The sequence below is a fragment of the Streptomyces sp. NPDC017095 genome, from assembly GCF_044332325.1.
Taxonomy (GTDB): Bacteria; Actinomycetota; Actinomycetes; order Streptomycetales; family Streptomycetaceae; genus Streptomyces.
The window spans coordinates 1-41234 of record NZ_JBIROU010000029.1 but is presented as its reverse complement, the minus strand read 5'-3'; the positions used below and the strand labels follow the sequence as shown (position 1 = coordinate 41234).

29 protein-coding genes and 5 pseudogenes are annotated in these 41234 nt (G+C 71.5%); 17 read left to right on the top strand and 17 right to left on the bottom strand.

The window, feature by feature from the left end:
* The first annotated feature begins 557 nt into the window (after positions 1-557).
* Together ACH4OA_RS33845 and ACH4OA_RS33840 are read left to right on the top strand one after the other, a co-directional pair.
* The gene (locus ACH4OA_RS33845; RefSeq protein ID WP_397973255.1) at positions 558-1181 is read left to right on the top strand and encodes a hypothetical protein; all 624 of its coding nucleotides are present in this window, start codon (positions 558-560) and stop codon (positions 1179-1181) included.
* Complete coding sequence (locus ACH4OA_RS33840; protein ID WP_397944154.1) at positions 1181-1339, top strand: hypothetical protein; 159 nt, start codon at positions 1181-1183, stop codon at positions 1337-1339. Before ACH4OA_RS33845 ends, ACH4OA_RS33840 begins: the two co-directional genes overlap by 1 nt.
* Before the next feature lie 858 nt (positions 1340-2197).
* Here the strand turns inward: ACH4OA_RS33840 and ACH4OA_RS33835 are convergent.
* The 4 genes from ACH4OA_RS33835 to ACH4OA_RS33820 form a co-directional block, all read right to left on the bottom strand.
* On the bottom strand, positions 2198-2476 hold the full coding sequence (locus ACH4OA_RS33835) for a hypothetical protein (RefSeq protein ID WP_397973252.1): 279 nt from the start codon (positions 2474-2476) through the stop codon (positions 2198-2200).
* 523 nt (positions 2477-2999) lie between these two features.
* Positions 3000-3467: a WD40 repeat domain-containing protein gene (locus tag ACH4OA_RS33830; protein ID WP_397973263.1), complete on the bottom strand. Its 468-nt coding sequence runs from the start codon at positions 3465-3467 to the stop codon at positions 3000-3002.
* A 34-nt stretch (positions 3468-3501) separates the two neighbouring features.
* A complete protein-coding gene (locus ACH4OA_RS33825; protein ID WP_397944161.1) occupies positions 3502-3729 on the bottom strand; it encodes a ferredoxin in 228 nt (75 codons plus the stop codon).
* Entirely contained in the window at positions 3726-4916 is a 1191-nt protein-coding gene (locus ACH4OA_RS33820; RefSeq protein ID WP_397973249.1) for a cytochrome P450, read from the bottom strand. Before ACH4OA_RS33820 ends, ACH4OA_RS33825 begins: the two co-directional genes overlap by 4 nt.
* A gap of 345 nt (positions 4917-5261) precedes the next feature.
* Here ACH4OA_RS33820 and ACH4OA_RS33815 point away from each other — a divergent pair, with 345 nt between their 5' ends.
* The 4 genes and pseudogenes from ACH4OA_RS33815 to ACH4OA_RS33800 form a co-directional block, all read left to right on the top strand.
* Complete coding sequence (locus ACH4OA_RS33815; RefSeq protein WP_397973247.1) at positions 5262-6281, top strand: sensor histidine kinase; 1020 nt, start codon at positions 5262-5264, stop codon at positions 6279-6281.
* Between the two features lie 4 nt (positions 6282-6285).
* Positions 6286-6456 carry a hypothetical protein gene (locus ACH4OA_RS33810; protein WP_397973245.1) on the top strand — a complete coding sequence of 57 codons (171 nt, stop codon included), beginning with the start codon at positions 6286-6288 and terminating at the stop codon, positions 6454-6456.
* Positions 6449-7110, top strand: a pseudogene (locus ACH4OA_RS33805) (response regulator). The gene ACH4OA_RS33810 and the pseudogene ACH4OA_RS33805 overlap by 8 nt, the downstream one beginning before the upstream one ends.
* Before the next feature lie 164 nt (positions 7111-7274).
* Positions 7275-8186 (top strand): annotated as a pseudogene (locus ACH4OA_RS33800) (serine hydrolase domain-containing protein); the annotation flags it as partial.
* Between the two features lie 225 nt (positions 8187-8411).
* Here the strand turns inward: ACH4OA_RS33800 and ACH4OA_RS33795 are convergent.
* Entirely contained in the window at positions 8412-9239 is an 828-nt protein-coding gene (locus ACH4OA_RS33795; protein ID WP_397973243.1) for a helix-turn-helix domain-containing protein, read from the bottom strand.
* A gap of 112 nt (positions 9240-9351) precedes the next feature.
* Here ACH4OA_RS33795 and ACH4OA_RS33790 point away from each other — a divergent pair, with 112 nt between their 5' ends.
* The 5 genes from ACH4OA_RS33790 (at position 9352) to ACH4OA_RS33770 (ending at position 19751) form a co-directional block, all read left to right on the top strand.
* Positions 9352-10128, top strand: coding sequence for an alpha/beta fold hydrolase (locus ACH4OA_RS33790; protein WP_397973241.1), 777 nt, complete (start codon positions 9352-9354; stop codon positions 10126-10128).
* 1335 nt (positions 10129-11463) lie between these two features.
* Complete coding sequence (locus ACH4OA_RS33785) at positions 11464-17676, top strand: DNRLRE domain-containing protein (protein WP_397973260.1); 6213 nt, start codon at positions 11464-11466, stop codon at positions 17674-17676.
* On the top strand, positions 17673-18011 hold the full coding sequence (locus tag ACH4OA_RS33780) for a hypothetical protein (RefSeq protein ID WP_365876417.1): 339 nt from the start codon (positions 17673-17675) through the stop codon (positions 18009-18011). The genes ACH4OA_RS33785 and ACH4OA_RS33780 overlap by 4 nt, the downstream gene beginning before the upstream one ends.
* A 199-nt stretch (positions 18012-18210) precedes the next feature.
* Positions 18211-19428 (top strand): AMP-binding protein, encoded by a 1218-nt coding sequence (locus ACH4OA_RS33775; protein ID WP_397973238.1) that lies wholly within the window; start codon positions 18211-18213, stop codon positions 19426-19428.
* Positions 19425-19751 carry a hypothetical protein gene (locus ACH4OA_RS33770; protein ID WP_397973236.1) on the top strand — a complete coding sequence of 109 codons (327 nt, stop codon included), beginning with the start codon at positions 19425-19427 and terminating at the stop codon, positions 19749-19751. Before ACH4OA_RS33775 ends, ACH4OA_RS33770 begins: the two co-directional genes overlap by 4 nt.
* Positions 19752-20294: 543 nt before the next feature.
* On the opposite strand, the gene ACH4OA_RS33765 is transcribed toward ACH4OA_RS33770, so the two are convergent.
* Positions 20295-20591, bottom strand: coding sequence for an iron-containing alcohol dehydrogenase (locus ACH4OA_RS33765; protein ID WP_397973234.1), 297 nt, complete (start codon positions 20589-20591; stop codon positions 20295-20297).
* Positions 20592-20626: 35 nt separating this feature from the next.
* On the opposite strand from ACH4OA_RS33765, the gene ACH4OA_RS33760 reads away from it, so the two are divergent.
* A complete protein-coding gene (locus tag ACH4OA_RS33760) occupies positions 20627-21037 on the top strand; it encodes a hypothetical protein (protein ID WP_397973231.1) in 411 nt (136 codons plus the stop codon).
* Positions 21038-21352: 315 nt separating this feature from the next.
* Here ACH4OA_RS33760 and ACH4OA_RS33755 read toward each other — a convergent pair whose 3' ends face one another.
* Positions 21353-22363: an aldo/keto reductase gene (locus tag ACH4OA_RS33755; protein ID WP_397973228.1), complete on the bottom strand. Its 1011-nt coding sequence runs from the start codon at positions 22361-22363 to the stop codon at positions 21353-21355.
* A 675-nt stretch (positions 22364-23038) separates the two neighbouring features.
* Between ACH4OA_RS33755 and ACH4OA_RS33750 the strand changes: the two genes are divergently transcribed.
* Positions 23039-24556, top strand: coding sequence for a WD40 repeat domain-containing protein (locus tag ACH4OA_RS33750; protein WP_397973225.1), 1518 nt, complete (start codon positions 23039-23041; stop codon positions 24554-24556).
* A 267-nt stretch (positions 24557-24823) separates the two neighbouring features.
* Here ACH4OA_RS33750 and ACH4OA_RS33745 read toward each other — a convergent pair whose 3' ends face one another.
* The 6 genes and pseudogenes from ACH4OA_RS33745 to ACH4OA_RS33720 form a co-directional block, all read right to left on the bottom strand.
* Positions 24824-25021 carry a hypothetical protein gene (locus tag ACH4OA_RS33745; protein ID WP_397973222.1) on the bottom strand — a complete coding sequence of 66 codons (198 nt, stop codon included), beginning with the start codon at positions 25019-25021 and terminating at the stop codon, positions 24824-24826.
* A gap of 438 nt (positions 25022-25459) precedes the next feature.
* Positions 25460-28345: pseudogene (locus ACH4OA_RS33740) on the bottom strand (Helicase associated domain protein).
* On the bottom strand, positions 28342-28818 hold the full coding sequence (locus tag ACH4OA_RS33735) for a hypothetical protein (protein WP_397973219.1): 477 nt from the start codon (positions 28816-28818) through the stop codon (positions 28342-28344). Before ACH4OA_RS33735 ends, ACH4OA_RS33740 begins: the two are co-directional and overlap by 4 nt.
* Positions 28808-29143 (bottom strand): annotated as a pseudogene (locus ACH4OA_RS33730) (hypothetical protein); the annotation flags it as partial. The pseudogene ACH4OA_RS33730 and the gene ACH4OA_RS33735, both read right to left, overlap by 11 nt.
* A 613-nt stretch (positions 29144-29756) precedes the next feature.
* Positions 29757-30104, bottom strand: coding sequence for a hypothetical protein (locus tag ACH4OA_RS33725; RefSeq protein ID WP_397973217.1), 348 nt, complete (start codon positions 30102-30104; stop codon positions 29757-29759).
* Between the two features lie 584 nt (positions 30105-30688).
* Positions 30689-30847 (bottom strand): hypothetical protein, encoded by a 159-nt coding sequence (locus tag ACH4OA_RS33720; protein ID WP_397973214.1) that lies wholly within the window; start codon positions 30845-30847, stop codon positions 30689-30691.
* An 843-nt stretch (positions 30848-31690) separates the two neighbouring features.
* Here ACH4OA_RS33720 and ACH4OA_RS33715 point away from each other — a divergent pair.
* Positions 31691-31897, top strand: a complete 207-nt coding sequence (locus ACH4OA_RS33715; RefSeq protein ID WP_397973211.1) for a hypothetical protein — start codon at positions 31691-31693, stop codon at positions 31895-31897.
* 49 nt (positions 31898-31946) lie between these two features.
* Positions 31947-32888, top strand: coding sequence for a hypothetical protein (locus ACH4OA_RS33710; protein ID WP_397973208.1), 942 nt, complete (start codon positions 31947-31949; stop codon positions 32886-32888).
* Between the two features lie 359 nt (positions 32889-33247).
* On the opposite strand, the gene ACH4OA_RS33705 is transcribed toward ACH4OA_RS33710, so the two are convergent.
* Positions 33248-33646 carry a hypothetical protein gene (locus ACH4OA_RS33705; protein WP_397973206.1) on the bottom strand — a complete coding sequence of 133 codons (399 nt, stop codon included), beginning with the start codon at positions 33644-33646 and terminating at the stop codon, positions 33248-33250.
* Positions 33647-35553: 1907 nt separating this feature from the next.
* Here ACH4OA_RS33705 and ACH4OA_RS33700 point away from each other — a divergent pair.
* Positions 35554-35673: pseudogene (locus tag ACH4OA_RS33700) on the top strand (XRE family transcriptional regulator); the annotation flags it as partial.
* Positions 35674-35779: 106 nt separating this feature from the next.
* Here ACH4OA_RS33700 and ACH4OA_RS33695 read toward each other — a convergent pair.
* On the bottom strand, positions 35780-36304 hold the full coding sequence (locus ACH4OA_RS33695; RefSeq protein WP_397973203.1) for an AAA family ATPase: 525 nt from the start codon (positions 36302-36304) through the stop codon (positions 35780-35782).
* 444 nt (positions 36305-36748) lie between these two features.
* Here ACH4OA_RS33695 and ACH4OA_RS33690 point away from each other — a divergent pair, with 444 nt between their 5' ends.
* The gene (locus ACH4OA_RS33690) at positions 36749-37564 is read left to right on the top strand and encodes a class I SAM-dependent methyltransferase (RefSeq protein ID WP_397973257.1); all 816 of its coding nucleotides are present in this window, start codon (positions 36749-36751) and stop codon (positions 37562-37564) included.
* A gap of 161 nt (positions 37565-37725) precedes the next feature.
* Here ACH4OA_RS33690 and ACH4OA_RS33685 read toward each other — a convergent pair whose 3' ends face one another.
* Together ACH4OA_RS33685 and ACH4OA_RS33680 are read right to left on the bottom strand one after the other, a co-directional pair.
* Positions 37726-40248 carry a Helicase associated domain protein gene (locus tag ACH4OA_RS33685; RefSeq protein ID WP_397973200.1) on the bottom strand — a complete coding sequence of 841 codons (2523 nt, stop codon included), beginning with the start codon at positions 40246-40248 and terminating at the stop codon, positions 37726-37728.
* A gap of 79 nt (positions 40249-40327) precedes the next feature.
* Entirely contained in the window at positions 40328-40621 is a 294-nt protein-coding gene (locus ACH4OA_RS33680) for a hypothetical protein (protein ID WP_397944554.1), read from the bottom strand.
* Positions 40622-41234: the final 613 nt, after the last annotated feature.

The window sequence follows — 41234 nt, the reverse complement described above, 5'->3', positions numbered from 1 at the left end:
CGGCACCCTGCCCGGGCCGCAGCGACCACAACGACCACGCACTCACCCTCACCACGCGGGCCCGGCGCGCCCAGCCCTGCTCCCCATCCCCTCGCCAGACCACTGCCAAGGCTTCGGGCACCGGGACCTGTCACCGCGGCGGTAAACCATCACACCCCTACCTCCTGACAACCCGTCACCACACCCACGAGAACGGACCGGAACCGGAACTCGTGAACATGCGGCGTGGGAGGTGCCTCCCGGATTGCTGTCGAAACGCTGCTCTCCGACGTGAACAGAGCCAGTCCAGCGCTGCCTTGGGTATCCGCACCTCCGCTGGCTCCCGCTCGATCCCCGCCACCAGGTCCCCTTCACGTCGTGCGGCGGGCCCTCGCCCGCCGTCGCGGATCAGCGTGACGTACCCGCGCACGGTGCCACGCTGTGAGGCTGGCAGGCGCACAGGCCGTTTCCCCAGGTAGACGCGGTGAACTGTGAGGCTGTGAACCTGTGCGACGGGGATTACGCTGGCGCTCCCGCACGCCCTGGTGGATCCCACCGGCGCGGAGGACGATGGAGTCGTGGGCGAGCAGCACGAGGACCAGGAGCACGGCGCCGAACCGGCGCGGCCGCCGCTCACCGCGGCCCGCGCCCGGGAGGTGACGGCCGGGCTCCGCGAGGCGATGGACGACGTCCGGCGCTCCGTGGCCGTGCTCGCCGCCCGGGTCCGCGACGCGCACGCCGTCCGCGTCTGGCTCCCCCTCGGGCACAACAACTGGGAGTCGTACTGCGACGCAGAGTTCGGCATCAGCCGCGCCCAGGCATACCGGCTCCTGGACGTCGCCCGCTCCCTCACCGTGATCCACGGCGCCATCGCGGCCGGCACCGAGACGTCTCGCACGCGAGACAGCACCCCGGCCGCCGAGACCGCGCTCGACTACGGCCTGTCCCAGCGCGCCCTGATCGCGATCTCCCGCCGTGCGGACGTCGTCGCGGAGCTGACCGCCGCCTCGCCACGCTCGCCCACGGCGGCCTCCACGCCCTCGACACCGCCACGGTGCGCATGGTGGCCCGCCAGGCCGTCCGCGACGTCCGCACAGCCCCGCCTCCGCCGCCCGCCGATCCGCCGGCGGACCCGGCCGTCGCCGCGCTGCGCCGCGTCGTCGACGACTTCGCCGCCAGCACCCACGCGATCGGTGAGCTGATGCTCGAAGTCGCGCCGGCCTACCTCTCTGACACCGAGGCCGCCGACGTCCTGGCGCTACGGTGCGACCAGATCGGCCAACCCCTCGAACACGGCCTCGCCGCCCGCCGCTACGCCATGTCCGGCGACCGCCGCGCCCTGCACGGCACCGTCCTGTAGAGCGCCGTTCCGGGCCGATCCTGTGTGGCACACAGCCCGCTTCCCCAGGTGAGCGGGGTGCGTGTGAGGGTGTGAGCTGTGAGGCGAGGGCCTGCGCCGACGGGGGGTGCCGCTGCTCCTGGTCGTACTGCTCGCCGTGGTGTGCAGCAGGTCGCTACCCGGTGGGCAGCAGCGCTGGTCGCCGGGGTGCTGCTCATGGTCCTGGTGGTGGTAGTCGGGTCGCAGCAGGGCGGTGTCGCGGGTGCAGCGCAGCATTTGCAGGGGCCAGGCGGCACACGGATGCTGCACGGGCACCAGGCCGACTCCGGTCGATGTTCGGGCCCCGCTGCTACCCGGCCAACGTTTGCTGCTCCAGGGACAGGCAGCAGGACCATGGGCCCGTCCCGGCGGCCCGCAGACGGCCGCCGGGGGCTGGGCAGATCGTGTCCTGAGGAATCGGAGGGCCTCGCGGTTCGTCGCGAGCATGTCCTCCAGCTGGGCAAGGGTCAGCTGGCCGCGGGGAGTCGCGGCGATCCAGGCGGCCACGACGGAGACCAGCGTCAGCGCTGCGCAGGTGATGTCCACCTGGAGGAACCGGGAGAGGGAGCCCCAGGTCAGCACGGTCCATAACAGGCCCGTCAGGACCGCACCGCCGGCCACATTCAGGGCCACGCCCACCGTGCGGATCCTCTTCCTTCGCCGTACCAGGTCCCGCTCCGTCTGCCTCACGTCGTGCCTCGGCCTGCGCAGCGAGTCGTGTTCGTCGGCTTCGGCCTGCCGTTGTCCGGCACTCAGTTGGTCATCGGCGTCGCTGATGCGGCGGGGCGCATCGTCGTCCAGGCTGCGGGCCACGGCTTCGGTCCTCTCGTCTGCGCAGGCTCAGCGGACGCACGTTTCGTTCAGGCTGATGCGGTAGCCGTCCTCTTCCGTCAGCACGACGGTGACACCGAACGGGTCGGGGTGGTCCAGCTCGATGGGGGTGAAGGAGAAATTCACCGCGGCCTGGATCGGCGGCACCAATGCGCCGCCGGGTTGCGGCGCGGGGGCCGGCCTCCAGTCGGGGGCGACCGACGCCCAGCCCTCGGGGCTCCGGGACAGAAGCTGCTCGGTGTAGGGGAACTGGTGCAGGACGTGCCCGTCCCGGGTGGCGAACGCCATGTTGAGGCACGGTGCCGGGCCGACGATCGGCAACTCGCAGGCGGTGGCGACATCGTGGGTCTCCCACGCGGTCGGGGCCCGACCGCCGGGCGACGGATCCAAAACCGGACGGCTGTCGGAGGGCGGTCCGGCGCGGGATCCAGACGGCGGACCAGCGAGCAGCGCGGCCGAGCACGGCAGGCGGCCGGGACCACGACGGCAGATAGCAGCGTGGCGGGCGGCGCGGCGCCGCTCGGCCACGGCCCTGCGCCCGGCATCGAACCGGAGGGCGGCGCCCGGGAGCCGGGCGATGGACCGGCGGCGAACCGGAGGTGACGATCCATTGGTATGCAGGAGTTCTCCCGGGTCTGGGTGCAGCTGCTGCACAACGCCGAAGTGACCAAGTGGCGTGCCCCGGGCAGGACCTGAGCTGGCGCGGCGGGACACCGCGCCGTTCGCTGCGCGCGAAGGGCGGGCGCACCACGAATCTGGTTAGGGGCACCCCGTAGTCCGCTCGCCTGCGTGCGGGCAGACCGGCGGCGGGTCACGAGGCGCAACCGTGGCGGGCAGGCCGGCCCGGGAGGTACTGGGCCCGTTCGTGCGCGGTCACTTCGCGGTGCAGGGCGTGGCAGATCCTGGTGACGGCCGCGTCCGGATCGTCGGGGGCGACAGGCCACAGCCGTATGATCCCGTCGTCGTCACTGTCGGTGGCCAGAGTGCGCCCGTCGGGGCTGAAGAAGACCTGTGGCGAGGCGCGGGGCGTGGCCAGTGTCCGCTGCGCCTGGCCGGTGGCCAGATCCCACAGCCGCACGGTGCCGTCCGCGCCCCCGGCGGCCAACAGGCGCCCGTCCGGGTCGAAGGAGACGGACACGACGCTGCTCGTGTGCGTCACCGTGCTGCGCTGCCGTCCGGTGGCGGTGTCCCACAGGCGCACGGTGCTCTCGGATGTGGCGGCCAGCGTGCGGCTGTCGCCGAGATCGTCGCCCGACCGCGAAGCCGCGCGACGAGGCATCGCGGTCACGGCGGGGGAGCTCCGGACGCACCGCTCACGGGCGTGGCCCGATCAGCCGTTGCCCGGCACGTACTGAGATCGCCGACGCCGGGCAGGAGTCCGCGGCGTCCAGCGCACGTTCGTCCTCGGGGATGTCCGCGGCGAGCGGCTCCGCCCGGCCCTCGTCGTCCAGCCGGTACAGCTCGGGTGCGATACCGGCGCACATGCCCGATCCCATGCACAAGGCGCGGTCCACCCCGGTCGTCCAGGACACCGCCCTCACCATCCCACCGGCATCTCGCGCGGACCACGGACCAGCATCTGGTCCTTCCACCGCACGTCGCCCGCGAGACGCAGACCGGGGAAGCGTTCGAGCAGGGCCCCCAGAGCCTCCTGAAGCTCCAGCCTGGCGAGCGGTGCGCCGAGACAGTGGTGCACCCCGTGCCCGAACCCGAGATGCTGGACGCCGGTCCGGGTGATGTCGAGGCGGCCGGGGTCCGCGAACCTCAGCGCGTCGCGGTTGGCGGCGCCGACCGCGACCAGGACGGGTTCACCGGCACGGACGAGGGTACCGCCGACCTCCACGTCCTCGGTGGCGTACCGGGGGAAGCTCGCGCCGCTGCCCAGGGGCACGAAGCGCATGAGTTCCTCGACCGCGCCGTGCAGCAGCTCGGGGCTCTTGCGGAGTATCTCCATCTGCTCGAGGTGGTCGAGCAGCGTGTGCACGAAGTTGGGGATCTGTGTGGCCGTCGTCTCGTGACCGGCGATGAGGATGCCGTCGCACAGGTCGACCAGTTCCAGTTCGCTCAGCCGGTCACCGGTGTCTCGTGCCTCGATCAGGCCTGTCATCAGGTCGGGCCGCGGGTTGCGCCGGTGGTCCGCCACCAGTCCGGTCATGTAGGCCCGCAGTTCCTGCCTGTTGCGTTCCGACTCCTCAGCCGTCAGGGAGCTGGTGGAGAGCGCCGCGTCGCTCCAGGCCCGAAACCTGGGGCGGTCCTCCTCCGGCACTCCCAGCATGCGGCAGATGACGGCGACCGGGATCGGCAGCGCGTAGTGTTCCACGAGGTCGGCGGGCTGCCCCATGGCCTCCATCTCGTCGAGCAGCCGGTGCGCCAGATCCCGGACCGCCGGACGCAGATTCTCCACTTGGTGCACGGTGAACGCCTTCGCCACCAGCGTGCGCAGCCGCGTGTGCCCGGGCGGGTCCATGCTGAGGATGCCGCTGTCCTGGCTGCCCTCCGAATGACGTGGTGCGTCGTGCCGTAGCGCCTCCGCCCTGCTGAAGCGGCGGTCACCCAGAACCAGGCGCGCGTCGGCATATCGGGTGGCCAGCCAGGCGGGCTCCCCGTACGCCAGACGCACGCGTATCAGGCCCGGTTCCTCCAGCGCCGCCTGGTACGCGTCCGCCAGGCTCAGCCCGTCGGGCTCGTTGAACGGATAGGGGACGGGCTGTTCGGCCGTGACCGTCATGGCGTGACCTCCCGGTCGCTTGGTGGATGCCACTCGATGGTCACGACCGCTCACCGGCGTCGGCAACAGCGCCTTGTCAGCCACCGGACGGCCCCCCGTGGCAGCTGCGCGCCGCAGTTCCCGCCGCCGACCACCATGACACCCTGCTCACGTACGAATACCGCAGCCTAGGAATACGTGTCGGGTGCCAGCTCTACGGCTGGACGTCGCGGTCGTCCCGCCCTTCGGCGCGGGCGCCGAGCCCGCCAGCGGCTGACCGTCCTCCCGCCGCTCCGCACGGGAGGTGACGCGAAGTGGCTCTTTGGAGTGACGAAGACCTGTGTGCGAGGTCGTAGTGTCGGACGGATGAGAGTGAGGGACGGCAGGTGGCCCGGGCGGGGTGCCGATGCCGGGCTGGTCGTACTGACGTTTGTGCCGGCGCTGCTGTCGCAGCCGTACGTGGATACCTCCGGGCCGGCCTGGGTATCGCTCATGGCGTACGAGGCGGTGGGCGTGGTGGTTGTGCTGCTGCGGCGGCTGCTGCCGGCCACCGCCTTCGTCGTGGGTTTCGCGGCTCCTCTGGCGGCGCTTGTGGGGAGTGCGGGTGAGGGGGCCAAGCTGTCACCGCTGGTCTTCCTGCCGCCGACGGTGCTGCTCTACAGCCTGGAACACCACGGCGTGAGCTGGCGGCGGACCGTGTCGGCGGTCCTCGGCGTCGCCGTGCTGGGCGTGGCCGGGCTGTGGCTGAACCGGATGACGACCGACTCCGGCGATTTCCAGGGAGGCCTGGACGTCCTCGCCGCGCTGGCCCCGATGCCGCTGGCCTGGGTGATGGGGTTCGCCGCGCGCACCCGGCAGGAACTGCTGGCAGCGGCCGAGCGGCGGGCGGCCGACGCGCGCCGGGCCCAGGCCCTGGAGGCGGCACAGGCCACGCAACGCGAGCGGACAAGGATCGCGGGTGAGATGCACGACGTGGTCGCGCACTCGCTGACGCTGCTCGTCGTGCATGCGGAAACGCGGCGGGCCCGAGGCGGCGAGCTGCCCGACTGGGCCCGTGCCCAGGTGGACGGACTGGCGGCGGCGGGCCGGCAGAGCAGCGGCGAGCTGCGTGACCTGCTGCGGATGCTGCGCGACCCCGCGGACGCCGTCCCGCTCCAGCCCGTGCCGGACCTCGGTGAGCTGGACGCGTTGCTGGACAGCCACCGTGCCGCGGGCGGAACGGTCGAGCTGACGACGGACGTCGCGCCGCAGTCCGTGCCGGGGCCGGTCCAGCCGGCGGTCTACCGCGTCGTGCAGGAGGCACTGGTCAACGCCCGCCCGGCACGCGCCCGGAGCGCCCGTCCAGGTCACCGTCCGCGGCAAAGATGGCGGAGAGCTGCGGTGTGAGATCGTGAACGGCCGCGGCGTGCGGCAGGCCGCGGCCGGCGCGGGCATCGGGCTCGGCCTGGTCAGCATGGAGGAGCGGGTGGGCGCGCTGGACGGCGAACTCACCGCGGGCCCCACCGGCGACGGCGGCTTCCGTGTTACGGCGACGATGCCTTGGGAGCGTACGGATGCCTGAGCAGATCAGCGTGCTCGTCGTGGACGACGAGCCGGTCATCCGCACCGGGCTGAGCGTGATCCTGGACAGTCAGGCGGACATCACCGTGGCGGGCACCGCGAACGACGGTGAGGAAGCCGTCGAGGTGTGCGCACGGCTGCGGCCGGATGTGCTGGTGATGGATATCCGGATGCCGCGCCGCGACGGCCTGTGGGCACTGGGCGAGCTGGGCCGCCGGGGCCTGCTCGGGCCGGGGCGCAGCCGGGCGCTCATGCTGACCACGTTCGACCTGGACGCCTACGTCGACGATGCGCTGACGGCCGGGGCCTCCGGCTTCCTGCTGAAGAACAGTTCGTACGAAGAGCTGGCTGCGGCCGTGCGTGCCGCGGCGGCCGGGCACAACGCGCTGAGCCCCGCGGTGACCCAGCGGATCATCGAAGGCCATCTCAGCAGCCGGCGCCGGCCCAGCGACCATGACCGGGCCCGGCTGAGGGACCTCACCCAGCGGGAGGTCGACGTGCTGCGTCTGCTCCGGGACGGGCTGAGCAACGCCGAGATCGCCGGCCGGCTCGTGGTGAGCCTGCACACGGTCAAGACGCACGTCAGCCGCTCACGAAAACCGGCTGCCAGAGCCGGGCACAGGCGGCGGTGCTGGCCAGGAACACCCTGTCCTGACCCGCCCTCGGTCGGAGCGTGGGCCGGCGGGACGCCGTACCCCGCGGGGTCACTCCTTGGAGTGACCCCGCGCCGGTGGGAAGCCCGCCATCGAGCGATGTACCAGCGGCGCGCCACTGACTGAATGGATGGTGTGCGCGGGACCCGCCGAACGGCCGCTTATCTCCGGCGACGGGAAGCCCGTCGAGATCGCCAAGCAAGCCGCCTGGACCAAGGACGAGCACCGCCTCGCCGCCGGCGACCAGTTCCGAGTCGGGTCCAACACCAAGACGCTCACCGTGACCCTCGTCCTGCAGCAGGTCGCCCAGCAGAAGATCAGCCTCGACGACACGGTGGAGAAGTGGCTGCCCGGCCTGGTCAAGGGCGGTGAGCACATCACCGTACGGATGCAGCTGCTCAACCACACCAGTGGGCTGGGAGACTTCCTGCTGACGCCCCAGTTCCTGCCCTCGCTCACCGGTCAGGAGCAGCGCACCTGGAAGCCGGAGGAACTTCTCGCCACCACTCCCGAGCAGGACCCGCCGACCGAGCCGGGCGAGAAATGCTCTTACAGCAACGCCAACTAGGAGGCTCTCGGGCTGATCCTGGAGAAGGCCACCGGAAGCAGCCTGGCAGAGCAGATCGAGCAGAAGATCACCAAGCCGCTGGGCATGAAGGACTCGTTCCTGGCCACGGACGCGGCCTGGCCCGCCGGGAAACGCCACGCGACCGGCTACGAGCCGGACGCCAAGCGCCTGAAGGCCCTCCTGCCCGGGACCGTGGACCTGCCCGAGGGCGTCGGATTCGCCGGGCCCGAACACCCCGGGGACAACATCGACACCGCCGCCATCGACCCGAGCTGGTCGTGGGCGGCAGGCGGTATGGTCTCCACCGCTCAGGACTGGCAGCGCTTCCTCACCGGCTACTCCAGTGAGATCTACACCGACGCCACCGGCACCCGTAGCGTCGCGGTCTTCACCATCACGAACTTCGGCATCAAGGAGAAGAAGGCCGCCACCACGAACAAGGCCCTCGTCGACGCCGCGACCTGCCACATGCGCGGCAAGCCCCAGCCCTCGGACAGCCCGACCGGTTGACGGCCGTGGACGGTGGCCGCCTTCGCCTGCGCCGACCGCCTCGTTGCTGACCTGTACATGACAGCTGCCTTCACGCGCGTTCTGCACGAGAGGCCGGACGACCCGCATGCCGCGCCGCCTCCTGAGGCATCGGCACCAAAGACCGGCACTGGCGGAACAGCGCGTTCGTTCACATCGAGCGAATCCTGGTCCAAGAAGCCGCCGAGGACTTCTAGCCGGACGCCCTCACTCGGCGGCTACCGTCGCCTGCCACGCGCCCGGGCGCATGCCTGTCGCCTTGCGGAAGAACACCGAGAAGTTGGATGCGTCGGGGAAACCGAGTACGTCGGCGCAGCGGGCGGCGGTGAGGCGGTCGTGTGCGAGGAGCCGTTTGGCCTCCAGGACGATCCGTTCGACGATGTATGCCTTCGCGGTGCGGCCCGTGGCCTGCTGCACCGCTCGTGAGAGGGTGCGGGGCGCGTATCCCAGCGCACGGGCGTAGTAGCCGGCGTCGTGGTGCTGCCGGAAGTGCGCTTCGACGCTGGAGCGGAACAACCGGAACACCTGAGGGGTGAGCCGTGCTTCGGCGTGCGGCGGGTGCAGCCGGGTGATGAGCGCGGAGAGCAGGATCTCGGGCAGCTCTGTCCGGGAGTCACCGGGTGGGGCGGATGCCTCGAGGAGGAGATGGCTGCGCGCCGTGTCGACGAAGGCCCAGTCGGCGTCGGGGATGTTCCAGTGCGCGGCCGGGTCAGGGGAGGCGGCCAGTTCTCGGGTGGCGTGGGTGACCGGCGCGGTCGGCACGAAGAGCACGAGGTGTCCTGCCACGTCGGCGATGTCGTCCCACCGGTGCACCGCGCCGGGTGGAATCCACACCGCGGACCGGTCTTGGAGCGGGTGGCGGTGGAAATCGACGGCGACTGAGCCGGGTCCGGCGTCGATGACGGCAAGGACGTGGAAGTCGGCGCGCTGCGTGCCGCCGTCGTTCAGCTCGCGGAGGCGGCCGAACGTCATCGTCTCGACCGGGGCGGCGGGGCGTCCTGCGGGCTGGTAGGTCATCTGCCGGATCACGCTCATCAGTCCAGTTTCCGCCATCGGGTGACCAGTCACGCCAATGCCCCGCCCGGGTGCGCAAGTTTCAATGAGTGCACGGGGCGAACGACCCAGAGCATCGACCGGAAGAGCCATCATGGACACAACGCAGCAGACGCTAATGCCCGCTTACGACCATCGGACGGGGACCGGACCGACTCTGGTGTTCCTGCACTACTGGGGTGGTTCCGCCCGCACCTGGGACCTCGTCGTCGACCGCCTGGCGGGCCGTGACGTGCTCACGGTCGACTTCCGCGGGTGGAGCCGGTCGAGCGCTCTGCCCGGTCCCTACACGCTCGGTCAGCTCGCCGACGACACGCTCGCCGTGCTCGCGGACGCGGGGGTCACCGACTACATCCTGGTGGGGCATTCGATGGGCGGCAAGGTCGCACAGCTGGTCGCGGCCACCCGGCCCGCCGGCCTGCGCGGCATGGTTCTCGTCGGTTCCGGCCCGGCGAAGCCTGCCGCACAGGTCACTCCCGAGTACCAGGAAGCCCTGTCGCACGCCTACGACTCCGCCGAGTCCGTGGCCGGGGCACGGGATCACGTCCTCACCGCGACCGAGCTGCCCGAGCCGGTCAAGGCGCAGATCGTGACCGACTCGCGGACCGCCGCCGACGCCGCCCGCACCGAGTGGCCGCTGCGCGGCATCGCGCAGGACATCACCGCACACACGCGCATGGTCAGCGTGCCCGTTCTCGTCGTCGCCGGAGAACACGACCAGGTGGAACCCGTCGGCGTGCTCCGCGACAACCTGGTGCCCTACCTCTCCCGCCCCGACTTCGTGGTGGTCCCCCACACCGGTCACCTGATCCCGCTGGAAGCCCCGGCCGATCTCGTCGACGCCCTCACCGCATTCGCGCCGGCGGCCTGACCGTTCCCACGGTCGCCGGGCAGGCCGCGACGGGAAGCCTGCTGTAACAGCGGAGCTCGCGCTGGGCAACTACCGGTGCCGGGCGATCCCCGGAGGCGGCTGCCCGTGCAGGCCGCCTCCGGCACGCAGTGGATCGACACCGCCCCACCTACGCCACCGGCCTGGCGCAGCCCCTCATCGCCCTGGTCCTGACCGCCCGCCCCGCCGATACCTCTCCTACGGTGCGGCTCACAGGCCGGTGGCAGTCAGTCATCGGTCCGCGACGTGGCTCAGGCCTGGTACGCGTCCCTGAAAGGGCACCGGCGTCGAGGGCATCGTGGCCAAGCCAGGCGGGACGCCCTGCCGGGCGGGCCGCTCGTCGGGCTGGCAGGAGATCCGGCACGCGGAGACGGTGGACGCGGAGGTCGTCGGCCACACGGGTGCGCCACTGCGGCCGAGGGCACTGGCGGTACGGCTGCCGGACGGGCGTACAGCGCTGTCGCAACGGATCGGTGCCCGGCTTGGTACTCAGCGCGCCCCGCTCCTAACGGCGGCCGCGGTAGCGGGCCGGGCGCATACGTCGGCTGGCGACGCCTACACTGCGGCGTTGGTGGACGCCAGGGTAGAGGTGCCGGCCGGGACCACGCGGCACGCGGTGGTGACGGTGACACGTCTGCGGTGAGCGGCACCGTATGCGGATCAGCAGGCGAGCGAAGCGTCTTCCTGCGCCGGCTGCCCGGCTTCCACGTCCACGACGGGCTGCGCCTCGGGCAGACGACGTGGTGGAGGGGCGGGGCATTGGCCGGCGGACTATGTGGTCTTCGACCTGGTCCACGCGGACGGGACCGGCCCAGCCGGATGGCCGTACGAGCGGCGGCGCGCGGCGCTGGAAGCCCTGTTCGCCGACCGGCAGGTGGGCGGCGCCGCTGACGTGTGTGCCCGTCGACGACCGGTCCGGGCGTAGCGCCTCATTCAGCAAGACGTCCGTCACCAGCGGGGTCACCCCTGTGACGAAACGCCTTGGCCGACCGCACCAGCAGGTCCTTTGACGGTCTTTGTGTTCTTCACAAGGCATACGTCAGCACGGCACGTCGGCCGGAAGTTCCCATCACGCGGCAAAGACTTAACCAACGCACAGCAAGGAGTAAACATGGCATAAGGGTCCAATCAGATGATCATCAACCCTTTCCGATCCCCCTCCTTGTCAAGTGCAAACCTTATGCTCGCCCCTCGGCCCATCACAGGGCCTTCACATGGAGGTTGCGCGTGCATCAGCACACACCCCCTTCGCCCAGATGGCGACGGGGGCTTTTCAGGAGAGTGGCTGCGCCACTGGCCGGTTCGCTGGCTCTGGCCATGTCCATCTCGCTGCTGGACGGCAGTGAAGCGGCGTTCGCCGCACCTCAGGCCCCGGCCAAGTCCGTGCAGGCGGGCAAGCGGTGGGCGTCGCAGGCCGCCGACCTGCCCTCGGCCCGTGTCGCGGCGCGGTTGTCGGGCAAGCGGGTCGAGGCACTGTCGGAACGCACGGAGACGTCCACGACGTGGGTGAACCCGAACGGGTCGCTGACCACGGAACTCGCGGCCGGACCGGTGCGGTTCAAGCGTGACGGCCGGTGGACCGACGTAAACCTGGATCTGGCGGCCCGCGCCGACGGCACGGTCGCTCCCGCCGCTCACCCCGAGGGCCTGGTCCTGAGCGGCAAGGGCGGCAGCAAGCCCGCCTCGCTGAAGGCGGCGGGCAAGGCCGCGGCACGCACCCTGGTCACCCTCGGCCAGGGCCAGGAGCAGGTGGAACTGCGGTGGAAGGGCGGCCTGCCCACCCCGGCCCTGGACGGCCCGAAGGCCACCTACCGTGACGCCGTGCCCGGTGCGGACGTGGTCGTGGAGGCCACCCGGACCGGTTTCGAGCAGTACGTCACCATCAAGCAGCGCCCCGCTTCCGGCGGCTACGCCTACACCATGCCGCTCAAGGCGAAGGGCCTCAAAGCGGCTCAGCAGGCCGACGGCAGCGTCGTGTTCAGCGACGCGAAGACGGGCAAGAAGCGTGCGGTGATGCCCGCTCCGGTGATGTGGGACGCCACCGTGGACCCGGTCTCCGGCGAACACACCCACCGGGCGAAGGTCGGCCTGAAGGTCGTCCAGCACGGCTCCGGCATCGATCTGGTCTTCACCCCCGACGCCGCCTTCCTCGCCGGCAAGGCGACGAAGTTCCCGGTCACGGTGGACCCCTCCACCACGGCGTTGAGCAACGTCTTCGACACCTACGTCCAGCAAGGCGAGACGGTCGACTGGTCCGCGGACACCGAGCTCGATCTCGGCAACCCCGGCACGAAGAACGCCGACGGCACCGCGCGGACCGCGCGGTCCTTCATCACGTGGAACACGGCGCCGTTCGCCGACGCTCTGGTCTCCTCCGCGAAGCTGTCGCTGTGGAACTTCCACTCGGGCAACACCGACTGCAAGGCGTACCCGTGGGAGGTGTGGGACACCGCCAAGCCCTCGACCGCCTCGCGCTGGGCCGGGTCCGCGCAGCCCGCGTGGAACCAGAAGTTCGCCACGTCGACCGCGACCACCGGCAACCCGGGCTGCTCGACGCAGCCGGACGGCTGGATCAGCGCGGACGTGACCAACCTGGCGCAGACATGGGCGTCGGCGAAGAACACGACGTCGAACATGGGTCTGCGGACCACCGACGAGGCGTCGAGCATGCCGTGGAAGCGGGTGAACTCCGCGAACGCCGCGTCCAACCCGCCCAAGCTGACCGTCACCTACAACTACCGGCCCCGCACCGGCACGGACCAGCAGGCCGGCCCGCCGTTCTTCAAGGACTCCAAGGGCGCCTGGTACGTCAACACCCTCACCCCGACCCTGCGGGACACCTTCGCCGACCCGAACAACGACAAGGTCCAGGGCTTCTTCCAGATAGCCGACAACGCCACCGGTACTCAGGTCGGCTCCAACCTGACCTCGGCGTACGTGCCGGCCGGGCAGCCGGCCTCGGTGAAGGTGCCGGCGGGGCTGCTGGCCAACGGCAAGACGTACAAGTTCCGTACCACCCCGTTCGACGGCACCAGCTACAACCTGGAGTGGTCGCCGTACGCGGTCTTCACCGTCGACACCTCCGCGCCCTCCGCGCCGGCGTCGGTGACCTCCGCCGACTACCCCGCCGACCAGTGGGTCAAGGGCGCCGGGCAGGCGGGCAAGTTCACCGTCACCCCGCCCTCCGGTGACCAGAACGGCATCGAGTGGTCGCTGGACGGCACCACCTGGACCAAGGTCGCCACCTCCGGCACCACTCCGGTGACCTTCAACGTCACCCCCGCGAAGGCCGGCACCAACACGTTGCAGGTGCGGGTCACCGACAAGGCGGACAACAAGTCCGAGGCCGTGTCGTACACCTTCCACGTCGGCCCGGGCGGCGTCACCGCACCCGACGACGGCACCCGCACCCCCGCCCGCGTACCGCTCGCCGCGGAAGCCGACGGCTCCAAGTACGACAAGGCCACCTTCTCCTGGCGACGCGGCGACGCCGACACCTGGGCGCCCATCCCGGCCGGTGACGTCACCAACGCCGGGCAGCCGCTGACCGCGTGGCCCATCGCGCTGAGCGCGGGCAAGAGCCCGAACCTGGCCTGGAACGCAGCCTCGACCGTCACACCGGACGGAGCCGTTCAGCTCCGCGCGGACTTCACCGGCTCCAACAGCGCTGCCACGTCGTCCGATCCGATCACCGTCGTCGTGGACCGCACCGCGGACGCGGCGGCGAGCGAGAAGATCGGCCCGGGAGCGGTGAACCTGCTCACCGGCGATTTCACTCTCTCCGCCACCGATGCCGAGTTCTTCGGCATGTCGGTGACCCGCGCGGCCTCCTCCCGCACCCCGCAGGCCGGGGCCGCGCAGGAGGGTCAGGCGCCGATCTTCGGCAAGGAGTGGCTGTCCGGCACCGTCGCCGAGGCGGTCGACTCCGACTACGCGCAGATCGTGAAGACGTCGGCGACCTCGCTGAGCCTGGCCTCCGTCGACGGCAGCACGGTCAAGTTCACCGCGAACGCGGCCAAGTCCGGCTGGGTACCGGAGCCCGGCTTCGAGAGCCTGACGCTCAAGGGGTCCTTCACCTCCGGCGACTTCACCCTGTCCGACACGGGCGGCACGGTGACCACCTTCTCCAAGGTCGCCCCTGCCGCAACGGCCTGGACGGTCACCAGCTCGCTGGCCGACGGTCTGGCCAACTCCACCACCAAGGTCGTCTCCGAGGCCGTGACGGTCGGGGACAAGACCCTCGCCCGCCCCAAGCGGATCATCGCGTCCACGACCGCCACCACCCTTGCCGCATGCCAGAGTGACCCCACGGTCAAGGGCTGCCGGGTACTGGAGTTCGTCTACCCGACGACCACCACGGCCACCGCGACCTCGTACGGTGACGTGGCCGGACAGGTGAGCCAGATCAAGCTGTGGTCCACCGCGCCGGACGCCACCGCGTCCACCGCGGTCGCCGTCGCGCAGTACGCGTACGACGACGCCGGCAGGCTTCGGGAATCCTGGGACCCGCGTGTCTCTCCCGCGGTGAAGGCCCAGTACGCCTACGACAACGCCGGCCGGGTCACCACGCTCACCCCCTCCGGTCAGCTGCCGTGGACCTTCGCCTACGGCAAGGCCGGCTCCACACCGGCGGCGGGGGACGGCATGCTGCTGTCGGTCTCGCGCCCCACCCTCACCCCGGGCAGTGCGACCGCGGCCGACGGCACCGCCACCACCACCGTGGTGTACGCGGTGCCCGTCTCCGGTGCCGGGGCCCCGGAGAACATGAGCGCGGGCTCGGTAGCGGCCTGGGGGCAGAGCGACACGCCCACGGACGCGACCGCTGTCTTCCCGCCCGACCAGGTGCCCGCCTCCACCGACGGCACGTCCCTGACCGCAGGCGACTACACCCGCGCGGACATCCACTACCTCGACGCCTCCGGTCGAGAGGTGGACGGCGCCACTCCCGGCCATCACCTCTCCGTCACGGAGTACGACCGGCTCGGCAACGTCATTCGCACGCTCAGCGCGGGCAACCGTGAGCTGGCGCTGGGCAGCACCCAGGCGCACAAGGACGAACTCACCACGCTGGGCATCAACGCCCTCGCCTCCGCCGAGCGCGCGCAGCTACTGTCCACGACCAGCGTCTACAACGACGACGGCACCCAGGAACTGGAGACCTTCGGGCCGCTGCACCAGGTCACGCTCGCAGGCGACCTGATGTCCGGAGCGACCAAGCTGGCCACCGCCGGCGCCCAGACCGCGGCTCGTCGGCATACGCTCGAGGAGTACGACGCCGGCCGCCCGACCGACGGCACGGCCACGGTCAAGAACGAGATCACCAAGGAGACGGTCGGCGCCCAGGTTCGCGCCTGGCCGGACGTGCTCGCCGACCCGCGCGTGGTGAGCACGGGATACGACTGGGCCAAGGGCCTGGAAACCAGCACGGTCAAGGACCCCGGCGGCCTCGCCGTCACCACCGCGACCGGGTATGACGAGCAGGGCCGGATCACCTCCACCCGCCAGCCCACCTCGAACGGCTCCGACGCCGGCACGACCGTCACGACCTACTACACGAGCGACGGCACCGGCGTCTGCGGCGGCCGCCCCGAGTGGGCCGACGCTGTCTGCCAGAGCGGCCCGGCCTCGGCCATCACCGGCGGAGGAGCCAACCCCACCAGCCTGCCCACCAAGACCTTCCAGTACGACCGGTGGGGCAACCCCACCACCGTCACGGAGACGTCGGGCAGCGTCACTCGCACCACCAGCACCTCCTACGACGGTGCCGGACGGCCGGCCACCATGTCGGTCACCGGCGGCATCGGCCCGGTGATCCCCACCGTGACCACCGGATACGACAGCGCCACCGGCCTGCCGGTCTCCCAGACGTCGACGGCGGGAGGCACCATCACCAAGGCGTACGACAAGCTCGGCCGCCTGATCTCCTACACCGACGCCGACGGCGGCACCACCACCACGCAGTACGACGCGCTCGACCGGCCGACCAAGGTCACCGACAGCGTTCCGTCGACCACCACCTACACCTACGACACCGCCATCGACCCGCGGGGCATGGCCACCTCCATGACCGACTCGGTCGCCGGCACCTTCACCGCCCGCTACGACGCCGACGGCGAACTGACCACCGAAGGCCTGGCCGGCGGGTACACCATGACCCAGCAGCGGGACTCCGTCGGCACGGCGACGGCCCGCACCTACGACCGTGACAGCGACGGCACCGTCCTTGTCGCCGACAGCGTCACCGCCACCATCCACGACCAGTGGGCCACCCACACCGGCACACCCGGCGTCACCGCTTCCCAGACCTACACCTACGACAGGATCGGACGCCTCACCCAGGCACAGGACACCACCCCGGACGCCGTCTGCACGACCCGCGCCTACACGTTCGACAAGAACAGCAACCGCAAGTCGCTGGCCACCGCCGCCGCCGCACCCAACGCGGACTGCACCACCACCGGCGCCACCACCACGTCGTACACCTACGACAGCGCCGACCGGCTGGTGAACAGCGGCTACACCTATGACGCCCTGGGCCGCACCACCGCACTGCCCGGCGCCGCCGTCACCTACTTCAACAACGACCTCGTCCAGCAGGAAACCGCCGGCAACCAGCGTCAGACCTGGACCCTGGACTCCGGGCTGCGGCTGCGCGCCTCGAAGACGGAATCCAACGCGTCCGGTGCCTGGACCCAGACCGGCGCCAGGACCAACCACTACGACGGCGACACCGACGACCCGCGCTGGACGGTCGAAGACACCGCCACCGGCGCACTGACCCGTAACGTCGACGGGCTGGACGGCAGCCTCACCGCCATCACGGACAAGACCGGCGGCAGCGTCCTGCAGCTCGCCAACCTGCACGGTGACATCACCTTGCAGCTGCCCGCTGACACCCAGGCCGCCCCCGCCGTTCTCGACTACGACGAGTTCGGCCACCCCCGCACCGACCAGCCGGCGGCCCGCTACGCGTGGCTCGGCGGTGCGCAGCGCGCGGACGACACCCCATCGGGCCTCCTCCTCATGGGCGTACGTCTCTACAACCCGGACACGGGCCGCTTCCTGTCCCCGGACCCGGTTCCCGGCGGCAGCGCCAACGCCTACGACTACTGCTACGGCGACCCGGTCAACTGCTACGACCTCGACGGCCGCTTCGCGGCGGTCGCGGCGCTCGGCTTCTTCGCGGTCGCCGACTGGTGGAACCCGCTGGGCTGGATCGTGGCGGGCCTCATGGCCCTCGGCATCACCGTCTACGCGGTCTACAAGGGATCGCAGTGGATCGTCCATCGCCACGGGCACACCGAGAAGGCGACCCCGGCCAACTCCGGCTACTGGAAGAAGCTGAGGCCGTACAAGGGCAAGACGAAGACCAACGGCAAAACCGGGAAGTCGCGCCGGTACTACGAGTGGGACTACACCCACGGTGACATCGAGGTCTACGATTCCAAGGGCAACCACCTCGGCAGCGCCGACCCCGAAGGCGGACACATCTACAAGCCGAAGGTGAAGGGGCGGAAGATCAAGGTATGACATTCATCGACGACGTCCTTCAGGGACGTGCCACCATCGACGACTTCGAGTCCTACAACGACACGTGGCAGGACTCGGAGGAGGATCTCGGTGAGTTCCACGACTTCGTGGGACTGCTCTGGCCCGAGTACGCGCTGTGGGCGACGGACCACGAGCGGATCGACGGCGATGATGTACTCACCTACGTGATCGCAGCTCGCCGCCGCGACGTCGGCCTGCTCGACCACCTGCGGTCCGTGAAGGCACAGGACGCCACTGCTGCCGAGGTGTACCGCCTCGCCGGCTGGTGGGCCAAGGACTGGGAAGCCGTTTCCCAGCACTACACGGAGGACTGACCCTCATGAGCGGGGCCGGGACAGGCGACACAGCCCGCCCCGGCCCCGCTCCCGGTTTGACACACCAAACTCGGCATCGACCTCCTGGCGCGCGTCCCCGGGGCCGGCTCGGCCCACACTCCGGCCTTCCAGCATTCCGTGAACCGCTGGTGGGCCTTGGCTCCCGACGGCCCGAACGAGGCGTGCCTGATCCACCTACTTGTCCGGCAGCGCCCGCTACTGGTCCGATGCCCCGGCGCTCGTCTGCGGGGACCGTTCCTGGACCTTCACCGAACTCGACCGCGCGACCGACCGCCTGGTCTCCGCCCTGGCCGCCCGTGGCCTTCGCCCCGGTGACGCCGTGGCCTCGCTCGCGTGGAACCGCGGCGAACTGGTGGAGGTCGAATCCGCGCTGTACAAGGCGGGATTGACGCGGGCGCCGGTCAACGCCCGCCTCGGACGCGGCGAGATCGAGCACATTCTGCGCTATGCCCCCGTCCGCGCCCTGGTCTTCGACGCGTCCCACCGCGAGGACGCCCTCGCCGCGATCACCTCGGCCGGCACCGGCTGCCTCCCTGTCCCACTGGGCCCGGGAGCGGAGGACGGTGTCCCGTACGACGCCCTGCTCGCCGAGGGCACGCGGATACCGTTCCGTGTCGAGGTGGACGAGTCGCAGCCCTGCTTCCTGAACTTCACCTCCGGTTCCACCGGAGCGTTGAAGGCCGCGGTGCAGAGGGCCGGCAACCGCCTGGCCAACATGCGCAAGCTGCTGATGGCCGACGAGTCCCGTCCCCGTCCCGGCACCCGTTACCCGGCCTGCGGCCCCATCACCCACGCCACCGGGATGGGCCTGCTGGCGGGAGTGTTCGGCGGCTTCGCGACGTATGTCCTGCCCGCCTGGAGCCCCGAGGACCTCCTGGAGACGGTGGAGAAGGAGCGCATCACCGCCACCTTCCTGGTGCCCGCCATGGTGAACATGCTCCTCGCCCACCCCGGCGCCGACCGCTACGACCTGTCCTCACTGACGAGCGTGCGCGTCGGCGGCGCACCCATCTCACCCCAGCGGCTATGCGACGCGGTGGAGTTCTTCGGCCCGGTCGTCGCCCAGGGCTACGGCCTCGGCGAGACTACCAACGTCGTCGCGGCTCCGAGCAGCGAGGAAATCGCCCGCGCGGTGACGGAGACCCGGAGCTGCTCCAGTCCTGCGGGCGTGCCGCCTACGACACCGAGATACGCGTCGCGGACGAGGCGGGCCGGGAGCTGGGACCCCGTGAAGTCGGGGAGGTCATCGTGCGCGTGCCCGACTGTGTGCGCGAGTACTGGAAGGAACCCGTCCTGTCCGCAGCGACCTTCCGTGACGGCTGGGTGCACACGGGGGAACCTCGCGTGGATGAGGGAAGACGGCTGTCTGTTCCTCGTCGACCGCAGAAGGACATGATCATTATCATTTCGGGCGGCTTCAACGTCTACTGCACCGAGGTGGAGACCGTCCTCCACGAACACCCCGCCGTCCGGGAGGTGTGTGTCGTCGGTGTGCCCGACGAGCGGTGGGGCGAGGCCGTGAAGGCGGTCGTCGTACGCCGCCCGGACACGACCGTCACCGCCGAGGACCTGATCGCCTTCTGCTCCGACCGCCTCGACCGCCTCAAGGTCGCCGGGTCCTCGGTGTCTTGCTGGCCATTCCGGTCACCGGCGTGCTCCAGGTCGTCCTCGGGGACCTGTGGGACCGTCGCGGGGGTCGGCTGCGCCGGTCGCCGATGAGCGCAGACAACAACCCAGAGAATGCCGACGGACCCGGCGACCCTGAATGACCGCCCTGTCACAGTCAGCCGCCGGGAGCGACACCCCCGTCCATAGCGCGAGCGCTCGGGATGAACAGTTCCTGTCTGGCCGATTCTGCCGTGCTTTCAGGGGGTGTTGAGGCCGCGTCGAAGACGGCCGGGCCGACCGCGGGGGCCGGGTCGGCTTCGGGCGTACCCAGCTCACGTAGCGAAGCCGGGCCTCGCAGCGCGGCGATCAAGTCGTACAGGCCGCTCGGGGCGTCGGGCACGTCCAGGGCGTGGGTGATGCGGCGCATCGCGTCGGGGGCCGCGGCGCGTTGTAGGCCATGGCGTGCGGCAGGCCGAAGGTGCCGCCCAGGGTGTGGCACAGCTCGTGGTGCAGGCCCATGCCCACCGTGGCCAGGCAGGTGCCGGCGAGCCGGGGCAGTGCCCGCGATGCGGGAGATCGTGTCGAGGGCCCGGCGGTCGGTGTCCGGCTCGGGGCCGGGGGAGTAGAGCGCCTCCACGGCGTGCGCCATCGCGTTCACGCCACTCGTGTCCGCAAGGCGCAGGGGCAGGGGCAGGGAGAGGCTAAGTCGATGTTGTAGACGACGGTCTCGGGCAGGACGGCGGCCGAGGACTGCGGGACCTTGCGCTCCTCGCGCGTCTCCCCGAGAACCGGTGTCACCCCGGAGCCGCCGTACGTGGTCGGTACGGCCACCTGCGGGAGGCTGGTGCGCAGGGCCAGGGCCTTCGACAGGCCCGTCGTCGAACCGCCGCCGACGGACACGAGGCAGTCAGTGCCGGTCTCCCGGAGCAGGGAGAGGGCCCGTGTGGTCAAGCAGCAGCACCCGTGAGCCGTCCAGCCGTTCCCCCTTGGCACGACCTGTTCGGCACCCCGGCCTGCGCGGCCCTGTTCCTGGAGACCGCGGTCAGCCGATCCGTCATGTCGCCGACAACGGCCACGGCCCGATCGCCTGGGTCGCCGCCTACGAAGCGGCGTACGGGCCGCTGCCGGAGATCTGGTTCACCGACGCCGACGGCACCGTCGGCCAGGACGTCGTCGCCCGCTACCGGGAGACCGGCACCGTGGTCGCCGAGTGGGACTGCGGGCCCGCCGGCGGCGACGGCGGCGACGTCGCGCCCGACCAGCCGGAGACCGCCCGCCGGTGGCCACCGGCCGCACCAGCGCAGCGCTCCGGCCCACCGCCGGGGCGCTGCGCCTCGTTGAGGCCAGCACCATCCGGCCGACCTCCGTGGACATCAGCGGCTACGCGCGGCAGGTGACCGCCCACTGTCCCTGCCTCGCCTTTCCCTCCAGCAGGGTCTGACGACCTGGACCGTCTACCGCGCCGACGGTGATGCCGATGCTGTGGAGGCGGAGTGCTTCCACGCGGGCGCCCAGGCCGCTGAGTGGCTGAGACCCAAGGCCTTCAGGTCACGGGGCCGGGCGCCGGGTACGTCGCCCAACAGGACGATGTTCTCGCACCGCAGGAGGCCGTGCGGCCGGTTCGGGCGCGAGCGCCCTCGAGTGCCGCCGGGCCTACACAGGGCTGTGTAGGCCGAGGCAAGGACTCGTAGAAGGCCCGGCGGTAGCCCGGACTACCGGGAGCCCGCCACGGGCTGCCGCTTGTAGAAGGACTCCTCCAGGTAGGCGGCCTCGTGCGGCTGGTAGGGCTCCTCCAGGTAGGCGGCCTCGTCTTCGTCGAGCTCGATGTCCACCGCGGCGACCGCGTCGGCCAGCTGGGCCGGCTTGGTGACCCCCACGATGGGCGAGGTCACCACCGGGTTGCGCATGACCCAGGCCAGGGCGACCTGGGCCGGGGACAGACCCCGCTTGCCCGCGATCTCGTGGACGCGCCCGGCCACTGCCTGGTCCTCGTCGCGGTAGAGGATCTTGCCGCCCGGGTCTGTTGCGGCGCGCGCCGTGGCGGCGTCCCGGACCCGCGTCAGCCTGCCCCGCGCCAGTGGGCTCCACGGGATCACGCCGACGCCCTGGTCGGCGCAGAGCGGGAGCATCTCCCGCTCCGCTTCCCGGTGGATGAGGTTGTAGTGGTCCTGCATCGACACGAACCGCGTCCAGCCGTTCAGGTCAGCCAGGTACAGGGCCTTGGCGAACTGCCAGGCGTACATGGAAGAGGCGCCGATGTAGCGGACCTTCCCGGACCTGACCGCGTCGTGCAGCGCCTCAAGGGTTTCCTCGATCGGAGTGTCGTAATCCCAGCGGTGGATCTGGTACAGGTCGATGTAGTCGGTCCCCAGTCGCTTCAGGGACGCGTCGAGTTCGGCGAAGATCGCCTTGCGGGACAGCCCGGCGCCGTTCGGGCCGGGGCGCATGCGCATCCAGACCTTGGTGGAGAGAACGACCTCCTCGCGCCGGGCGAAGTCCCTGACCGCCTGACCGACGATCTCCTCGCTGCTTCCGGCGCTGTACCCATTGGCCGTGTCGAGGAAGTTGACGCCGGCCTCAAGGGCCTGCTTGATGACGTCCCGGCTGGCGTCCGCGCCCAGCGACCAGGGCTCACCGCCCCGGTTCGGCTCGCCGAAGCTCATGCAACCGAGGGTGATGGCGGAGACTTCCAGTCCGGTCGTTCCGAGTTTGGTGTATCGCATGTTTTGCAACCTAGGAGTTGGAGTGCACTCTAACGCAAACTCGGAGGCATGGGGCATGCGGGGTGTGCTGGTTGCGCCGTCCGTCCCGCCGCTGGCACCCGCCCCGTCGGGCGCGGCCGGGGGATGACTGCCGGCTTGTGCGTCCTGTACCCGGGTGACACCGAGGGCCAGGCTGTGCTGCGCCGGCTGACCCGCAGGCGGTCCGCGCCTTCGTGCGAGGGGGCCCGTCTCGCCGCCGGGGCACTGAGGCTCCGGGCCCAGGCCGTGCGTCGCGCGGACCGGCTGGGCTCCCGGACCCGCTCGCGCACCGTCGCCGTGCCCGCCGCCTCGGGGGCGCACCCCGGGGCCGTTCCACTCGGACCGGAAGCCCCGCCGTTTCCCCAAGGCAGGAGACCGGCGCCGACTTCCTGGAGCAGGAGACCGGCGTCGACGCGGTGGAGCGGACCCGCCGGACGCTCGAAGCCGTCGCCGCCGGGCTCCGGGACGGCATCCGCGCCCGCGCCGTCACCTTCGGCCCCCGGCCGCGGCCCGCTTCCGCGGCGGCCCGGCAGCCGCACGCCGAGCAGCCCGGCGCCCGGCACACACCGGGCCGGAACCCCACTGGAGGAATCGCGTGAGCATCCCGGAGGAACGCCCCGACCCCGATGGCGTCCTCGGCTGCGCCGGATTGCGCCGGTGAAGTCGTACCAGGGTGAATGGGACGTGCTCGGTTCGGACGACGGCATTCCGTCACTCGCCTTCCGTAAGGACGGCGAGGTCCTCGCTGGTGCCGACAACGACGGCTTCCACCCGAAGATGCTGCTGCGCAAGGTGGGAGCGGAGTCCTCGCTGTACTACGACAGCTTCGGGGAGGACGGCGAGCGGCCCGCGGGCGAGCCCGTCCAGTCCGTCGCGTACAGTCCCGACGGCAGGTACTTCGCGGCGGGGGACATGGGCGGCTCGGTGCGCATGTGGCCGGAGCGCCCCCCGGCGCCGGCGTTCCCCGGCCGGCCCTCGGATACCGATCCCGGTACCAAGGCGGTCAGTCCCGACGGCCGTTACTTCCTCGGACAGGAGGACGAGGAGGACTACACGTACACGAACCGGGTGTGGGACGTCGGCGCGGCCACCCGGCCCCGTCCGGTTTTCACGGTGCCCAAGCCGTGGCAGGCCCGGTACTTCCTGCCCGGCAGGAAGAAGCCCCCGGTACTGGTGGGCCACTCGTACGAGGACGGCACCAGGAGACACGTCTTCCGTTTCTGGGGCTTCGACGGCGCCGGAGGCCGCCCCCGGCACGGCAGGGACATCCCGCTCACGGCGGACGAGGTGGTGACGGCCGTGAGCACCGACGGCACGCTGTTCGCCATCGGCCTGGAGGGCACCCGCCGCCTCGAGGTGTGGGACCTGAGCGACGTGCGCGAGCCGGTCAGGCGCTCCGTGATCGACGCCCCGGCCGACAGGGGCCACGGCCAGCCGTGGTTCCTCGGCGACCGGACCCTCGTCACGACGGAGGGCGAAGGGACTTCCCAGGACCTGCGCCTGTGGGACCTCGCCGATCCCCGTAACCCGCGCAAGGGCGCCACGGTGCCGGACGGCGCCACCGGAGGCGGACTGGCCTACCTGCGCGAGTCGCACACACTGGTCGTGGAGAGCACCGGGGAGACCCTGCGGCTGTGGGACACGAGCGACCCGGACCGGCCCCGGAAAGGGGGTACGCTGCGCGGCACCTCACACGGGTACTATCCGGTCACCGGGGGCCGGCTGGCGACCATACTGCGTGACGGATCGGTTCGCTTCTGGGACATCGGCGACATCCGCCACCCGAAGCGCCAGGAGACCCTCCGGCTGGACCGCACCGTGGACTCCATCACGGTGACCCCGGACGGACAGCAGGTCGTGACCGGTATGAGCGGCGGCAGCCAGTGGGCCGACACCCCCGCGGAGTACCGCATCTGGGACACCGGCCCGGACGGACGGTGGCGCAGCCCCGCCCAGACCAGCCTGGCGGGCGTGTCCGACATGCAGGTCCTCCCGGGCAACAGGTCCCGGATGGCGGTCGTGGCAAAAGTCGACGGCGAGGACCGGACGTTCCTGCTCGGCCTCAGGAGCGACCGCGTCTACGAGGAACTGTGCCGCACCCATCCGCTGAGCGTCCCCGAGAGCCAGTGGAACACCCTGTTCCCGCAGCTGGCGTACCGCACCTCCTGCGGCTGAGGCGGGTCCGCCGGGCCCTCCCGGCGGCTGGGGCGGGCCCGCCGGACCGGACGGCCCGGCGGCTGGGGCGGCGCCCCGGACCGGACGATCCCGTCGGCCGGTTGCTCCCGTGCCGGCGCGGCGCCCGGACCGCCCCGGTTGGCTGCGCCAGGGGGTCATCCCCGGTCCGTGTGCGCCGTTCGCGGGCCGAAGACCCCGCCGACGCCCGTGGCGCCGCGCGGGGAGCGGCCCCCGCCCGGCGCGTCGAAGGCCGGTGACGACCGGCGGTCATCGCAGGCTGGCACCGGGGCGGGCGCTCCGGACCACGAGTGCCGCTGCCAGGGCACAGATGCCGCCGAGCCGCAGACCGCCCTCCAGCGCGCCGAGGCCGATCGAGAGGGTGAACACCGCCGCCCAGAGGGCGGACGCCGCTTCCACGGCTCGCGGAGCGGCCTTGATCATCCAGGTCTGGAGGCCGGCCGGCACACCGCCGTAGGCCAGGCCTCTGGCTGTTGCGCTGGAGGTTGCGCCAAGGATTGTTCCTTCTGTTGCGCTACCCGACGGACCACCTCCGTGTTCGCGCAGATCACCACGCGACTTCGCCGTGGTCGGATCTCTGACATCCCCGTTGCGGCCGCTTGGCCCATGTCCCCTGGCTGGAGTGAAGGAGTAAGGGACGGGCGGGATAGGCGGCACGGCCGCGGCCGGGGATCGGGGCACACCCGGTCCGACTGCGCGGCGGCCGGGCCCGCCGCGCCGCACCCGCCGTCGACCCGGCGGCCGGGCCGACGCAAGTCGCCAGCGCCCCGGTGCTGTCCTTCAGGCGCTGGACCGGCGGCCCACGCGGTCGTACGGCCGTGCCGACAGCGTGAGACCCCGGGCCCTGCCGGCAGGGCCCGGGGTCTCACGCTGTCGGGGGAGCGGTCAGAGGTTGTCCCAGTAGCTCTCCCGCTCGGAGGGCGGCCCGAACCGCTCGATGGGCCGGCAGGTGCAGTTCCCGCCCTCGTACAGCTCCTCGTCACACTCCTCGTGATGCTCCCGCACCCGCCGCTTCACCGGGGCCCCCAGCGGCGCGGGCTGCGGTGCGGGCGGCTGCGGGGTGGCCTCGACGGCCGGCACCGCGCCCGCCCAGTTCATGCCGAGCTTGGCGAGGGTGGCGCGCTGTTCCGCGGTGAGCTTGTCCCGCCTCGACTTAGTGTTCGAGAGCCACACATCCAGTTTCAACGGCACCGGCTTCGCCTCGCCGTCGACCGTGATCTCCACGACCGCGCTGCGCGGGACGGACCGCTTGCCCTGCTTCTCCACCCACTGCGCCAGAGCTGCCAGGCCCCGCTGGAACGCCGCCTCAGCCTTGCTCCCGGCCTTCACCGCGCCCTTGGCCGCGGCGGCCGGCGCCGCAGGGAGCTCCGCCGGGGCGGCGGCCGTCAGGGAGAGGGTGGCGCCCCGCACACCCAGCGCGGTCAGCCGCTCCCGCTGTTCGGGCAGCAGCTGCGCCCAGATGCCCGGTTCCTGCTGCCGCCACCGCCACGTACCCATGTCGTCGCCCTCGAAGGTGACGCCGCCCGCGATGTAGGGCAGGACGCCGTCGGCGTCGACCGGGTCGGCGAGAACCCGGTAGTGCCGCTGCCAGTTCAGCGGCCACGGGCAGTTCCAGTCCGGGGCGATCTCCGCCAGCTGCTCCGCGCGCTGCGCCGCCCGCTTCGGGTCCTTCCCGAGACCGCCCTTCCGGCGCAGGTTGGCCATGTGCTGCCCGATGGGGACCATCACCTCGCCCTCGCCCCCCACCGCGTCCTGACGCGGCGCGAGATGCCCCGTGGCACGCCGGTACGAGCGCAGCGTGGCGAGCTTGGTCTCCATGCTTCCTCGCCGGGCTCCCAGAGCATCCCGGCCTCCGGCAAGTCGAGCAGTGTCTTGCGGCGCTCCTCCAGCTCCCCGGCTCGCAGCGCTTTCCGCTGCTGGTGGACCCATCGGCCAAGCGGAAACGCCTTCGTCGCCCCGACTTCGGCCTCGACGTCATACGGGACGGCGTAGAGGCCGGTGATCTCGTTCTCCTTCCGCCAGCGCAGCAGGGCCTGGTAGCCCTCCAGCCACACCAGCGCTTCCGGCCGGTAGACCCGGGTGCGCAGGAACGCGGCGATGGTCGCCGCGTCGCGCGGGCTGGAGAAGTGCAGCAGGGCGGACTCGGCAGCGGCGTCGGCGCCGTCGTCGTGCTCCTGGTCCTCGCCGTTCCCTTCGCCGCCGGCCCCGACGATCCGCCCGTCTTCGTCGCGCTGGACGTGGACCTTGCGCTTGCCGCTCGTGAGCGCGCGGCTTGCGAGCTGCTCGACGAGTCGCTCATCGTGCGAGCGCAGGCCCTGAAGCACGGCCAGGAGGGGGCGGAACGAGGCGCTGGCGACCATGTCGGCCGGGTCCTCGTTCGGCTCCAGGAACACCGGGACGATGATCCTGGCGACCTTGGTGGAGCCGTCCTTGTTGAGCCGGAGCGCGCGGCCGATGTTCTGCACGATCTCCACCTGCGAGCCGCGGGTGTCCGCGAAGCACACCGCCTCGACTCCCCGCTCGCCGGTGATGCCGACGCCTTCCCCGAGCACGCGAACGGATGCGAGGAAGGCGCGGTGCACCCGGCGTCCGGCCGCGTCGATGCCGCCTGCGGACTGGCGCAGCACCTCCCGTCGCTCGGTGACGAGGTGGTCGCCGCACAGCCACGCCGACCAGACGCGGTCCGGGGGTACGCGGCGGCTGGCCTCGAGTTCGTAGAACTCCGCGTCGATGGAGGACTTCGGCAGCTTCCCCGCGGCCGCCAGGTCCTCGTCGGAGGCGTCGCTGACGTATAGCTCGGCTGCCGTCTCAGGCAGCTTCTCCGCGAACGCCGCGGCTTCCTCCACCTTCTGGTGGAACGTCATCACGGTGCGCAGGTTCCACTTCGCGGCGCGCTCCAGGAGAGCCGTCTGCAGCAGCGCCATGCACCGGCCTCGCCGCGCCTCCTCCGGCCCCCCGAGAACGGGGGAGGGGTCGCGGATTTCCAGGACGTCGATCTCGAACCCGGCGAGGATGCCCCGCTCGATCGCCTCCGAGAGTCCGAGTTCTGCGATCCACGCGCCGTAGGAGCCGTTCGGGTCGTCGGCCATGGTCGCGATCTCCGCCTCCTGGCCCTCCGCGCCCCTACGCGGCTGGGGCGGAGGGGCGGCGGTGAGGTAGAGCCGGAAGTCGGCGGGGATCCGCTGGTTGTCGTAAATCGCGGCCCACGGGCGGCCAAGGTCACCGGCGGTTCCGTGGGCCTCGTCCACGATGGCGAGGTCGAAGCCGGTCATGCGCTGGCCGTACAGGCACTCCCCGCCTGCCAGAGCGGCCTCCAGCGGCCCGCGAATCTTCCGCTGCCGCGTCGGGTCCTCCGGTTCCTCACGGTCTACGAGGGAGGCGTAGGTGGCGAACACGACCACGGGCCCGGTCCCGGCCCACAGCGCGAGCTGGATCGCGTTCGGGTGGTGCGCACCCCAGCAAGCCCAGCACCGGGTCGTTCTCCAGCGAGCACACCGCCACCATCGGCGCCCTGTACCCGACCGCCCGCCACGCCTGGGCGGTCTGCGCGAGCAGGTCCAGGGTCGGCACCATGACGAGGATGCGTCCGCCCGGGAAGCACTCCAGCGCGCTCGCGGCGGCCGTGATCGTCTTGCCCGATCCGGTGGCGGACACCAGCGTGCCCCGCGCTCCCTCGACAGGCACGAAATATCTTGCAAAGAATTGAACCCATTTCCGAATGCTCGTTTTCTGAGTCACCTGATGTTCCCGGAGACGGATCACAGAACTCATTCTTTTCTTTTCCCGGGGAACATCAGATTCCTCCACCACGAGCGCGGAGAAGCCGCGGAACCGGCGGACGCAGGAACAGGCCGGGGGTACTTGTCGCTCCCGCCGCGCGCGGGCAGCTCGTCCTCGAAGTCGCAGGCGGCTACGGCTTTGAAGCCGCTGCGCCACAGTGCCTCGAGCATGGCCGTGACGGCCTGCACCACCTCGGCCGGCGCTCCCGCGGAGGCCTGGCACTCCAGCACGGTGGGCCATTGCAGAAAGTCGAAGGGATGCGCACGCCGGCCCGTGGCGTAGTCGTTGGCCTCGCCGTGCACGCGCACCGGCCCGACGGCCAGCGCCAGAGCGTCGCCTTCGAGGCCGAGGGCGTCTCGTAGCCGGGTCATGACCCGCGAGGCGGCCACCGCGTCCACGTAGACCGAGGCATCGCCGTAAGCGAAGTCCGGGCCGAGAGGCGAAGGACCGTGATCATTCGCCACGCGCACTCCCTGTCCCTGGGTCTTCCGGCGGTGTGAGGGCGTGGAAGCGCTGGAGGAGCCGCCTGGCTGGCTCGTGCTCGTAGTACTCGGCGATCTGCAGCGGAGTCTCTCCGTCGACGGCCGGCAGGCGTGGGTCGGCGCCGTATGCCAGCAGGATCGCTGTGGTCGCCGTGTGCAGGGGGTGTCCCGTCTGGAGGTGGCTGTCCCCTTCCACGTCGATCGCGTGAGTCAGCAGCGTGTGCCCGAAGCACAGCTCGTTCGGATCGCTCCCGGAGTCCAGGAGCATGGAGAGCACCTCGTAGTCACTCATCTCCACGGCCTTGTGCGCGGGCGTCCACGACTCCCCCTCACAGTGGAAAGCTCATGATCACTTCCCCCCGTGCTCCCTGGAGTGTTCGCCGGTGTGAGGGCGAGGAAGCGCTGGAGGAGCCGCTTAGCCGGTTCGTGACCGTAGCTCTCGGCGATCTGCAGCGGAAGTTTCCCGCTGACACCCGGCAGGCGTGGGTCGGCGCCGTATGCCAGCACGATTGCCGTGCTGGCCGTGTGCAGGGGGGTGTCCCGTCTGAAGGTGGCTGTCCCCTTCCAGGGCGATCGCGTGAGTCAGCAGCGTGCGCTCGACACACACTTCGTTCGGATCGGCCCCGGAGTCCAGGAGCACGGAGAGGGTCTCGTAGTCACTCACCCCCACGGCTCCATGCGCCGGTGTCCACGGCTCCACCTTCAGAAAGGAGCCAGGCCTTAGCGCATCGCGATCCATAGTGCCCTTCCCCTCTCCATCGGACCTCCTGGGCCTGGCCGTCAGATCAGCGGACGGACCACGGTCCTAACCTCGGGCTTTCATGAAGCGGACTGTCCGTCAGGCCGTCAGGTAAGCGAAGAGTGCCTCCAGCGTGCCCTCCGCGGCAAGCTCACCATTCCCGAAGCCGCCGTCCTCACCACTACGTGCGCGCCGAATACCGCCTCGCCGACACCTCAGGGGGCTTCGACGCGGAGGCAGACGCGCTGGCCCAGCCCAGCACCACCGCCGTCCGCCGCGCACTGAGCCCATCGGCTCCCGCATCGGCCGCGGCGGCCATCAAGGTTTGGTAGTCCGGCGACAGCTCTCTTACATCGGTAGCGGTCGCCGGTGAGGCACCGCTCGGCGCGGTCCGACGCGACACGTCGGCGGACGCACTCTCCTCGGACAGAGCCTCCAGGTAATGCTCCAGACCGATCGCCCGGCGCCGGTGCACCACTTCCGCGTCCGCTAGGGCCGCCCGCACCCGTTCCAGCTCGGCTTCGAGCACGTTCAGGGTGTGAGGGCCGCCTCTGCGCAGAGGTTGCCACCGTGCCGAGCGCAGGGACGCGAGTGACGAGCACCGACCCTCCGCCAGCGCGCGCAGTCACTCTCAGCCGACTTCCGAGTGTGAGGCGGGCACCGCGTCAACGGAGGCGGTGGTGTAGAGCGCGGCGTCGACGGCTCCAGCCCGGCTGGTGCCGAAGCGGACCTCGATCGACTGAGGGAAGCGGACTCAGCCGAGCCGCACTAGCCAGTCGCGGCGACCCCGACCGGGCGGCCGTCTATTCGGGCCTGAGGGCGGTATCGGCGGTGACCAGGTCCGCCAGTCCCCACGACGGCAAACCTCCGGGACCTGGCCGGGTGGTACAGCGTCCCATCGAGGTAGGCGCTCAGGACGACCAGCGATCCACGGTCGACGAGCCCTCGCATCAAGAACGTCGTCATGTTCGCCTTTTCGCCGATCATGGTCGGGATGCCGAGCGCGTCGGTGATCCGGTCCGCCGCCGCCCGAAATCAGAGGGGAGAGCATCGCGGCCTGGGGCGCAGCATCAGCAGCGGTGGCGGGGATAGGGGGGCCAGCCGAGGGCGACGCTAAAGGAGCGTGTCTAGCAGCCAACCACAGAGGCCGAAGAACAAGCCGACGCAGAACAGGCGGAAAGCGATGCGCTGCAGGCGCTCCACCGTGCGTTTGTCAGCTTCTCGTTGATCCAGTCCCACGTTAGCCGCGCGCTTCAACTCGTGTTCGTCCATGGCCCCCCTCATCAAACAACTCCTGCGCGTTAGAAATGGCTACCTCTTGCCTGGGCCTGCGCTCCACCCGCAGGCTGACATGAGCACGCAGGCCTGTAGCGGAGCCTACCTTCTGCCTCTGTTCCCGATGTGGATTGGGTCAGGCGCCTGCGCCCCCGCCAGTAGGCGACGCGCCGGCCGATGACGGAAGCGTCCATCGCTGCTCCCCGTGCGGCTCGCGGAAGAGGAGACGAACACACCACCACCGGTTCCCTGCTGCACACCGCCCACCCGTGGATCGGCCGGACCGTCGCGGACACCGAGCCCGGCCGCCGCGGCATCCTGCGCGCCGTCGCTCCCGACCCAGGCACCGACCGCCCGGTCGCCTGGCTCCACCCGGCCGGCGGCGGCACCGAGTGGACCACCAGCCTCGGCGCGCTGGCTGCGATGTGTCGGCTTCCTGTCAACGAGAGCGTGTCAGTCAGGCTGAGCGGGAGAACTGTTGCTCTTGCTGGTCATCGGTCGTGTGCTTCGGACTTGCCGCTGACAAAGGGCGGTACTTCGTGACCTGCGCGGCTGTCATAGGGCGGTACATCCGAAGCTGGTCCACTGCCACGAAGACGGCACATCGCGCCGCCAAGGTCGCCGCACGCGCCGCCGCCCATCCACGCAGCCCCGACGCCCTGCTCCTGGCCGCACGCCGAGCAGCCCGGCGCCCGGCACACACCGGGCCGGAACCCCACTGGAGGAATCGCGTGAGCAGCCCGGAGGAACGCCCCGACCCCGATGGCGTCCTGGCCCGCGCCCTCGCGGGCCGCGCGAGGATGGCTGCCGCGCTCGACGAGGCCCAGGAGCCTGGGGCCGGTGAGTCCCTGGGACGGCAGCCGGTCTGGAAGCGGCCCCGCAAGCCGAAACCAGTGCGGCGCCGATGCCCGCCGGCACGCCCGGGCCCTGCTCCACGCCGCTGCCGCGCTGCCCGAGGCCGAGCGCCCCGCCGAGACGGAACAACTGCGCCGGGCCCTGGTCGAAGCCGGCGAGGTGGGCCTCGCGCCGACGACCGCGGCCGGCTGACCGCTCCGGGCCGGGGCGCCACCGGGTCGGGATCGGCAATGATCGGGGGATGACCGACGACCTCCCCGCCGGCCCGGCCTCCCAACCGGCACCGCGTCTCCAGGGCCCGGACGACCTGCACGCCCTGTCGGCTCCGCGCCGGCGCAGCGTGGACGATCACATGTTCACCGCACCCGGCCTGTCCGCCACGTTCCGGCTGCAGCTGTTCACCGCGGACGGCGCGCGCCCGGTCGCGGTGGCGGCCCAGATCGCCGGCGCGGAGGGCATGAGCCTGATGAACGGGGTGGAGAGGTTCGCGGGCGCGGTGTGGGAAAGGCACTGCCCCGCCGAGGACCAGCCGCCGGTGTGGGTGGAGCGGCAGCTCTGGCCGGACCGGCCACGCCAGGCCACCCGCTTCCGCCGTGTGGTGTTCGCCGGCGCCGAACGCTACCGCCCACGGAGCCCGAAGTGGTCGGCGATCACCCACGATCAGCTGCAGGGCCTGGTCGGAGCACCTGTTGCCGCGGACCGAGGCGCCGGCTACGTGCCGCGCCCCGCCGAGCCGGAACCACTACTGGTGTTCGAGGAGTTCGCGGTGGCGTGCCTTGCCCGGCCGGCCCCGTTCCGGGAGCCGGGGTGCATGCCGGCCGGAGTGAGATGGTGGCGCCGCGGGCTGCGCCAGGTCGTTCCGCGCCGCGGCGGCGCCCGTACCTGCTGCTGGTACCACGGCGGCGACTGGCACCGGGTCACCGCGATGGCGCTGCAGGTCCTGCAGTCGTCGCGGGCGCAGTCCGTGTCCCCCGGCGGCATGGAGGAGTTCGCCACCGCCCACGCGGCCGAGGCCGGCGCGACCCGCTGGGAGACCGAGGCGCTGGCCACCTTGTTCAGCATCGCCGACGCGATCCAGCCCTCCAGCGGTACCGGTTACATCAACGGCCAGCACCGGTCCCAGGCCATGCTGGAGGCAGGCGTACGCCGCACCGTCGTCCTGCGCCACGTCGACGAGACCTGATCCTCGCGCCACCCGTACCGCCGCGGTGTGCCGGCCCACGACCGGCCGGCACCGCGCCGCCGTGCGGCTCAGACGCCGCCAGCAGCCAGGATGTCGTCGACGGGGCCGGGGTCCGCGGGCAGTTGGGCGCCCTCGGCCGGCCACCGCAGGGCGGCGAGCACGGGGCGGGCAGCCGGCTCCGCCCAGCCGTCGAGGCTGCGGGACCGGCCGCGCCGGCCAGGAGAGGGCGCCGCGCGCCGGCTTCCCCCTGGAGCCGGGCCAGCGTGCGCGCATCCCTACGGGTCCTGCCCTCGCCTGCGCGCTGGACCAGTTTCTCGTCGAGCACCTGCCGCGCCAGGCGCTCAAGGCCCGCGACCGCGTCAGCGGCGGGGCCCGGGGGTGATGGTGAGGGCCCGGGCCTGTGCGGTGGTCATGCCGGTGGCCGCGACGAGGGCCCGGATCGCGATGTCGGGCAGCGGGCCGTGGGTGAGTTCGGCCAGGCGCCGGGAGGCGGCAGGAGTCAGGCGCCAGGCCGAGGAGTTCCATGGCCCGGTGCCGGCGGACGCCGGCCGCGACGGCGACCCGCTTCGTGTAGCCGTCCAGCGTCTCCCCGGCGCGGGGCAGCGGCGCGCCGGCGATCCGGGCCGGCGGCCGGGCGGCGGCCGGGCGGCAGCGCGGGCGGCGACGGCCTTAGGGGCTTCGGATGAGGTGCTTCCGGGGTGGGTGCGCTGGTCCTCGTGCACGGTGCGGTCGAACTGCCGGGTGCGGCGGTTGGTCACGCTGTCTCACGTCCTCGATCGGCCTGCTGCCCCACACGCGCCGGCCGTCCGGGAGGGGAGGGTATGACGAAGTCGCTTGCGTGAGTCTCAGACGTCGCCGACGCTGGTCTGGGGCGGGGTGCCGGCGGCGCCGGGCCGGCGGCAGCCACACCTCGTCTGCGAGGGCGGTGACCAGCGCTGTCGTTCCGCCATGGTGCTGCCGCCTTCACCGCGGTACGGCCGACCGGCTCGACCGGGGCTTTGCCGGGGCCTGCCCAGGGCGGGGCATGAGCGGCGAGCGCCGGGCGGGAGCCGGCAGGCCGCGGCCGCGCCGCCGGGGCCGGCAGCCAGCTCTGTCCAGGCGGCTACCGGATCGCCCCGGACATCGCCGGCGTCGCCGGTGCAGGCCGGCGGGGCGCGGGCGGTGGCCGGGTCCGCCGTACGTCCCAAGCCTGTCCGGAAGCCGGCTGCGTGCGTACCGGGGCGTCAGATCACCACCCGGGTGGGACTGGCCCAGGCCGTGGAGAAGGTCCGGGCGGCGGCCGGCTGGCCGCAGCCCAACGGGCGCGGCGGCCAGCAAGGTGTACGGGCGCAGCGGGGCAGCGGACGGCGCGGCATGGACGGGCGCTCACACCGCCGTCTGAACCGCGAGCGCCCCGGTCCCAGAGCGACTCCCGCCGCCAGCACGCTGCGTCGCTCCGCACTCCTCGTCTGCTCGCCCGACGCCGGACCGATGCCGGCGCCCCCGGGGCCGCGGCCGCCGGGCAACTCCTGTTGTCTTCTCCCCGGTGCGGGCCGCCGGCGGCCCGGCGGGCGCCGCTCACCCACCGCGAGGTCCTGGGCTGCCGGGAGAGGCCGTGGGCGTGCGGATCACGCGATGCGGGCGGCCCGGTGCGGGCCCGCCCGGGGGCGGGCCCGCGACGGCCGGACGACGCCGGCCGGGCCTGCGGTGTCCGAGGCGGCCGCTACGATGCCGCGAGCACCATCAGGGCACCGCGACCACCATCAGGGCAACCGCGCCGCGCCCGGTCCACGACCCCGACGCCCACACTGCCGGAGGGGACCGCAGACGTCGTCGGACGGGCCCGTGCGAGTTCGACGGCCCTGTTCCTGGCCGCTCCACCCGCCCCGCCTCCGGTACGACATCGAGGTCCGCGCGTCCGCCATCCTGCTCGTGACCGCCGGGGCACTGCCCGCTCCCGACCGTCCCGCCGCCATGAAGCAGCCGCGCCACCTGGAGGGATGCGGATTTCGCGCGGTCGACGGCGGCAGCCGGCGGCCCGGTCCGGGCGCCGGTTGGCTCCCGTCCGTCCTGGCCGGCTGTCGTCTGGCTTGGCCTGCCGGTGTCCGTGGGTCTGCACCGTCCTGTCCGCGGCCGCGCCGAGCGGGTGCCGCCGTCGGCCCACCGTGCCGTCCGCGCCCCGCGCCGCCCTGGCTTGGCCGCCGCCGTCCCGCCCTCCACTGTCCGCCGACGCTCGTATCACCCGCCGGGCCATGTCACCCGTCGTACTCCTCCCGGTCCGGCACGTGCCGCGCCTTCGGTCTGCCGCGCCCGTTCCCGGTGGCGGTCGCGTGCCTGCGCGGCTGGGGCCCGGCCCCGCCAGTCCGCGTCGCCCGGCCCGCTGCCGATCGTGCCGCTGGCCGTGCCGAGTGTCCTGCGTGTGGTTCCCTCCTGCCCGGCGCGGTCCGGCCGGAGAAGAGACGATCCGCCGAGGAACGACCGTCCCCGGCCCGGCTGCCTGCGCCAGGGGCGTGGCCCGGTGGTAGGGGGGCGGACACGGCGGGTGGGACAGACCACAGCCGGTGTGGGGCACGCTGGGCGGCCGGCAGCGCCGCGTACTGTGGCGCGGACCCCGACGAGCCCGGGCGGCGGCGGACCGCGACACCGCAGGGCACTCGACGCGGCCAGCGGCCGGTAATCAGCGGACGAGCTGCGCGCGATCACGGCCGAAGCTCTGGGCGAGGTCTACTTCCGCGACGGCGGCCGCCGCGCCGTCGGGCTGAGCGTCGAGTTCACCGATGTCGAACAGCTCGACTTCGACCTCTGACAGCGTCTACGGGGGCACGTTGGCCGCCCCTGCGCCTGAGCCAAAGCACGGTAGTCGCCACATAGGCAGTCTTGTTGTCACCTGCGAGGTGCGGCGCCGGAAGGTCTCAACTCTTGACGGCCTCGGTGATCTGCTGGGCGGCCTGGGCGGGGGTGAGGTGTGTGGTGTCGACGGCCTCGGCTTCGGCGTGCAGCCACGTGCGGGCCGCCTCGGCGTAGGGCTCAAGGTAGCGGAGACGGAACGGGGAGTCGGGGCCGAGTACGGTGTCGCCCGCGATGCGCGCGCGGAGGGTGTCCTGGTCGGCATGGAGGACGAAGTGCCGGACCGGAATGCCGTGCTGGGCGAGGCCCGAGCTGATCTCGCGCCAGTACTGCTCGACCAGGACGGTCATGGGCATCACCAGGGTTCCGCCGGTGTAGTCGAGGACGCGGCGGGCGGTTTCGACCACGAGCGGCCGCCAGGGCGGCCAGTGTTGGAAGTTGTCCGTCGCGGGCAGTCCCGGCTCGATGTCCATGAGCGTCTCGCCGACTTTCTCGGCGTCGAACACCCGTGAGTCCGGAATCAGATGCTGGAGGAGCGTGCTGGTTGTCGTCTTGCCCGCGCCGTGCGTGCCGTTGAGCCATACGATCACGGACCTGACGCTAGCGCGGTGCGGGCCCCAGGAACACCTCGGCGCGGACAGGATGCCGCCACATCGAGGACAGGTCCCGCCCGCGCCCGCCGCCGGCCCGCCCGTCCACTCGGCCGCCCGCCGCGCCGGGGCGCCCGCCCGTCTGTCCGGGTGCGGACGTGTCCGTCCGGGTGGGCGTGTGCGTCCGTAGGAGGGGTGCGGGGCGGGTCCGGCGGCCGGGAATCCGGCCCGGGGTCGCGACCCACGGTAGGACCTGGAGGCCGGAGCGCGCTGTCCTTCCTCACCGGGATCATCCCGGCGCCGACCGGTCCCCAGGGCGCGCGGGCACGGACGTACGCCCTGGGCAAGTGCCCCCAGGAGGCAAACCGGCAGCGGAAGGCGCAGTTGGTCTCCGCCTAAGCTGGCGCGGTGACTGATGAGCAGAAGCGGGTGCAGCCGTCAGGAGTGTGGGCCACGGCAGTGGGGGTGGCCAGAGTGCGGGCGCTGGAGACCGAGCGGGAGAACGCACTGTTCCGTGACCCACTGGCACAGGCCTTCGCCACCGCCGGCGGCCTATGGCCCTCCTCGCCGCCGCTGCCCGATGACGAGGCCGCGCGCCGTCGCCGACTGGCCGTGTCGTTCTCCATCGTCATCAGGACGAAGTTCCTCGACGACCTGTTGCAGCAGGCCTCCGCGTCCGGTGTGCGGCAGGTCGTGTTGCTCGGCGCCGGCATGGACAGCCGGGCCTTCCGGATCGACTGGCCCGAGGGCACCCGGCTCTTCGAGGTCGACACCGCCGCGCCACTGGACTTCAAGGCTTCGGTGCTGCGACAGGAGCAGGCCGTCGCACGCTGCGAGCGGATCACCGTCGCGGTGGATCTGCGTGAGGACTGGCCAGGCGCGCTGGCCGCCGCAGGGCACGACCCGGCGGTGCCGACCGTGTGGATAGCCGAAGGACTGCTGATCTACTTGCCCGAGGACGCGGTGGAACTGCTGCTGGCCCGGATCAGTGCGCTGTCGGCGGCAGGTAGTCGGATGGGGCTGACGTTGGGCTCGCGCGGCGTGATCGAGCGCTTCGGCGCGGACGCCGTGCCGGGATCGGCGGCGTCCATGTGGGTCTCGGAGATGCCCGACGACCCGGTGGGCTGGCTGGCCGGACACGGCTGGGAGGCCGACAGCCACACCCTGCGCGAGCGCGCTGCCGCCTACGGCCGCCCGATCAACACCCCGCCGCAGCGCGAGGAGCGGCCCGGCGGACTGATCTCGGCAGTCCGCCGGTAGAGCCCCTCCAGACGGTCAAAGCTTCAGTGGCAATCAGAGCCCCCGGGCGGGAGACGCCACGGAACGCCGTCCGCCCTACGTACGCCCTACGTACGGTCGGCGTACGGTTAGCGTGCGATGCGGCGGTTGCGGCTATCGGCTGACGGGGGTTGTCCCCGAACCTACGCCCATCGCATGCCGATCGCGGAGAGTTGCTCGATCCGTTCCGGTGTCAGCGTGGCGGCTCGGCTGCGCTGGTTCCCGATCCAGGCTCCCAGCTTGTGCTCCCGCTCCTCCTGGTCCTCGCCGACGATCCGTTCGAGGTGCTTCCTGGGGACCTGGAGGTGGCCTTCGCGTTCGTAGTACTGCTTGGCGGCCTGGTAGTTGAGGGCCCATTTGTCGGCCTGGGTGCGGCGCGGCTTGGGCTTCTCGTCCTCGCTGGCGGGCTCGATTCCGAGGACCTGTTCACACAGCCACTGCTGGACGGTGGTGAACTGGTTCCAGCCGAGCCGTACCGACTGCACCCACCGTCCGAGATCCTCGCCCTGGCGCACGACGGTGCCCGCCTCGATGGGCAGCGCCTCACCGGCGTCCAGGTGCATCCGCACCAGGTGGAAGCACCGCTGCCAGGTGACCGGCCAGCTCGGGCACCAGGAGGCGTCGATCTCCTCCAGCTGCTCACGCCGCTCCTCCGACAGCGCCCCGGCCGACGACTCCACGCGCAGGCCCTCGGCACGCCGCTGCTCGATCTCGGCCGCCTTGCGGGCGGCGGCCCGCGCGTTCTTCAGCCAGATCCCCACCCGGTATCCCTGGAAGGTGGCGTCCAGCGGGGCCAGGAGATGCCCGTGTTCGGCCGCCCACCCACGCGCGGCCGCGAGGCCTTCCTCCCACGCGACGTCGTAGTGCGACCACACCATGCCGAGCTTCTCCAGCTGCGCGACGCGGTCGGCGCCCATGTCACCGCGGGCGTAGAACCGGCGTGCGTCGGCGGTCCACTGCCCGAGCGGGAAGTTGGCGAGCGAGGCCGGCCACCCCTCGTCTTCCGCCTCCTGGTCGTCGGCGGCGGGCACGCGGAACGTGAACGGCACCTTCAAGTCGCCGTGCAACCGCGCGTAGATGACGGCGGCCTCAACCCCGCGCCGCCAGTGCTCGTGTTCGGGGTTGAGGACCCTCAGGTTGATGAACGCGGCGAGCGCGGCCGGGTCACGGGGCGTAGAGAACTTCAGCAGCTCCCGGGCCGGCACTGACAGACCACGGTCGCTTCGGTCGCTCTCTGCTCCCTCGCCTTGTCCCTCCTGGCCTCCGCTGCGGCTCTGCACGCCCCTGACACGGCTCTGTGCCTGCTGTTCGGCGAGCTGCTCGACCACGCGGGTGTCGTGTGCCCTGAGCGCTTCCAGCAGCTTGGCCAGCCCGCCGTACGCCCGCGAGATGAGCATGTTGTCCGCTGTCTCCCCGGGCCCGAGCAGCACCGGCACCACGAGGGAAGCCACCTTGCCCTCGCCGGGCTGCATCCGCAGCGCCCGGCCCACGGCCTGGACCAGGTCCGGCATCGACCCGCGTACGTCAGCCCAGTACACGGAGTCGCAGTTTTTGGTGTCGACGCCCTCGCCCAGGACCTTCACCGAGCACAGGAAGCACTTCTCCACCACGGTGCCGTCCGTGGCGATCCCGGCCGCGAACTCCCCGAGCAGCCGGCGCCGGTGGCCCGGCTTGTGGTCGCCGCACAGCCAGTCCGCCCAGATCGTGCGCGGGTATAGCTCAGGGTCGGCGGCGTGCAGCTGCGTGGCGACGTCCGGAAGGCCGGCCGCGAACGCCTCGGCCTCCTTCACCACGTGGTGGAAGACCAGCGTGCGCCGGAAGCCCTCCTCCGAGGACGCCTTGAGCAGCGCGGTCTGGAGCGCGGCGAGCCGGGCCCCACGAACCTCGTCCGAGCGGCCCTCGGCGCCCAGGAGCTGCGCGGCCTGGAGCTGAGTGTCGGTGATGTCCACGCACACCACCTGGTACGGGGCACAGATTCCCCGATCGATCGCCTCGGACAGCGTCAGCGTGTAGCAGCGGGCGCCGAAGGGCCCGTCGGGGTCGTCTTCCATGCTCGCGACCAGCTCGCCGGGTGCGCCGGCTTCGTCCTCGTCCCCGAGCTGCCACAGCCGGGGCGTGGCCGTCATGTAGAGGCGGCGCAGGGACGGGATCTTCTGGTTGTCGTGGACGACCGCCCACGGCTTGCCCAGCCGGCCCGACGTCCGGTGCGCCTCATCGACCACGATCAGGTCCCAGCCCGGAAGGCCGGCCTGGTGCGCGCGTTCCAGCGCGCCGAGCCCGAGGGAGGCGTACGTGGCGAACACGGTGACCTTGTCGAATGGCCGCACCCAGCCGACCAGTTCCTCTACGTCCGTGGTGTTGGGGAAGGTCACGTCCTCGCCCCGCAGGGAGGAGACCCCGATCATCGGGCCCGTGCGGCCTCCCTCGCGCCACGCGGCCTCGGTCTGCGCGAGCAGATCCAGCGAGGGCACGAGCACCAGCACGCGGCCCGCACGGAGCTCCTCAGCGCTCCGGGTGGCCATGAGGCTCTTGCCTGACCCGGTCGCCATGATCACCTGAGTCCGGAGGCCCCTCTCGGGCACAGTAGATCTTGCAGGCAATTCGAGGGCACGCAGCACCGCGTCCACGGCTTCTCGCTGGTGAGGACGGAGTTCCTTTACTACCATTCTGCTATTCCTTGTCCCACGGGCCGCGCCTGTGCCATCACGCCAGTTACCAGCAATTCCGGCCTCAAACTGGAGTTGTCTACTCGTGATTCGAGTCCCCGCCGGGGAGGCGGCCGCCGTGCCAGTCTAAATAGATCAGGAAGACAATGAGGCCCCCTATGGCCGCCACGACGCCGACGGCCGCGATCAGGCCGAGGGCGGCGAACAGCCCCCCGACAGGCAGCAGACCCAACATCAGGAAGAGGAACCAGCCCCGGCGTGGGGACCGTGCCTTGCGGCCGATGCGGATGCAGAACAGTCCGGTCGCGACGCCCCATAGCGGCGCGATGATCGGCGCCAGACTGGCCAGAATGACAAAAAACCCTGTATTCACGGTTTCTCCACTCAGATAAAGGGAATGCGGCAGGAATGAAAAACTTCACGTAGAAAGGCATACGATCGGCTACGGTGAACCTCACCGAAACTGGGTCAGAGCCTTCGAGCAGTAGTGGGGAGCGTAATCGCCTTACCTACTCTCTTAGTAGTGCTGCCATCTGTGTCCAGACTCTATCTCGTAGGCATAATGAAGCACATAGGGCCCTGAAGGTTTCTCGAACATGGCTAGATTCTGGCTGATGAGCGGTCACCCCACCCTCGGTTCGGCCTGCCATTCTCCCGACCACCCGTCACCTCCCGCCTCTTGCTGCCGCTCGGACCGCGAGGCCCGTGGGCGTGCCGCGCGGAGCGTGGCACGCCTGCCCGCACCCGAGTTGACGCGGGGTCAGGGGGTGGCTGGAGCGCAGCGGAGGCCACCGGTCGGCCGAAGGCCGGCCGCGCCTCGCAACGCGAGGCGCCTGCCCTGCGGTTGGCGGTCTCGCGCGGAGCGCGTGCCGTCCGGCGGTGAGCGGAGCGAGCCGCATCCGCTCACGCTCCGCGTGAGCGGCCGGCGTGCGGAGCACGCCGGCTCGCTTCTTCGGGCGAAGCCCGAAGGGACCCGCTCTCGCGGG

Excerpts from the sequence above, each read along its gene's own strand:
- ACH4OA_RS33840 (WP_397944154.1), top strand. The coding sequence starts at position 1,181 with ATGCTCGAAGTCGCGCCGGCCTACCTCTCTGACACCGAGGCCGCCGAC.
- ACH4OA_RS33835 (WP_397973252.1), bottom strand. The coding sequence starts at position 2,476 with ATGGCGTTCGCCACCCGGGACGGGCACGTCCTGCACCAGTTCCCCTAC.
- ACH4OA_RS33830 (WP_397973263.1), bottom strand. The coding sequence starts at position 3,467 with ATGCCTCGTCGCGCGGCTTCGCGGTCGGGCGACGATCTCGGCGACAGC.
- ACH4OA_RS33820 (WP_397973249.1), bottom strand. The coding sequence starts at position 4,916 with ATGACGGTCACGGCCGAACAGCCCGTCCCCTATCCGTTCAACGAGCCC.
- ACH4OA_RS33815 (WP_397973247.1), top strand. The coding sequence starts at position 5,262 with ATGAGAGTGAGGGACGGCAGGTGGCCCGGGCGGGGTGCCGATGCCGGG.
- ACH4OA_RS33795 (WP_397973243.1), bottom strand. The coding sequence starts at position 9,239 with ATGAGCGTGATCCGGCAGATGACCTACCAGCCCGCAGGACGCCCCGCC.
- ACH4OA_RS33790 (WP_397973241.1), top strand. The coding sequence starts at position 9,352 with ATGGACACAACGCAGCAGACGCTAATGCCCGCTTACGACCATCGGACG.
- ACH4OA_RS33785 (WP_397973260.1), top strand. The coding sequence starts at position 11,464 with ATGTCCATCTCGCTGCTGGACGGCAGTGAAGCGGCGTTCGCCGCACCT.
- ACH4OA_RS33780 (WP_365876417.1), top strand. The coding sequence starts at position 17,673 with ATGACATTCATCGACGACGTCCTTCAGGGACGTGCCACCATCGACGAC.
- ACH4OA_RS33770 (WP_397973236.1), top strand. The coding sequence starts at position 19,425 with ATGATCATTATCATTTCGGGCGGCTTCAACGTCTACTGCACCGAGGTG.
- ACH4OA_RS33755 (WP_397973228.1), bottom strand. The coding sequence starts at position 22,363 with ATGCGATACACCAAACTCGGAACGACCGGACTGGAAGTCTCCGCCATC.
- ACH4OA_RS33720 (WP_397973214.1), bottom strand. The coding sequence starts at position 30,847 with ATGGACGAACACGAGTTGAAGCGCGCGGCTAACGTGGGACTGGATCAA.
- ACH4OA_RS33710 (WP_397973208.1), top strand. The coding sequence starts at position 31,947 with ATGACCGACGACCTCCCCGCCGGCCCGGCCTCCCAACCGGCACCGCGT.
- ACH4OA_RS33685 (WP_397973200.1), bottom strand. The coding sequence starts at position 40,248 with ATGGTAGTAAAGGAACTCCGTCCTCACCAGCGAGAAGCCGTGGACGCG.